We start from the raw sequence: 57,671 nt of genomic DNA, 5'->3' as shown, positions 1-57,671 counted from the left end.
AACTTTTTTGCGATAGTCGGTTTGAGCAATTGCGACACCTGCAAAAAAGGCACCAATGATCGCACCCATATCCAACATTTCTGCAAAATAAGCAAAGCCTAAACAAATCACTAAAGAGAATGCTGAAACAGCTTCAATCGCAATTAATTTTTTGCTTAGGTTCAATAACCACGGTACCAACCATTTACTCGCTGCAAATATCACAATAAAGAAAAAGACTTTCAATAGTAAAACTTCCCACATCGGCAAGTTTTGTCCTGGTGACGAACGATTCATCAAGCTCAGCATAATACCTAAAATCAAAACAACCACGATATCATCGACCACAGCTGCCCCAAGGATCGTAGCCCCCTCTTCTGTATCTATTTTTTTTAGGTCCTTTAATACTTGAACCGAAATACTGACAGACGTAGCACTAAACAGGACACCTAAAAATATAGAGTTCTGCACTGAAAATTGAAAGGCTTCTCCCACACCAAAACCCATTGCCGCAGGAAAGACAATGCCTAAAAGCGCCACAGCTAAGGCAGGTCGCCAATACTTTTTCAATAATTCTAAATCACTTTCCAAACCAGCAATAAACATTAAAATAATCACACCGATTTCAGAAAAATAATGCATAAATTCATCCGGTTTGATCCATCCTAATAATGCTGGCCCAATCAAAATACCGACTAATAATTCTCCAATTACCGAAGGAATCCCCACTCGGTTACAAAAATGTCCTGCAAGTTTTGTAAATAATAAAACTAGGCACAATGTTAATAAAAAACCCATTTTTCTCTCCCTTTCTGCTAAAAAACATACAACTTATTGTACCATAGTCAGCTCATTTAGTAGGTCCGAAAAGTTTACTGATTCCATAGAAAAAGTGAGTGGGACATAACTCTTTGAGTCATATCCCGCTCACATGGAATCCGTATAAACGGTGGGAGCAGAAGCAATCCCTTCGGAATTAAATACTCCTGTCCCAACCTCTTTCATGCAATTATTTTGATGCACGTTTTAAATACGTACCTTCTTGGGTATTGATTTCTAATGATTCATCTGCTTCGATAAAGTCAGGAACATTGACTACTAGACCTGTCTCCATGATAGCTGGTTTCCCTGAACCAGAAACTGTTGCACCTTTGATCGATGGTTGTGTCTCTTTTACTTTTAAAACAACCGTTGTTGGTAATGTAATACCGATGACTTCTGATCCGTAAAATTGGATTTTTACTTCCATATTTTCTAAAAGATATTTTAGCTCTTCTTCAATCACAGAAGTTGGGATTTCGTATTGTTCATATGTTTCTAAATCCATGAAATTCGCTGTATCATCTTGGCTGTATAGGTATTGTACTGGTTTATTTTCAATAAACGCTTTTTTCACTTTATCATCAGGGCGCATTGTTGTATCTGTTGTCGTGCCTGTCCGAACATCTTTCAATTTCATACGCATAACGGTATTTCCTTTACCAGGTTTGTGGTGGCTCGCATCCATTACACGGATCAATTTACCATCTTGTTCAAAAGTCATACCTGCTTTAAGATCACTTACTGCTATCATGTTATTTTCTCCTCTTTCTTTAAGGTTCGATCAATAGGTTAATCGAAACGTTAGTGTAGTGTCGCTATGCCTAGGTTGCTAAGCTCCTTAGGATAGAGACTCTTCTTAAAAAATTCTTCTCAATCATTGTAGCAGATTACTAGCGGATATTCTAGAGAATACGCTGTTTAGCTTCAATTTTTTGAAGTAAAATAACTATAGAATCTAAACTTGCAAAAAAAGAGCGAAGACAAGTCCTCACTCTTGAGATTATTTTTGGTTTTAATGTGTAAATTAGTAGTTCAATTTATCGTTATAGTACTCTCCGTGAACTTTTTTCGAGAACATCCATAGTAAAAGTAAAAATAAGAGAACATATCCTAGGTTGATAAGCTTGGTTAATGCTTGTTCCCCTGTAGCTGGTAGCAATCTTGTTTTATTCCCTGTATCATTTCCTTGTTGCTTCATTGTTGAAAGTTGGAGGATTGATTCAGATTTTTTAACATTTTCTTTTGTGACTTGAACTGTGGTTCTAGCTGTTGTCACTTCAAATGAAACAGGTTCAACGTCTAGTTTATAATCAGTTGGTGCGGCAGTCTCTACAAACTGGTAGTTTCCTAATGGTAAATCTGTTACTATTATTTTCCCTTCTGTATTGGTAACTAACTCTTTTTGGACGACGAGCCCATCTGCTCTTTCTAATTGGAACACAGCCCCAGATAAAGCTTCTTTTGTTACACCATCTATTTTCATCAGCTCTGCGGAACCAAGAAGGCTAGGAGAAACAAGAATCGGCGTATTTTCTTTCGTTAGTTTTACTATCGCTTCATCTAGCAGTTCAACTCTAATTGGTGTTGAATCTAGCTCATATCCAAACGGAGCAGCCGTTTCTACAAGTTGATACTCTCCTAATGGTACATTTTCTAGACGTATTTTACCTTCTGCATCTGTTGCTATGTCAGCTTCGATTATTGCACCATCGACTTGCTCAAAACGGAAGTTAGCTCCAGCTAACACCTGTTTTGTTACACTATCTATTTTGGTTAATTCCACCGTCCCTAAAATCGGAAGATCAGAATAAATACCGATGTTGATCGTATGAGAAATAGCTTCTGGTGCTAAAGTGACTGCTGCGATCCCCTCTTGATTATTTGCTGGATCAAGTTTTACGTCTGTTGCTACTATCTCTTCGCTGCTCTGTAAGTATTCAGAGATGACATCTCCTTCTTTAGTTTTGATTCGAACAGTGTAGTCCCCTCTAGCAGGAACAGGTGAAAAATCATATTCTCCTCGACTATTTGTCAATTGTTTCGCAATTGGTTCTGTTGCTTCCTCTTGTTCCAACTCTACTTCGTATCCTACCAAAAAGGGTTCATCTGAATCTTTTTGACTATTTTTATTTTTGTCTCGATAAACTGAACCTTTGACCGAATAGGCTGTTACCGGAATTTCTGACCCTCTTGATTCAATCCAGTTGGTATCATTCGTCGTTACCGTAAAGGTATTAACCATTTTATCATTATGCTTAATTGACTTATTGATTGGTACTTTGACTGGAAAAGTAAAATCGACCTCTTGATTTTTTTCTAACAAGCCATTTGTTAACTCGATTTTAATCATCGTGACTTTATTATAGTCAATTTTTGAGCCTTGTTGTTGCCATTTTTTATTCTTATTTTCCGCCATCAGATGTGATGGTTTATCGTATGAATAATAAACCGTATAGCCATCTGGTCCTTCTACTTCTCCATCTAATAGATACCCTAAATCTGAGCCTCTCGGAATATACTCTCCGTCTTCGTTTGCTACAGTACTTAAGTCCCCTGCATGAGGTAAAATGTTGATGCCAGTTAAACTAGGAACAGCTTTATTACTGTAATTTAGGATAGATAACTTTTGTTTAAACTGATCTCCTTGATCAACAGCGTCTGTTTTGCCGTGAACGAACCCTTGTTGTTCATTGACTGATGCAGCTGTATCTACAAACACACTGCTTGGCGGAATCAGACTAATAGGTTTTGAATAGGCTAATAACTCTTTTTTTTCGGTGGCTTCACTAATAATTTGATAAGGATCTGATTCAGATGGCTGATATGACCATGCACTCATCTTTATTCCTTCATCCCCATTATTCTCATAAGTCAAATAGGATTCAATTGATTGATTACCATAATTGGCAGCATTATTGAACCGCAAGGATAGCTTTGTTTTATTTGAATTAAATATTTTTTCAAAATCCTTTAATTTCAACTCTGTCTTTGGTTCGACAACAATTGCTGTCTTTCCACTATTCTTAAAATTCTTCTTTTCCGTATACCTTAAACTATCGGTATCATAAAAAAAGTCTACTAATTCTAATCCTCTTGGAAGTATGACATAGAGTTTAGGGTTTATTAGAGTAGGGTTTGTAGGGCTACTTACACTAGTATACAATGCCATCTCAAATTGCTCACCAAGAAATACGGTTGGTTTATCTAATACGCCTGAAAAGCTAAGTGTATTCACAGGCTTATAAGTATAAATCCAAGAACTTGAAGTACTTTCTCTCACATTACCATCCTTGTCAGTATAGTAAAGGTTTCCTCTATTACCTGTCGAATGAGCCCCTGAAGATAAATTTTCACTTAAATATTTCCAATACGCTGAACTTCGTTTAGCAGAAAAATTTAATGTAACTTGATCAGTTGAGCTGGTTAATTCCACCGCCTTGTCAAATTCAATATAAAACGATCCAAAAGGCTGCGGATCTTTTAAGACAAAAGCCGTACTGCCTATATTCTCAGCAATTAACGTTTTTTCACCTGCTTCAGTGATACCATATACTTTATTTTTATCTGTGTTTGCCAGATTGCCAACAGTACTCAACCAAACTTCCGTAAGAGTAAACGGAGAAGAGCCCTCTACTTTTGTCGGTACATCTTCTATTGTATTTAAAAAAATTCCACCTTTTTCTCCGTTGTGATTGGCTCGTATCCAGCCACTTAGTTCCTTATCCTTATTTTCTTTTATATAATATCTAGAATCAGAATTCTTCCAGCTCATCCATTTATTAGTAGTGGCACCAACGCCTTGTGAAAAAAATTTTCTTTGTTGAACTGAACTAGTTTTTTCCAAGCTTGTTTCAATTTCCCCTTGCTCGTTCAGTACATTGACACTGCCGGTGAATTGGACAGGGTAATCTGATGTTTCCGTATAAACATTTTTATATCTGACTTTAAATACACCACTTGTATAAATATTATACTTAAACTCCCCGCTAATTGAATGGTTTACAGCATCATATGTCCATGCCGAATCATTGTCTTCCTTCTTAAATATGACGTTTTCTGTTAACTTTACTTCAACTAAGGAAGCTCCTACATCAGTATATTTATCTCTAAAGATACTATATGATACTTCATCAATAAAATCTGAGCTAATTAATTTGTCCTGGTTAACATATTCATTAGGTACCTTTTGAGATAACGATCCATAAATAAAACTAATCCTTCTATTCGTCGTTATCGCTTTTAAATCAAGAGAATTTTCTGTTAATACTTCCCCATTATGATCGTAAAGCGTTTGAGTTATTGGGACTTTAGTTCCATAATACAACCGATTAGATAGAAGCTTCACTCTGAAAGGGATAGCTAAATTTATGCCTGTTTTAACATCATCTATAGTAATATCTAAATAAATATTCTCGCTATCTTCTGAAAGCTCGCTGTTTACTGGAAAGGTTAGCCCACCTGAAACGACTCCAAAATACTGAAAATATTTTTTGGCTAATGTCACTCTAAATTTCACTTGCTTAGATGGAAAATAGCCACTGGAAATTTCTAGTTTAGAGTACAAGATAATTTCTTCGCCTACCAGATAATCTAATTTAGGTGTTCCATCAGCGTTATCTAACTGAGGATAAAAATCTGTTGTTAATTCGTAATTTTTATTTTTCAGAATCTCTTCATTTTCACTAACTCTTACAAGGCCTTCTTCATTTCGATCATCTGCTATTGGTTGATTCTCATCACTAGCAAATAATTTTTTTTCTGGAACATCTAGCGTTGGTTTTTCCAAAAGCTCAGATGCATCGATGTCTTCTTTCGTTTCTATCGATGTAGCTAGTTCTTCCGGTTTCTCCTCATTTCTACTAACTTCTTCCGCCACTGTATCAGTAACCGTTTCTTCAGCATATGCGATAGTTAAGTACCTAAACATACCAATTACATCTATTACTTGAACCAACACAAGTAATAGAACCAACATTCTTATTATTTTTTTCTTCATAAAGCCTCTCCTTTTTCCAGTTTTAAAAACATTATATCATAAAAAGGTTTTATAAAGTTATTTTTATTTTACTCACAACCATAAAAAAAGGCAAAGCTTACTTTAGCTTTTGTTCTATTTGTTTAGCTTCCGCTGACTAAAACAACTATGAACAATAAAAAAGATTTCTTGTTTACTAATCGTTCCATTCCTTTTTTATTAGATTTTCTGTTTATTATTTAAAGTCATAGAATTGGATGCTCATAAGAAAAGAGTGGAGACAGGCTCCACTCTAAGAATCACTAACGAAGTTTAAATTTTTTTGTACAACTATAAATTGCTTTAGAATGTCCAACAACGTGGTCCCAGCTTTATTCGTTGGCTTCATTTTGGCAAATTCAACTGTTGCTTCTACCTTTTGAAGCATACTGCCAGGAGCAACTTATTCTTCATCAATATGTTGTTTTATTTCTGCGATCCTAACTGTTTCTAACCTTTTATGATTGGGTTGACTATAGTTGACAAAAACAGTTGCCGCACCTAGTAAAATAATCAGTGTGTCAGCTGTGTTTTGAATGCCTTTAGTTAAGCTCGCGCGCTATGGGATCACTTTTCAAACTAGCCTTACCACCAAGCGCTATGACGATCTGCTTCCGCTCTCGCCAACATTCTCTGTCTTACCAGAATTAAGCTGGTCAAACGTCTCCCACAGTGCATCACACTCTGGACAACTACCTGTATGAACCATTGTCAATGGCGCTTGATCCGAGCCATCTAAATAGTTTCGCAAATGCATATCTGAAAAGCCATGTTTTGCAGCATCGTTCCTAGTATTCGAATAATAAACCGTTTTAATTCCTGCCCATAAAATAGCCCCAACACACATCGGACAGGGTTCACATGTTGCATAGATTTCACAATCTGACAGATCCATCGTATCCAACCTTTTACAAGCTTCTCTGACAGCAACCATTTCTGCATGTGCAGACGGATCGGTATCTTTCATCATTGTATTACTGACTGAAACAATCACTTCACCATTTCTAACTAAGGTTGCGCCAAAAGGCCCGCCATCGTTTTTTTTCATTCCAGCAACTGTAGCCGCCGCTGCCATTTTCATATAGTTCATATTTTTTCTCCTTTCACCACTTTACTAAGAATGCTGTACGTAACAAACGAAAAGATCAATCCTGAAAAGAAAGCAAAATCATTGATCGTTTTCAAAAATGATACTGATTGTAAAAATGCACCCGACATCGTAATCACAAAACTAATCGCTAAAGTAATCATCGCCACCTTATTATAGCCCGATTTAAACTCCCCCAGATCTCCTTCTTCAACATAAATCGTCTCTAAATTAATGGTTTGTTTATGTTCAACATAAAAACTAGCCAACATGATCCCTGCAATAGGGCCAAACATCGAACCGATAAAACTATAAAAATAAAATAATGTCGCAGCATTTTCTACTAATTTCCAAGGTAAAATCATCGTGCCAATTATCGCAGTCAGAACGCCCGCTTTTTTCACATCAAGTACTTTAGGAAATAAGGATGACATTTGCAATCCTGCTGGGAATAGATTCCCAAAAACGACGAAAGCAAGCGCCCCCATATTCAAGGCTAAGATCAAGACAAAGACCGCAAACGTATTTTCGATCTTATCAAAGGCATTGACAATATTGAAAATCGGTTCTCCAAATGCAATTTGTGTCCCCGCAATCAATCCAACACAGGTTATCGCAAACAATATATAAGAGAGAATAAAGCCTAATGGCAAACCGATAATCATCGCTTTTGGTGTTTTCGCTTTTTGAGTAAAATCACCAATATTTACAATCGGGCCTGCCCAGTTTGAGACCAAAGCACTGACACAAGCAATAAAAACAATCGGACTTGTTGTAGCATTCGCTGGTGAATAAGCTAAGATCGGACCAAAACCACCAGCAATTTGTATCGTCCACACAGCAGCACCAACAATAAAAACATACACGATCGGTGAAGACCAGTTACCAAATTTATCCAAGACTTTTGTTCCACCTAAAAACAACGCAACCGTCACACACCAAACAAGCAGATAACTCAGCATCGTAGGTGCAGCCATTCCTAAAATCGTCATCCCACCACCGATATTCATGTAGTTAGGAAAAATCCGACTAAACAAGACATCTAAAGATTGTGCACTGACAACACTTTGAGTGCCAAAGAACACAACTCCTGCAATCAAGCCCCGACATAACGAAGGAATGATCGCACCCTTTACGCCAAAAACCGCGCGCAACAACATTGGAAATGGCAAGCCATATTTAGCCGATGCTACGCCATTCAATACATAGAAAAGCGAAACGATCAAGGCCGATAGCATCACCGCTGACAAAACTTGTTTTGTATTTAACCCTAATAAAAAGAAGCCAGCTACAGTCATATACGACAAAATATTATGAACAGCGCCCATCCATAATGTCATATAATGAAAGATCCCCCAATTTTTATCTGCTCCTGTTTTGGGTAATAATTCAGCTGAGTAAGTAGGGGCCGTGACAATTGTTTGTTTTTCTACTGATTCCATTGTCTTTTCCTCCAATACATTTCCTTAGTTTTTTACTAACTGAAGTGATTGAGCAAGGTGTTCTGAAAATAATGGATTTTCTGGATCGATTTGAACTGCTCTTTCCATTGCTTGAATGGCTTCTTGATGTCGGTTCAAACTACGTAGACTATTGGCCTTATGAAAATAAAAATCAACTCGTTCAGGGTAGTCAGCTAGTAAGTTATCCATTAGTTGGACAGCTTCTTCATGTCGCCCTAATTCTCTTAAAAAATTAGATTTATGATAGCGGTAAAAGAAGCTTTGATCCGTTGCTATTGCTTGATCATATACTTGTAATGCTTGTTCTGTCGCACCCATCATACGATAACTATTTCCTACATAAAAAGCAAATTGCTCGTCTTTTGACCAACCTTTTTTATAATACTCAAGCGCTTTAGGGTAGTCTTTTGCTCGTTGATACGTATAACCCAAATAATACAGAACGGTTAAATTTGTTTGGTCTAACGTTTTCAATACTTTTAGCGCTTTTGTCAGCTCATCGTGACGTAAATAGCTTCTGATTTTAGTAAAACTTTCTTCTAGGACTTCTTGTTTATCTAGAATGGTAATCAGCTCATCGTGTCCAGCTTCACGTGCATAATCACGAGTATTTTTACCAGTAGCGTCAACTTGAGTACTGTCTGCCTGATGCTGAACGAGTTCTCGAATCACATCCTGATACAAAAAACCGTTGTTGCCTAAAATCACCGCCTCTAATAAAGCTGACCAGCCTAGGCGATTCACATGATTGACTGGTACTCCTGCAGTCAAACATAGCTGAACCGTTTTTAAATAGCCTTTTTCACTGGAGGGTAAAAGAGCGGTTCCGCCAAAACGATTGACTAAAGCTAAATCAGCGGTTCCTGTTTTAAGAATCTCACGAACGATTTCATCAAATCCGTTCGCAGCAGCGCAGATAAACGGCGTTAGCTGTGTATTGTCCCGCTGATTCACATCTGCTCCAAAAGCTAATAATGTTTTGACCATTGAAAGATCATTCTGTTGGACTGCCAACATCAAAAGCGAGCGGCCTGTTTCATCAGTCAAAGAGACATCCAAGCCTTCGTTTAGCAACTCCAAAACTTGTTTTTTTTCACTTTTCTCCACTGCTTGTAGTAATGATTGATTTGTTTCTATTGTGTCCATCGCTTTACTCCTTTCTACTTTTTATAGTTGTTGGCTAAAAGCCACGATTGCTTTTTCAAAAGCTTCCATCGGTGGATGTGTAATCCCTGCACCGATCATACCGATTCCAGCTTCTTTATGAGCAATAGCAGTATTGATGATCGGCAAAGTGTTTGTTTGGATGACTTTCAAGCTATCGATTCCCGATGGAATGCCCATAAAGTCTAAAGTAGGAATCGTAATATTAGGGTTTTCCGCGGTCGTGATTCCTTGCATCTCCATTGAAAAACGTAAGGCGTCTTCGATAGTTCCCCCGACAAGCGCAACGATTGCAGGGGCTGCTGCCATTGCAAAACCACCAATTCCATATGTTTCAGTAATCGCACTATCGCCTATATCAAGTCCAGCATCTTCTGGTTTATAGCCAGCAAACATTGGTCCAATCACTTTTTGTGAAGGTCCGACAAACCAAGGATTCCCTTCAATCCCGCTAATATGAATACCAAATTCAGTACCGTTTCTAGCCATTGTCGTCACAACTGTACTATAAGGAATCCCTACAGCTGAATCTAAGGCAGCTTTACACATTGCCATCCAAGTCGGTCCTGAAAAATAATCGCTGCTCGCAACAAAATCAAAGACTTCCTTCATTTCGGCAGTCGAATGATCGGTTTGAATAATGTATGGTGTTAATGCTTGGATCAATAGTGTTGTCCCCGCATTATTTCGATTGTGACATTCATCACCCATATGCAGCGATTGAGCTAGCATATATTTCAAATCAATACCCTCTTTACATAATTCCATGGCATCTCGCAAAATCGGACCAAAAACATCCCGCATCCAAATCAGCCGCTCAATCACGCTTTCATCATTTGCACCCATCCGTAAAATCTTAGACATTTGTTCACTTAAGTTAGTAAAGGCTAAGTTCCCATACGTTTTATTTTCCACGATATGCACATACATTGAAGCTGACGTTACCCCTGCCATTGAGCCAACACATTGGTGTTCATGGCAGGGAGAAAAGATAATTTCACCTGAGGTACCCACTCGTTCGGCCTCTTCTAAATCTTTTGCTAAGCCTTCGAAAACTAAAGCACCTTTGACCGCTCCTTTCATCGGACCGTTCATTTTAGCCCAAGTAATCGGTGGTCCCGCATGTAAAATTGTCTTTTTAGTCATCCCTGGAACCACATTGATCGCCTGATCATAGCCAATCAATGAAACTTGAGACGAAATGATTCGGTGAACGGCTTCTTCATTGGCTTTCCGAATTTTTTCTAAGTTTTCTGGTGTTTCTATTTTTTCTAAAGCAGCTAAGATATTGGCTTTGCCTCGTCCTGGTGGTGCCCAATTTAAATAGGTTGCTTGTACCTGTTGTTCTATTAGTTCTTCTTGAAATGATTCAATTCCAAGATCGATAATAACTGGTTGTTCTTTGAAAAATTCACTGATTTTACTCATTTTCCTACTCCTTTCACGACAAATTCTCTAGCAAGCAGCCCAGCATTTTGACTGCTACTGGCATAAGTTGCGCCGATTGCTGTTAATTTTTCGACTTGTTCATCAATATTTTGTTTATCTAGATCCGTCCCTAAGACGTACCCGATGATTTCCAAATGCCGTCCTTTTGCAGTAGCTTTTTCTTTGGCTGCTTGCATAACCGGTACCATTACACCAACTGGATCCGGATGAGCGCCATATCCCAATACAAAATCCATTAGAATTACCCCAACTGTTGGATCTTCTGCTTCTTCTATAAAACGAGCAATTCGATTCGACGGGTCGATCATTGGATGAGGTTTACCATTGGTAAATTCATCTGCTCCAAAATCAATGAAGGTATGCTTTTTACTAGCATCACCAAAATGTAATAAATGTTCTTGGTCTGTCGCTATATTACTATAAACATCAGAAAAATATTCTTTAGCGGTGAACATTGCTTCATCACATAACGTTCCACCTGTAAATAATCCACGAATATATTGCTGATCTAGTGTTAATTTCCCTCGAACCTCATCGATCAAAGGTATGTTTAAAGGATGAATATTTAAACTATCTTGATCGATTCCAGCCAGCGTAACAGCTTTTAAAGCAGCAGCTTTCGACATTTTTTCAAAATAAATGCCCTCTTCATTTGCCCGTGCATCACTGCCAATGAACCAGATAACTACTGGTTTTTCAGTTTTCCTTACGCGAGCAAGAATTTTTTCTTCAACTGTTTTTGCCGGTGGTTTAGAAATTAAAACAATGACTTTCGTGTCTGCATCAGCTTCAAGTGCATCAATGGCGTCTAGCATCATTTTCCCACCAACAGCCTCACTTAAATCTCTACCACCTGTCCCGATTAATTGAGAAACTCCTTCTCCAAATTCATGAATCCGAACGCTGATTTCCTGACTACCCGTTCCTGAAGCCCCTATAATGCCAATGCTTCCTTTACGAACTTTATTCGCAAAACATAACCCCACATTATTGATGATTGCCGTTCCACAATCTGGCCCCATCATTAGTAAGCCTTTTTCATGGGCAAACTCTTTTAACTGAATTTCTTCTTCTACGCTGACATTATCGCTAAACATCATTACGTGTAAGTCATTATTCAGAGCCTTTCTAGCTTCTCGAGCTGCATACTGACCATTTACCGAAATAACAGTCATGTTCGCTTCAGGGATCGCTTTTTTAGCAGTTTCAATCGTAGTATAACGTTCCGTCGTTTGGTTATTCCCCTTTTCTTTTTTTTCTGTCATCAATGTTTCGATCTTTTCGATTAAGTTAGCCGAATCCTGCTCATCAGTTGCCTCTAAAGCAATAATTAAATCACTCGTTTGTGCTTTTTCGATTTCTTCAGTGAACAAGCCAACATTTTTCATTACTTCCTTATTCATTTCAGTGGCCATTGCAATAATTGCTTGCTCAACACCTACTAACTGATTCGCTTTGGTCGATAAAGCCATTAATGAAACTGAATCAATGTAGGTATTCGGTTGAATTTTGATACTGATTGTCATGAAATTTCCTCCTTTATTTCAATGCTAAACAGGTTTATACAACTCGAATAAAACGACATTTCACTTTGTACTTTAATAGCCATTCTTTTCATTTTCTGTGTCTGAAATCAATGCTAAAGTCAATTCCAAACCAGCTATCATTCCCGTTAACATATCACCGCCAGACGTTGAACCTATCCTTAATACGGCTAGCATTTTTTCTTTTAAACGCTCTTCTTCTTTTCCATAAAATAATTCATTTAAAAATGAAGCGATCCGTTCTCTGGACTCACCTTGTATCGCCCAATCTAAAGTTGAGAAACTAATAGTGTTGGTCCTTTTTTTTAATTCATTGCGACTATTAATTAGCCACTGACTGAATGAGTGATAAGGATAATCTACCGTTGTGAATATGAGTGCCAATCCAACCAAAAAATCATCACCTGATGGCGTTAAACCCGGTCCTAGACCAATCACTCGATACAACTGCTTCATTGCTTGAAATAATTGTTTTGCCTTCAAATAAATCAATAACTGCTCTGACTCCTTCCAAAGCATCGTATGGATCATTTTCTCGTATGTCGTAGCTTGAGTGGTGTTTAATAAATAACCACCCTTGCTTTCTAACTGGGACAGCCAACTATTGATCTGTTTAATTCGTTCCTTGATTTTTACATACTCCTGTTTTGGCGGAAACTCGATTTTTGGATACTGCCATATATGCGCACTCTGGATTTCAATTGCTGCAATTTTTCCAATCACTAAGTGGCCATCTTGAGAAAAAACAGGTGTCTTCTCAACTAGTAGGGAGCGCCTATCAAAAAAATCAGCAACTCTTAGGGTATTAGGCGCATTGTCCAATTCCGCTGCCGCTATCGTGTATAATTCTCCTTCTGTACAAATGATGTTGATCGTTCGCTTAAACGTACTATGAATTTCCCCTCTCCATTGTTTTTTTTGAATCTCATCCAAGAATTTTTGTGTTCCTGACAGGGATTGGTATGTATGCATCGTTCTCACTCCCTTATTCGCTGAAACTTCTTTACACTCTAAAATTTACACCAAGAAAACCTTTTCAAATACAGATAAAATAGCTGAATATTTCCTTTCCGAGTTGTATACTTTAACTAATTACCGTATAGTTAAAGGAACGAAATCATGTATGAGAAAGATGGTGTAGCATGTTAACAGTTGAACATTTTTTACAGCTTGCTCCGTTTAAAAAATTCCAATTAGTCGCTGGAGCAAATGGACTTGATAATAAAATTACAGGCATCAACATTTTAGACAATCCAGATGCTTCTGATTGGTTGTCTGCCGGGGAATTGCTGATTACTTCAGGCTATTTTTTTAGCGAGAACACCGAAATTCAAAAGCAATTTATTCAGCGTTTTAAAGAAATCAATTGCTCCGCGATTTGCATCAAACCACATATTTATTTAAAAGGTATTCCAAAATCTATGCGTGATTTAGCCGATGAATTAGCCTTACCTATCATCGAAATTCCCTATGGGGTCGCCTTTTCAAAAATCATGAATATTGTCATGGCGGAAATTTCTGGTCGGATGGACGAGCGAAATCAAGCTTCTTTGGATATTCATTCACAATTCTTTGAGATTTCATTACATGGCGGTGGAATGAAAAAAATTGCAGCGGAGTTAGCAAATATGGTTCAAAATCCTGTTGTGTTAGTTGATACGGATTGGTCAGTCACTGCTGTCAGTGATCATAAACAGCCTTTGATCCAAGAAACGATTAAAACAATTGAGCATACTTTTACATTTCCCCTTCAGACCTTTAATGACTTACCAACAAATTTTGAGCGCATCCAAAAACCAATTACCCGCTCACTTTTTTTTGCAGATAAAGAGTATCCCTGTGTAATCATGCCCGTTTACTTCGATACGATTCATTATGGTTTTATTCTGGTCTATCAAATTGAACGACCACTGACCGATCTTGACTACGTTGCTTTAGAAAATGGCTCGATGGCCTTTGCGCTAGAGCAAATGCGGTTGTTTGAAATTGAACGGACAGAAAATCGTATTCGCCGTGATTTTTTCGATCAATTATTATCTGGTCAAATCAAAGATCTTGATACCTTAGCAGCCTATGATACAGCAATCGATCCACTCTTGAATTATACAGTTTTGATTCTATCCATTCAGACATTCGGTATACAAACAGACTCTCTAATGAAAAAAAAGCAGGCTGAGGATCGCTTAATGAAAAGCTTATTGTCCTCATTGACAAGCTATACAGCGAATCGATTTCCCCATCTCCATTTATTCAGTCGGAAAAATCAGTTGGTCATGCTTTTAGGAACTGACCCTAATTCAAGTACCTTAAAAACACATAATGAACTATCCGATACAGCAGAACGAATCCGGATGTATTTGGAACAACAAGGACCGTCTGAACGAGAAATTTTCTGCACTATTGGTTCAACTTTACCAATTCTAGAGTTATCTCAAAGTTTTGAAGAAGCAAAAAAAGTCATCCAGCTACTTGAGGATGACTCAAAAGAAGAAAAAATTTATTTTTTCAATGATTTTTACTTTGATTCTTTTTTAGTTGATTCGATTTCAAAGGATCAAGGACAAAAATTCTACACTCATTATTTAAACACTCTATTGACTTATGACAAGGAAAATAAAACTAGCTTTACCCCGACATTAAAAGCTTATTTAGCACATCATTTAAACATCGCTACGACTTCCAGAGCCTTGTTTATCCATCGAAATACGTTGCTTTATCGAATTGAAAAAATCAAAGGGCTGTTACCTGTAGAGTTAGATCAGGAGAAAAACACCTTTGCATTACAATTGGCGCTAAAATTGTACGATTTGTACCATTGAGCATCCTGACAAAAAAGACCGAGAAGTAGCAAAATACTTCTCGGCCTTTTTTTATTCAATTTACTATCTACCTACAATAAAAGTCAATTCACATTCACAAACTTTTTTATCTTCAACAAATGCAGTTGCCTTCCCGATTCCTACATAATCTCTGATCTTCACGATTTCAAAGTGTAATTTTAACACATCTCCAGGAACAACTTTTTGGCGGAATTTTGCTTTGTTGATGCCGCCGATATACGCTGTTTCACCTTTAAATTGATCCATTTTCAAAATCAAAATCGATCCAACTTGTGCTAAGGCTTCAATAATCAAAACGCCTGGCATTGTTGGGTTTCCAGGGAAGTGTCCTTGGAAAAATTCTTCATTGATCGTTACATTTTTTGTGGCAATGATTTTTTTATCTGTAATGATTTCATCTACATAATCGATAAAGCAAATTGGGTACCGGTTTGGAATCATTTCCATAATTTCTGTTGCATTCATTAATCTTGTCATTGTTAGTTTTCCTCCCATTTCTTCATACAAATAACACCGTTATGTCCGCCAAAGCCAAATGAATTGCTGATCGCATATTGTGCTTGGACAGAGCGTGAGCCATCTGTTATATAATCCAAATCACATTCTGGATCTGCTACTTCATAGCCGACTGTAGGATGTGCTAGTCCTTCTTGTAATGTTTTCACACAAGCAATTGCTTCAATTCCTCCAGCAGCGCCTAAAAGATGACCTGTCATACTTTTCGTGCTTGAAATGGGTATATTATAGGCACGTTCGCCAAATACTCGTTTCAAGGCTGCTGTTTCGGCTGCATCGTTCGCTGGTGTTGACGTCCCGTGTGCATTGACATACCCGACTGCTGAGGCGTCAATTGCCGCTTCTGCTAAAGCTAATTCAATGGCATCTGCTGCACCACTACCGTCTTTCAACGGTGCCGTCATATGACTAGCATCACAATTGCTGCCATATCCTACGATTTCACCTAAAATCGTCGCACCTCGTTTTTGAGCGTGTTCTAATTCTTCTAGCATTAGCATGCCCGCACCTTCACCCATCACAAAACCATGTCTTTCTTTATCAAATGGGATCGATGCTCTCGTTGGATCTTCTGTTGTATTCAATGCGCTTAGAGCAGCAAAACCGGCAATCCCGATTTCACAGACCGTCGCTTCTGTTCCACCTGTGATCATCATATCTGCTAAACCATATTTGATCGTGCGGAATGCTTCACCAATTGCATTCGTTGCAGAAGCACAAGCTGTCACGATTGTTTGAGAAGGTCCTTTTGCGCCTAATTTAATCGAGATATTTCCTGAAGCCATATTGGCAATCACCATTGGTACAAAGAACGGTGTTACGCGTTTTGCGCCTTTTTTATCCATAACTCTGACTTGATCTTGTAATGTTGTCATGCCACCGATACCGCTGCCTACAATCACACCAAAACGTTTTGGATCAATCGTTTCCTTCGTTAGACCACTCATATTCCAAGCTTCCATCGCTGCAACTAAACCATATTGTGAAAATAAATCCATTCGCTTTTGTTCTTTACGTTCAAGAACCTCACTCGGATCAAAATCTTTCACTTCACCTGCAAGTGCTACACCTGTATCTTCAGAATCAAATTTCGTGATTTTAGCGATTCCTAATTTTCCGTTGACTAGATTTTGCCAATACTCTTTTACCGTATTGCCTAAAGGAGTCACTGCTCCCATTCCTGTTATTACAACTCGTTTCATCGTGCACCTCCGCCATTCTTTTGACTATCAAATTAAAAAAAACTAGCATAAACAACACATTTTTGTTTAAATTTAAGTAAAATAGTTTGACTTTCAAAGTATTTTAGTTAATAATTCAGACATCCGATAAAATGTCTGTATTGGTGTTGCTTATTTGTTAGAGAATTTTTTTATCATTCTCAACACAGATAATACCAGTTGCAATTTTATCCGTCAACTTAAATAAAATCAAATCATTAGATTTTGTTAAGATGTGAGACCTTTTTCACACACTAAAAATACTTTTAAAAGGGGAAAAAATCATATGTTTCTAAAAAATAAAAAAGTCGTCGTAATGGGCGTAGCAAACAAAAGAAGTATCGCTTGGGGCTGTGCTAAAGCATTAAAAGAGCAAGGTGCTGATATTATTTACACATACCAAAACGAACGCATGAAAAAACAATTGTTAAAATTAGCTGAACCAACAGATTTACTTGTTGAATGTGATGTTGCCTCTGACGAGTCGATTGCCCAGGCTTTCCAAACGATTCAAGAAAAATTTGACAAAATCGATGGGCTAGTTCATGCTATTGCTTTTGCTAACAAAGAAGAATTAGATGGCAATGTTAGTGATATCAGCCGTTCTGGTTTCTTGTTAGCTCAAGATATCAGCAGCTACTCACTTTTAGCTGTTGCACATCATGCGAAACCAATGCTAAATCCTGGTTCTGGTATCGTTACAATGACTTATTTAGGTTCTGAAAGAGCTATCCCTAACTATAACATGATGGGAATCGCTAAAGCTTCTTTAGAGACAGCCGTAAAATACTTAGCTTATGAATTTGCAGCAGATAAAATCCGTGTGAATGGCATTTCAGCTGGCGCAATCAAAACCCTTGCAGTAACTGGGGTGAAAGATTACGATCAATTGATAAAAATTTCAGAAGGTCGTACGCCAGATAAAGCAGGCGTTACGATCGAAGAAGTCGGGAATACGTGTGCCTTCTTAGTTAGTGAGCTAGCGGCTGGGATCGTCGGGGACATTATTTATGTAGATAAAGGTGTTCACCTTACTTAAAAAAAGGACGCGACCCTAATAAATAAAACGGAGTGGCTTTTGCTCCAGCGTTTACTCGGGTTCTTTGAGTATGGGATATCTCGTAGAGTTATGTCCCATACTCACCTTCGTTTAACGGCTTACTTGTTTTTAAATTAGTTTTTGTATATACGTGCGATTGATTTTCAACATTAGTTGTAAATCAAAATAATAGCATGGCAACTGTTGGGTCATAGTGATTGTCAGCGAGCTTAACAGATGGGTAGCAACCAATGTGACTATCAGCTGCAACCAAGTATTTGCAAAAAAATCATAGCTATTGACTAAATTCGCTGTCCATAAAATACATAAAGGATGGATGAAAAAATAATATTTACCTAACTCTCTTAAGCGTCTGATATCGATGTTCTCTTCTACTTTCACAAACAAACTCCAACAAAACAGACTACTTGTAAACGGAATCAGCATCCACATAAAATTCTTATCAATGCCGATATTCGAATAAACAACCATTCCTTCAACAACTAACAATACTCCTGTAGCTAATACTGACAACCCAAAATACTTTTGGTAGTTGGCGATTTTTTCTTGATGATCCCGTAAAAAGAACCCAATCGCCACAAAGATCAATGCAAAAAACAAGCCATTACGCGTTGTGATAAATAGATTCAGGTACTGATCAAAAAAAGCTTTCAACTCTTCATTGCCAATATAAGCATAGTACGTTTCTATTGTTCCAAAGCCATACATCAATAAGGCCAAACTAAACAAAACTACATAGCCCGATTTTTTTAACAACCATTGAACACAAATGATCCCAAAAATTGCTGCCGGAATGTACCAAAGGTGATAATACGTTCCGGTATAAACCAAACCCGCAACGAAAGCTACTGGATACAGCATAGGACTAAGAGAATAGTTTTCCTGAATCCACTGGAACCCAATTGGTAAATAAATCAAACTCCAAAACAAATAAGATTTCGTCAATGACTTGACATATTGCTGTATGTAATCTGCTGATTGATTTTGTCCTCGTCTCACAAAATAACTAGTAGAAATCAAAAAATAAGGGACCGCAAACCGACACAAGACATTTTTAAATAAATGATTGACCGCCGGATCTTGAAACACTTTTTCACAATGAAAGCAAATAACTAAAATCGCAGCGACATATTTGACCAAATCGATACCGTTTGTATGACTTCGCTGTTCTTTCATCTTTTTGTTGATATTTTCCACCTCCATACCAATAAATACTACTGGATTGTTTCTCTTAATTTAAATTATAACAAAGCTTATTTTAAATTTTATCGGTATTAAGGCTGATTTTTGTCCCATCATTTCATAAATATCAGCTAATCACTTGATCGTATTCTTCTTTTCCTTATAAAAATAGAAACATTGTCAGAATTGTTTCCTGTCAAATGTTTCTAGCTAGTTTAATTAAAATAAACGGTTCGATACCATGAACGCGGTGCTTCTTGATATTTATCAAGCTGCCATCCGGTCATTGAGAAACCTATCAAAGTAATGACTAATCCAATAACTGTCAAGCCAACACCTATTTTAAAAAACATTTTTTTCCCCATCATAATAACAACTCCTTAACGCGGATTAAGCGAATGATTTTGCTCGAAAAATAGTTTGACGTTTTAATGAAGTAACGGCTCATACTGATGGTCAACAAACCGCTAAGTATCGATAGACCTAGCACAAAGATCCCCACACCTAGCTGTGTAACAGCAATACTAATACCATCTTGTAATGTAAAAAAGCTAAACAATACACTGAATAGGGAAGCTGCTAATCCAGTTACTGCAAAAATACCTGTTGAAAAAGGTAAACACCAAATAACAATATACCCAGCTAAAATGAGAAGAATTAGGGCTAGTAATAGACTTCCCCACAATGGAAAACCCAGAATCAATAGCACAACGAGTAGCGGATTGATTGATTTTTTAGGTTGGATATTCCCTTCTTCAAATGCCTCTTCTAGAATTTTACTTGCTACCTGGGCTGGTTTCCCTAATTTTTTTACCGCTTCCTCTTCACTAGCGCCATCTTCTACATAATCTTCGATCAACTCATCATAATAGTGGATAAATTGCTCCTTTTCACTTTCATTTAAGCGAATTAAACCTTCATTTAATTGATATAAAAATTCTTGTTTAGTCATTTTGCTCCCCCATTTCAATAAAATGATACACCTTCATTACTTCATCCCATTCTTGGATAAAGGACTTTATTTTTTCCCTACCTGTATCTGTTATTCTGTAATATTTTCTTAATCGACTATTATGTTCCAATGAATAAGTTTCTAGCTCTTCTTTTGTCTCCAAGCGTTTTAAGATCGGATATAATGTTGATTCGGAAATTGTTATCACACTGGATAAATCTTTGATTATTTGATACCCATAGGAATCAGATTTCTTTAAAACAGCTAAAATACAATATTCTAATAATCCTTTTTTTAATTGCGAATCCATATTATACCTCCTGACACATATTACTATACATTACATAGTATAATGCGTCAAGGAGTATTTTAGCTTATAATAATCTTTAATCCGAATTGTAGATTAAGTCTACAAGGAGATAACGTATCTTTATTTACATATGAATTTCGACTATTAGATAACAAAAAAGAAAGTTAGTTTGATTCCCAACTTCCTTTTCTTTTACAGCTTAGAATGATTTATTGGCATAAAATAAGGGAATGTCTTCAGCCTTTTCACGAATTGCCATCACTACTTCCTCTTCACTTGTTCGCTCTAACAATTTTTGAAACGCCTGATCTATTTGGATATTTAACACTGAAAAAGCCTTATGATGCCAAATTACATAGGCAATTTTCAACGATTCCCCCCAAAAATAATACGTTTGATCTTTAGTTACAATATCGATCAAGGTTACAAAATTACCGCCGACATTCCGAAAATATTTACCAAATTGAAGCTTTATTTCTATAATATCGGATAATGAAAATTGTGCTATTCGTTGTTCTAAAGGAATATTTATCGCCACTTTAAATTTACCGATTTGATCAATCCGCACTTGATCTGCACTAAAGCTGCACAAACAATTCGCATACCCCATCATTTTTGAAAATGTTGCTTGCGGAAAAATTGCTTCTTCAATTCTTATAAATGTATTCACACGTTGTTTTTCTAAAAATAATGGTTTAATGTCTGTAGCATAGGCGCTGTAAAATGCTGCCTTGTTGTTTTCATCCTTGTGTTGGTCCATATGATTTTGCCTTCTTTCTGTACCGTCAAACAAGCTCCGAAAAAAGCCAGGTTTTTTTCGCCCCAACAAAACATCTACGCTGATATTGAAATATTCAGCGAGCCGTATAACATTTTCCAAATCTGGCAGACTTTTTCCTAGCTCCCATTTTGAAATCGTTTGACGTGAAATGTTCAAGTGGTCTGCTAATTCCTGTTGTGAGACTTGTTGTTCTTGACGGAATTTTTTTATTTGTGTACCAATTTCTACAGTCACTATAAGCCACCCAAATCTGAACGTCTATTGTTTTTAGTGCATCAATACGTTGCGTTGCTTTATTATACAATATTAGATAGTGCAACGGTGCGTTGCTTTGCGATTTATTCGCGGTTTGATACTCATTTTCTAAAAAAAGATCTCTGTAACCCACGTCAAATTTAGCGAAGGTCACAGAGATCGTTTATTAGTCACAATAGCTATTTGCGACTCCATTATTTATCTCTTTAGTCATCTGAAACTGTGTAAGCTGGAGTGTGATCCCGATTTTTTCTAACTCTTGATATTCAGGTAAAGCCTGATCGAAATTAGTCAATTTAACCATTGTAGCTTGTTCTTGTTCTTTTAAGCGAAATAAAATTGCTGTGACCACTGAACAATCTATTCGTTCTAGTAAATAGAATTGCGTAAGAATTAATATATTGCTGGAGCCATCTTCTGTAACATTAAAACTGATGGAGCCAAGCCTTATCCCATCTTGGTAAATATTGTAATTTTTATCTGAAAAAATAAAACGATTCTGCCAAGGGGTCCATGGATGTTCAGTCAATGATAATTCATTTGGTGTTACTGATTTAAAAGTAATCGTTTTTTTCTCCTTACTTATAGCAGGTAAGTTAAGCGAGCCGACTGCTAACTCGTTTACAACCTGAAATCCTTTTAACTCGTATAGTTTTTTTGCCCGTTCATTTGTGGCGATCACTTCAGGCATCAAACGATCACAAGCATTTTCTTTAGCTAAGTGTTCTGCATAATCAATCAATTGAGACGCAACTTTATTTCTGCGATATTTTGGAACGACTGCCATTCCCCCAACCCACATCACTTTGGTTTGTTGAAATGTTTGTATGCCCAAAAGAATGATTCCAGCAAATTCACCATCAATGGAAAAGACCGCCGAAAGCTGTTTTGATAATTTTAATGACTAGATTTTTTGTTCTAATGCTTCTTTATCCACATGGACCGGTACAAGATAGTCACTAAATCCTTGATTCCATGTTTCTACCACTTGCTGAAAATCTGCTTCGTCTATCGTTATAAACATATTCATTCTCCTTTGATCATTCCTCTGTTTATCTAACTATAAACGAATTTAAGAATATTCATAGTTTTTTGCGAACAATAAGCTGATCAATCGTTAAAAAACTTTCGAATCCTTCTTCATTCCACAGACAAACCAGATTATTTTCAACTTTAATACAGGCGTTTTCTAAAAAAATCATAACTACTAATTTTTCTAATTGGCGCATAAGCTCCGTTCTTTTCGATGTAGCGAAACAATCTTTAAGGATTTCATCTGAATATTCTAAAATTGTGACTTCCTTGCCTTCTCGTGCTAAATCAATTGCGAGTGTACATTCTAAAACCCCACTGCCGATGATCAAGATTCGCTCAGCTAATGGATACTCTGACTCTGCTTGACGTGTTTGCGCTACTGATGAAAGTTGGTAAAAATCACATTCTTGATAGATTGAAAAAGTCATCGGGATTTACCTCACTCTTTCATCATCTGTTTATCTGCAATTGTGTAAACATGATCTGCGATACTTGTGTAAAATTGTTCATCATTTGAAATCAATAAGACACTGCCTCTAAACGCTTTTAAAGCGTCCTGAAGCGCCTTTTTGGACTCTACATCTAAATGATTGGTCGGCTCATCTAAGATCAATAAATTACTTGGCTGCATTGTTAAATCACACAACTTGACCTTTGATTGTTCCCCACCACTTAGCATATAAAGATTTTTTGAAGCAATTTCTCGTTTTAATCCACATTTTGCTAATTCGCGGCGAACATCTTCATAGGTCAGTTTTGTATATTTATTAGCTAAAGCTTCGATTGGTGTCCACTCTGTATTTTCCCACTGAATTTCTTGTGAATGATAGCCCACAGCGACTTGAGGAGAAAACTGACTTTTTCCAGAAATGGCTGGTACCATCGAAAGAAGTGTTTTTACTAGCATCGATTTTCCTAATCCATCGGCACCAGTAATCACAATTTTTTCTCCTTTTTTCAGTTGGAAATCACGCAGCGTAAGTAATCGTTCTTTATGTCCTACAGTCAGTTCCTCTATCGTCAATACGTTTGGTGAACTTTGTGGCATCAGTTTAAATGAAAAATTCGATTTGACTTTCTTTTCAGGCTCTTTCAGTCGATCCATCTTTTCTAAATGTTTTCTGCGGCCTTGAGCCATTTTCGTTTTGATACCGGCAATATTTTTTTGAATAAAGGCTTCGGTTTCTTTGATTTTTCGCTGTTGTGCTTCAAATTGACTTTGATACGCTTCTGCTAAATGAGCTTTTTGTTTTAGAAACTCAGTATGATTACTATGATATTTTTTGATTGTGCCAAAATCAATATCACAGATGCAGGTGGCAATATTACTTAAAAATTCAGTATCATGTGAAACGATGATAAATGCATTTTCAAACGCATTCAGATAATCGGTCAACCATTCGATGTGTTCTTGGTCTAAATAGTTCGTCGGTTCATCTAATATCAAAACAGAGGGTTTTTCTAACAAAAGTTTGGCTAAAATAACCTTGATTTGATCTCCCCGATTTAAGGTCTCCAATGTTTGCTCTGCATCGTTAATCCCAAGCCCTGTGATGGCTTTACTGATATCATTTTCAACCTGATAAAAGCCTTTGATTTCTAATTGCTCTTGATACGTTGCTGCTCTACTTAAAAGTTGGTCATCGCCAGTTTCACCATACCTCTCATAAAGCTTGATCATCTCTTTTTCCGTCTCAAATAACTCTTGATAAGCGGATGTTAAAAACTCGTTGATTGTTTGTGATTGATCCATGTCTACATATTGGTCTAAATACCCTAATGTAGCTGTTGGGTTCCAAATAATCACACCATCATCGGGTAATACAGTTCCTAAAAGCATCTTCAGCAGTGTACTTTTTCCTGCGCCGTTTTTACCAACGATCCCCATATGCTCGTTACTGCGAAGCGTGAACGAGCTGTCTTCATAAAGCTGTTTATCTGGTACTGCAAAGGTTAGACCTTTAACTTGTAATAATTCCATTTTATTTTCCTCTTTCATGTACTTTCACTGATTTTTACTAAAGAACATACAAAAAAGACCCATAGACAAAATGTCTAGGGCCTTTTAATCTATATATTCTTCAGTAAATGAGCAGACTAAAAACATAGCAAAAAGATGCTATTTTCTTAATAGACTAAATTTACTGATGAATATGAAAAGCTCAATAGCTTTTCGATTAAGCTCCATACAACACTTCATCAAAAATAAGTTGTAGGGAGCTAAGAGTTGAAATATATAATACGTACATTTGAAACACCTTCCTCAGGTGTTACTCTACCATTTTGAAAAAAAATAGTCAAATTCAATTGAACTGATCTTGTCTCTACTAAAGCTTCATTAGGTCAAACTATACTCTATTAAGCAATTCCAAATGCAGCAAAAACAATAGGAATCACGGTTACGCCAACAAGTAACGTCGTTGTGTTCACTGTTTTGCCTAACAACCAACATATTTTTGATATAACTTATCCGAACTTCTTATCCAGAAAAATCCAGTCAATAAATAAAAAACAGCCGTCGGTAAAAACGGTAGAAAGATTCCCAATGTTCCCAATCCAAACATCAATGATCCTAATAAAATAAATAACTGTTTTTTCATTCTTTCACACTCCTTGTCAATCCTCGATAGGCATGTTTAAACGTTATGATTGGATGTTTAAACAACATTCGTGGTCCTGAATAACGCATAATTTTTTTCATTTGTTCTCGATATTTAGGTTGATAACAATGAACTGGACATTTTTGACAAGTCGTTTTTTGTTCCCCAAACTGACAAAACTCCAATCGTGTTCTTGCATAGGTCAACATTCTATCTTCTGGTATCAACGGATCATCTTGCTGATGATAGTAAACTTTGATCATGACTTCCATTAAACGAATTTCCTCCAGAATAATAGGCCCAGAATTTTTTTGCCTCAATTAATTCCCCTCCTATTTTAAAAGTGAAGCAGGCTTGATCAAACGCATAGAAAAATAAAAAAGACAGTTGTGCGTTTTTTTGCCTCGTTTAGATATTATTTTCCTCCAAAGATCTTCGCAGTATTTCTTGGTATGTCTCAAGAGCATCTTGCTCATTTTGATAATATAATTAGTGTCATCTTGTTCAGTATAGCACATGGAAATCCAATTGAGAATGATTATCAGCAGCATTTTTATTTCCTTTATTACGTATTTGAACTACTCGCTTCCATCCAACTTATTCAAGTTTTTTATATTTCAAAAATGTCATTGAAAAACACACTTTATCGATGTTCCTTTTTTCCAGATTATTCTATTATTAAGGTATAACTAAAGGAGGCATACAATAAACCAAGAAAAAACAACTAAAAAATTCAAAACCCATGGTAATTTATACGCTTTGGTAACAACGATTATATCTGAAATCGTGGATCGAATCATTTTCTAAATCCCTATTTATATAGACAAAGTGAGCGAGAAAAAATACGATAAATTTTTTCTCGCTCACTTAATTAGTCATGCTATATTCGTTTTTTATTCAATTGTAAATTCCTATTGACTTGTACGATTTCATTGCCAAAATTACGCCAATCACTTGCTCTAGGAGGAGCCAGCCAGATCAGTGTTCGCGCTGAAAAAGTTGTTTTGAGATGATAGTCTGAGATAATTAGATCCGTATCTGGGCGTACAACCGGCTGGAAATTTATGCTAAAAGAATCAAAAATTTGAATTTGAGCTTGGATGAATTGATTATATTTTTCTCCTTGTGTGAAACTTACATGAATATTAATTGTATTTGTCTCGCTTTCTTTATCATATTGTTGAGAAAGAACGAGTAGTAAATTAAGAAAAAGCGATTTTTTACTATATCTAAATTCTTCCTCTTTCAATTGACAAATAAATGTATGGCAAATGTCAAATATGATTGGATAGCGCTCATGGAAAAATTCTAAATCCATCACTCGTAACGTGATATCTATCAACGGTGAAATAAAAAGATGCTGATAAATCACCCAGTTCACATCGTTACAAAATTCAGCTCCTGCTAGTTTTAGCTGTGGGTACCTAAGAAATTTCTGCTTTAACTGCATTTGATAGGTTTGAACTCCCTTATTTTCAAGGTTACAAAATTCAATTCGATACACTGACAACTGGCTAAGAATCCCTTTTACTTCAGCTTCTATTTCACGATTCGTTCCATTCAATGTTTGATTACTCCATTGAGCAATTGCTTGATATATGCCGTTTTCTTTGGCAAAATCAGCTGTCTGAAAATCATTTGGTAAAAAGTAATTTGGGGTTCTCCTTACTCTTTCTAAAAAAACAAATAAATAATGTTTGAAGAGATAAAACGTGTTTATTTCTTCACAATAAGGTTTAATAGTCGCTAGTAATTCATTAACTGATAAGATATCTGATTGGTTGTATAATTCATCTGAATCTTTATAAATTCGATATAAGAGCATATTAAAATATTGACGAATCTTCATCTCATTTCCCACTAATTGACATTTTTTCGACAATTTTATATCATACTGTGCTAACTCTTTACGGATCCTATCAATAATTTTGTATACAACGGTCCGGCTCATCCCCTGTTTTTCTCCGTATTTTTTGATTGAAGTAAATTGATTGAAAAATATCGTTCGCAATAATGTAAATTCTAGAGAGAACTTTAAATATTTTTCCTCAACGACACTTGATGAAACTTGAGCGTCTTGGAAAAGAACGATTTCATTACTTTGCTCAATCAATTCGATACGCTCAATCAATTCAAATCTTTTCAAATCTTCATTTATTTCCAGAATGCTATGCTCTAAAAGGTACTGAGAGATATTCAATTCTTCACATAAAACATCTTTGCGTTCCGAAAACGAAAATTGCTGCTCCAATTTTCGGATGATTGACAGTTTCAAATTTGCTCGTTCATCTAATAACAAGAAATCCATTTATACTCTCCTTGTTCCATACAGTAGTGTTCCTGACAGGAAACCCAACATATTTCCAAAACTTGTAGAACCCAGCTGAGTCCCTCCTCCGGAAGTATTTATGTTTTGTATTTGTTGCGCTCCATCATTTAGCAATTCATCATTTAACATGATTCTTGTTTGAGCGTCATTTGGGGAATAACGATTCATTACGCTGTTTTTATGATCAGAACTAGTAAACTGATTGACTGATACTTTAGCGGTAGAAACATAGTTTTCATATGAAAACTTGACAAAATAAACCCCAGGTTCTTGAGTATTCACATTATTTTTGATTGTTACGTCTTTCAATGCTAATGGTCCGCCATCCTTATCTTTCAATGAAACAATATTATCTACTGGTGACCATTTTGCATTTTGCCTGATGATACTGTCTTTTAATAGCAGCTCTGTCTGGTTTTCTTTGACTTCAATCGTAGCAGTTTCGACTTTTCCATCTACTTCATAGGTCATTTTGTATTTTCCAGGAGTTGTTATTTCTTCTCCATAAAATGGGTCGAAATGAAGAAGAAGTGCCGATGAAAACAGTAATGCTGTTCCTACTATCAAAGGTTTGTTCGTCATTTATTTTGATGCCTCCTAAGTGCTGATAGAATTGAATAGAGGCCTAAGCCAAAAGTAATTTACTCTCTACTTTTGACCCAGCCTCAATCCTCCTTATCGATCAGCTAATCTGTTCTTCGTTTTCTTAGTCGGATCACACTAACAATGGTGACCGCAATGGCTAACAATCCAAGCAAACGGATAGAATAGTTACTTTTTTCACCTGTTTTTGGGTAATTTCCTTGTTTGTCTGGTTTAGCACTATGGGTTTGATCCTTGTTTGTTGTATTTGGTTTAGGTGCATTCTTTTCAAGGACTGTGATTGTTGCAGTAGCTGCAAGTTTTTTGTCAGCCTTTGCTGCTTGTTTCGCTTTACTTGGTTCAGATTTTTGAGCTGTTTGGACAGCGTAAGATACTTGGTGCTCCCCTTTTTCTTTGGTTTTAACGTTTCCTGTCACTTCTACTTCTTCAAATGCAATCGCCTTACCGTCACGATCCGTTGCGGATACAAAGTTGTCAGCACTCTTCCAATCATCTCCTACGTAAATGGTGGAATCTTTTACAACTAATGTTGATTGATCCGCTTTTACCGTGATCTTAGCTGTTTGTGTTAAGGCTTCTGTACCATAAACAACTTCATAGACGCCAGCTTTTGTGGTATCTACCGTTCCTGTTACATTGAGATCTTGAATTGGAATAGTTTTGCCTGTTTTATCTGTCGCTGAGACAAAATTATCGACCGCTTCCCACGTATCTCCCACATAGATACTAGAATCTCTAACAGCCAGCGTTGCTTGTGTAGCAACAACATGAACTGTTACCTGAGCTTTTTGCCCTTGATTTTCGTAAGTGACGTCATAATCACCAACTTTACTGGTATCAACAGTTCCTGTTACCGTAACTTGGTCAAAGGCAACAGGGTTGCCTTTTTTGTCTGTTGCTTTAACAAAATTATCGACTGGTTGCCAATTAGTCCCTACAGAAATCGTTGAGTCTTTGCCGCTGATTGTTGTTTGATCTGCTAAAACAGTCACTTTAGCCACTTCAGTTTGGCCACCGAAGTGATAGGTTACATTATACGCTCCAACTTTCGTGGTATCTACTGTTCCCGAAACTGTTACGTTTTCAAACGAGCTGATTTTCCCATCTTCATCTGTCGCTGACACAAAATTATCGACCGCTTGCCATGAATCCCCCACATAGATCGTTGAATCTTTGACGACTAAGGTCTCCTGATTGGCAACGACTGAAACTGTTGCTTTTGCTTCTTTTCCTTGATTCTGATACGTGATCTCATAATCACCGACTTTTGTGGTATCTACCGTTCCACTTACCGTAATTTGATCAAACATCACTGGGTTTCCATCTTTATCCGTTGCACCTGTGAAGTTGTCTTCTGGTTGCCAGTTGGTTCCGACATAAATCGTTGAATCTTTTGCGGTGATACTCGTTTGATTTACTTTTTCTTTGAGCGGAATTTCGATTAAATTCGACTCTTTCTTCAATTTGATTGTTTTGCCGTTGATATAGTCCTCAGCAATCGTATACTCTGATGGAATATCGGTCACTCTTAAGGTATATTCTCCTGACATGATTGCATCGACGTTATATTTCCCGTCTTGATCGGTCGTAAACTCCGTTCGATTATTTGTCACAATATCGACTAGTTCAAATGAGACATTTGGAACATTGATGGTTTGATCTTTTTCATTATACGTGTGAAATTGCGCTTGAGCCAAATAAACGACTCCTTCTGCATCGCCATCAGAGAATCGCAACACAAGAGGTGTTGTGTTGACCGTTCGACGAGTTTCTGTCATTTGATCTAAATTATCCGCACTAATGATAGTTTCTGTAAAAATCTGTCCAGCATTTTTGGACACTGTATTATAGGTGATTGTGATATTTTCGGTTAATGTATAGTCCTCGAAAATGATTTGAGCACCCGTTGTAGTTTGTTTAACAGTGTATGCGTCTTTTGGAACATTTTCTATCGTAATCGAATTTAAATCAATACCAGCATTGGTTGTTCCTTGTGTCTTAATCTCAAAGGTCGGATTTTTGACCTTTCTTGTTCCACTATTGATATTCTTTGTCTTCACTTCATTTGTAGTTACATTTTTTAATGACTCATGACTTGTTTGATTGGCAGATAAGATCTCTGCGCCTTCATTATTTACTGATACTGACGCTGACATTAGCTGATCGCCATATAATGGTTCAGCAGCACTTCCAGTGACATTGATCGTTTTAGTGTCGATCCAACCATTAGCATATTTATATTCAATAATGTACCGTTTGTTTGTTTTACCGAAATCAAATTGATAACTGTTGGTAGCTTCATCGAATGTAATTTTTGGATAAGCTGCACTGGTTGGGGCTAGTGGTTTATCAAAATATTGACCTCGATCCCAATATTGGGGGTAAATCGAATCTACTTGGTCATTTGACACATCATAAATATCAAAAACTACGTCAATCCCCGCAGGTATTTTAGTTGTTATATTCAAGTCATCAAACGAATCATTTCGAGCATTTACTAAAAATTGATTTTTGCTAGCTTGTAGTGTGCGTTCTGAATACATTTTGCGTCCAGTTCTAACGGTTGTGTCAACCGTCTCATAGTCATCAGCACTTAATGTAACAGGCAGTGTGTCTATTGGAATACTTTTACTTTTTTCTAAGCTATCCGGCACATAATTGAAACCTAGATCTAAATTAAACGAATGAACGACCGGGGTTGTAAATTTTATCAGCGAACCGCCTTCGACTGCTGTTATAGTGTAATCTTTAGCTAACTTGTAATAATCATATTCTCCTTTAGGCGCTCTCAATTGCAAGTAATTTGGATGCTCGATTTTGATTGTTGCATTCTTTACTGGATTTTCAGTACTCCCTTCTATCGCGATTGTTGTGTCACCAAAATAGGCACCGTTCCGATCATAATTGCCCCATGCGGTTTCTACGTTATTGGGATTAATGATCGAAATTGGCTGAAGGTATTGATCAGATACGAGCATCATCTCTTTACCGCCACTGACAACAGGTGTACTCACAGTTATATCAATATCTTTTTGATCAAATGGGATGAGCAGTTTGTCTACATTGATTCTTAAAACGCTATCTTTGGTTGCTGTTAAAATTAGTTTATTATTTTCTTTACGCACATCAAAAAAATCAGTAATTGGAACCGACCTGTATTCCACATCTGTGGCTGAAATTTTATAATCAGAAATTGCTTGACCATTTTTACTTTCTAAAACTATTTTCTGTCCTGATTTAGTTAGTGTAGGGATATTGTAAACATTGACATAATAATTTCCTTTTTCTTGGAAATTGGCACTTTGAAACCAGCCTAAACTTGCTTCTTTTAAAGATTTTTGGTCTTTACTTGTTTTTGCTGTAAATTCAAGACCACCATATGGTGCGGTTGTTCTATTTAAACTGACTGACCCTAATTTTGTCGTAGGGTATTGATTGTAAAAGCTATAGGAATAATTTGAAACACTCTCCAAGCCTAATGTTCGATCAACCGCTAAAGCGTACGCCTTTTGTTTGTCCATATTTGTGATCGTGATTGCTGCTCGATAGGTAGTGTCTTCACTAATAGTGTACTCTTTGTCCTTTTCTAATGGTTGTTTTGAAGCTTGGATCACGTTTCCATTGATATCTACATCATACGAAAAGACACCAATCTGTTCATTGGATGTAGTATAAAATTTTGCTTCTGGCGCATCTAATAGCACTAACTCTACTGTCTGACTACCTGACAATGCTCTATCCAAATTATAATAGATAGTACCTTTGAGACCATAAGTATTGGTCGTTTCTTCATACTTGATAGGGGCAACCTCTTCATATAAATCAAAGTGATATTTGTTTGCTGTTTGCCCTGGCGTGTTGATTGTTACTAGTGGTTGTGCATCTGTGAATACATAGCTTTTCAACTCTAGGTTGAACTCTGTTTCAGTAATACGCTGGTTAAAAGTGATCGTCAATGTTTTACTCGTTGCATCAACTGACCAGCTTGCCCCAACATTGGCTACCTCACCACTGACATCTGAGTACCCTAAATGATCAGGCAAGCTTATTGTGTAGGTTGAACCTGGCGCATAATCTTTGTCTTCGATCACAAAATTTAGCTTTGCTGTTACCGGTGTTGTATTCAAGACTCGATTTACATCAATCTGACTATATTCAGTACCATCCATACTCATAAGCGTCATCTTTGTTAGAAGCTCATCTTCAATCAGTGCGTTTGGTTGGACTTTTTTCAGCTCTGGAAGAGTTGGACTTGCAGTGGTTGACTGTTCGGTTGTTTTAGTTGAAACATCATCAGTTGCTTCTCTAGTCATTTCACTCGATTGTGCCTGCTGATTCTCAGTTGACAATTCTACCTCTTCACTAGATAAATTAGTTTCTGACCCTAGCGCTGTTGATGTATCAGCCGACTGTTCATTCCCATCTATGTTGTTAGTCGTCGCAAAAGCACTTACAGTTGAACCAAAACTCTGAGTGAGTAAGACTGCAAGCATCAATATATGTAATTTTCTTTTTTTCATGAACATACTCCTTAATTTTAATAATTTTATATAATTATATCATATACTTTTTCAAACTTTATTATGATTATTTTTTTATAGTTTAATAAAAAATAAAAACATACCTATTGTTATATTTACTATATAGAAGCTATTTCATCAATATATGTGTACTTATTTCTGTAAAAAGCACGATAATAAATCTTATTAAAATCGAATAATTTATAAAAGAATTCTTTTAAAACCACCAAATAGATATATTTTTTTTATGGAAATAACTCAATTTATTAATGATTATTCCTCATCCAAAAAGTATTGAACTAATTTTATGATAACGTCAAAAAACACTTTATTTTTACGAACATACGTTTTATAGTAGAATAAAAGCAAAAAGGAGCTAGATATGAAAACGTCATTAACGATCCAAATGGAAGAGGTCCTTTATTATTACTGTCGAGAAAATGGAGATGTGGTAGTAGAAGAAGTGACTATGCCTGATGAACAAGGTATTGTAGATACGTTGAGTTGCCGTCTGAACGCCGAGAAGCAATTTGAGTGGCGCTGTTACGAATTAAAAGTCAGTAAAGCCGATTTCCGCTCAAAAGCAAAACTTTCGTTTATTGGTCATTATAATTACTTTGTGTTACCTGAAGCACTCTTTGAAAAAATTAGAGAAGAAATCCCAAGTCATATTGGCGTTATGGTTTACCACCAATATCTTTCTACAGAAGATCAAATGCTGCCTGGCTATTTTACAATAAATAAGAAACCTCAAAAGCAAGACCTTTTGGTCAACGAGCAAGAATTGCTTTTTCGTTTGATCTCAGCTCAGGCACGCGAAGTCGGTAAAGCGAAACAAACAGCACGTGGCTTACGCGTCTTTTCAACCGACCAGCTTTATAAAGAATTAAAGAAAAGACAACCAGATTATGATTTATTTGGCGGTGGGGTAAACTTTTATGATCGCTTTGTCGAAGAAATTTGTGACCAAGCAGTCGAAGCTTTAAAAAGTGAATTGGACGCAACGCGTGAGGCTTATTCTGCATTGGAACAGCGTCTTTTGGAGGAAAGCTAATGTATTATCCCTATTTTCGGGGCAAGCAGTTTGATTTGCTTGCTTTGACAGCATTAATTGAAGCACATAGACTATCCACTCATGTTTTGCCGATCATTGAACCGGTTAAAAATTCTACGGCCTTGAAAAAATTTATCACATTAGCTCAAAGAGAACATCAGGCTTTTTACCTCATTCAAAATCCTCAAGCGGGTGATTTTCTGACAAAAGAAGGCATCCTTTATCTAGATGCCTTATCATTAGACAAAGCCATGATCGTAGAGCAACCGATTGAAACACTGAATCAAGAACCACAATTATTTGTGATCAACAACGCAACCCCTGCTTTACAAAGTGATTGGCAAGCGAATCAAACAAAGGTCCTACTCTCTAAAGAATTCCGTTTGTTGCAAAAGGTCAAAGGTGAAAAAATCATTTCCCAAGATCCTTTCACTAGATTGCCAAAAGCCAACTTTTATCAAGAATGTCCTGATGAATTCTTCTCAGACACCCACTTGACCTTTCACAAGAGCGGCTTTGTTGGATTCAGTGATTTCTCTATTGATAGTCGTATTTATTATGAACGTAGCTATCCTTCAAAACGATTGAGCTTGCATCTTGTTTATTTTGAAAATGAGCATTTGCGCATCCATCATTTCCTTTCAAGTGAAGAAGCACCCACTCAAAAAGATAAATTTATAGAAGTGATGAATGAAGTACAACCGTGGACAAGTAAATTATGCGGCGAAAATCTAACGTTAGGGCTCGAATTACTCCTTCATGCTGTTTCTAAAGATAAATTCCCTGGAATAGGCGTTATGAGAAAAGCCGCTGTTATGCACCATATGGAACTGATGTCTCGTTATTTGGATCAATAGGAATTGTTTGTACAAAAAAGGGCAGAGCGAAACCAAGCGGCTTCATTCTGACCTTTTTTCGTTTATTTTTCTCAGAAGATAGACTTAATCATCTGTCATTTGTTTTTCAGCATCAAGTTCAACCTTGACTTGAAACGTATTATTGATATTTTGCGTCATTTTCTGGAGGTTTTGAAGTAAGAGGACGATCCAACTGAACGCCAGCATAAAAGACAGTAATTCAAATGCTGTCAATGAAAGATAGCTTGTCCATTGGAATAATACGACAACGGTCACTAATGTCGCTGCGATCATATAAGAAATCGACAAAAATTCTTTTGTAACATTGGGTAATAACCACTTGATTCCCACAATCAAAATCACGATCAAATAAACTAAATAACCCGCAACTTGATTATGAACACCTTGGAAAGGGCCTGTTTCGGTATAAGGGAATAGTCCTACAGCACCAAGATCTAATGCAGTTAACGTTAAAAGAATACGCAAAATAGTCAAACGGCGACTATGCGGAATTGCTTTTTGTAACTCGACAAATAAGCCATCGATCAACGCTACCATCAATAAAGAAGAAAACATTAGGGTGACATTGAACTGCCAACTACTTTTTGCCTCGATCGTTCCTAAAAAACTAAAGTTAAATTGCCACCACTGGTAATCTTTATTGGTGATCATAGCAAGTAAGACACCGCCAATAATGACAAAAATTAACAAATTCGTTAGTTTCGCTGGTGTGATCGATAATGCTGAATAAATCATAAAATAATTGACTAGCGCCACAAATACAAAAAATAACAAGGTCGCCGTATAGCGATCAAACGTTGCACCAATAAAGACTAAACCAATCACTTTAAAAAAAACAAGTAATGAAAAAACTAAGATAATAATAAATGACAATAAGATTGTCGGAAAGTTGCGCCAATAGATATCTTTTGATTTCGTTGTGACTTGATTGCGTTTCCCTTTGATAAAAAAGAGCAAAAAACTAAAGACGCCACTTAATACACCAAAAGAAAGCACAAAATTGGCAATCGAATAGGCTCCTACCAAAGCAATTTGATTTTTACCAGTATAAAATAAGTATCCTAAAAACAGTAGGCTAATAATGGTAGTCGGAATCAAAAACCATCTTAAAGAAAGTGTCTGATTCCCAGCTGCTTTCTTTTTTGGTTCGATCACTATTTTTTGGTCTTTGATGCTTAAAGTAACTTCAGTTTCATCCTCTAAATCAAATTCTTCTACTATTTTTTTCGGCAATGTTATACTGAAATTTTTTTCTTCCATGCCTATTCCTCCTAAATTAAACGTAAACATCTCATAAATAGTATAGATAGCTTTAGTTTAAATGCAAGTTCTAAATGTAATTTTTAGTCTCTTCTTGCCTAAATCTTTCTATCGTCTTTCATTATTGTTCGTTTTTGAATGCATTAATCGATTTTCTGTCATTCCTTTTTTTTATATACTAGCATTAAATAATGATAAAAGGAGATTTTTCATGTTAAAAAAGATTTTAATTTCTATTTTAAGTTTAATTGTACTATCTGTAGGAGCACTCTTTGTCTATAATAATGTTCGACATAAGCCAGTATACGGAATAATTGTTTTGGACAAAGACGAAAAAAAAATAACAGATGCGCTCAGCACACAAAAAAAGGATATCGAGAAATCAATCGTCCTTAATGGGAAATGGGTTGAACAATCAAAAACTCTTGTTTTAAAAGCTACTGATGCACAAAAAGTATTGCCTTTTAATGGCTTCCAAAAAGTGAGTGGTTCAAAAGATAATTATAAATTTGACGCAATCAAACAGATTTCAGAAAACGAAGCTACGCTATTTTCAAAAGATCAAGCACCTTTGATAAACGATGAGGCTGATAAAACATTTTCTTCTAAGGTTTATGAGCATGCAACTCTAGGCGAGACTACCGCTTACGTCAAAAGTGTATTTATCCTTCCAGACCATCAATACAATGAATTTACTGCTTCACCTATTTCTTTAGGGATCTTAAAAGTCAAAACAGATGCATCAAAGGCCTTAATCAATTATAATAAGTTGGAAATAAAGCAACTATATAATGAGAGTAGGGCATAATCATTTACTATCAACTCCTACTCTTACAAAAATTTTATAAAAGATGAGGCTGATATGTAACTCATAGAGTTACATATCAGCCTGAAGGAATCCGAATAAGCGGTATGAGCAGAAGCAACTCCTTCTTATTTCTCGGCGTTAAACACTTCTGTCTCAACCTCATCCTATTTATTTGGAGAAGGAGAGTTTGATATAATGCAATTGGTCTTTGTCCCCATTATTTTCATTATTATTGGTATACTTATTTTACTAAAAGAACGGCGCAGCTTTGTTGGTGGGATGATTTTTGCTTTTGGTGGTTTGTTCCTTACATTAACTTTATTATTACTCGGTTTGTTAAAGCTAGGGGAAATTTCTTCCAACAGTTCCACGTTAGTCATCGTTATTGTTTATGCCTTATTTCCATTGCTATTTTTGGGTGTTTGCGTCTTTTTTGTTATTAATACACATACGATGCAAACCAAAGAAGGTCGTAGCGTTACCGCAAAGCTTTCCGCATTAGTAGGAATCAATCTACTTATTGCTGTGCCTGCTTTTTTCTATTTATTGTCTGTAGGAGCTAGTAAAATTCCTATGTGGTTGTTTTCAATTTTGATTTTTGCGCTATTAAGTGATTTACTTTTTTCTTTTCTCTTTACTTGCTATTTATTTTATTCCTGGATGTACCAAATGATTCCTATCAAAAAAAAGGTTGATTATATCATTACTTTAGGTTCTGGTATCAGGAGTGAGGAAGTTCCTCCATTGCTTAAGAGTAGATTAGATAAAGCAATCGAATATTACTATAAAAACCCACATGCAAAAATTGTTGTTAGTGGTGGACAAGGTGTAGACGAACCTGTATCAGAGGCTTTTGCTATGAAAAAATACTTACTATCGCAGCAAATCCCAAATAATCAAATTTTAGTAGAAGATCGATCAACAACCACCCTTAAAAATATGACCTTTTCTAAAAAAATTATTTTTGAAGACTGGAAAAATACAGACTATGAACCTACCATTTTATTCTCAACAAATAATTATCATGTGCTGAGAGGGGCTTTATACGCAAGAAAAGCTCATTTAAAGGCAGAAGGAATCGGTGCCCCAACTGCTTTATATTTTCTTCCGACTGCACTCATTCGCGAATATATTGCCTTACTCACCCAATATAAATGGTTTACCTCATCCATGATCTTATTCTGTTTATTATTTGTGATTTGGAGTCTATTACCTATACAATCCCAAAACTATGAACAGCTCCTGTATCTTATAAATTAATCCTCTTCATAAAAAGAGGTTGAGACAGGAGTGTTTAATCGGGAGAAATAAGAAGGAATTGCTTCTGCTCCCACCGTTTATACGAATTCCTTGAGTCTGAGAGATAACTCGTAGAGTTATGTCACAGACTCTCTTTTTTCATACAAATACACAATTCATCTCCAATAAACTCGCCATAATTTGGGATGATCTGATAGCCTTGGCTTTCATAGAAGCCAATAGCACCTACCATTTCCTTACCCGTTTCTAACACAGCTTGTTGATAGCCTTTTTCTAACATATCACGTTCTAACGCTTGCATAATTTTTCCTGCTGCTCCATTGCCACGACTTGTTGGTTTGACATACATCCGTTTTATTTCTGGTATTTGTCCATCTAAACGTTTCCAACAGCCACACCCGATCGCAACTTGATCCTCATATGCTACAACTGCACACGCCATTTCATTGAGGTTGTGATGATTTTGATACCCTTTAGCAATCTCTGTACCCCATTCTTCATTGAAAAAATCATTCAACTCCGCTATGAGCTCAAGCAAATCTGGATGTGTCGTTGCTACTTTCTCTATTTTGATCGTCATTTGATCCCTCTACTTTATGATTATTTTGTGCTGACTCCATTGTACCTATACTTATGATTTAAAGTAAAGAAAACGAAAGCCATTTTTCATTTAAGAAGTGGCTTTCGTTTTCTTTACTCATTTTTCGGATCAAAACCAGTCAAAAATTAAACGCTTACATTTCTTTGAAATCATAAACCGCCTAAGCTAGCTAGATAAAAATCCAACGTATAAAATTGATAATCACTTTTAGAATATCGTGATTTCTTATCTTTTAATTGATCGATCAATGTTAATCGTTCGGGCTCTCCAACTTCTTCCCAATCTTGTTTCCCCATTCTACAATACAAACGAAAAGGTAATTCAACTTCCATATGAACTTCCAAAAATCCCTCTGGTTCTCCTAATCCATGGTATTCTACATCTGTAATAATTTCGCCTACATAATTTAGATATTTTTTATTCATTACGCACTACCTCCTTATTTTTTTTCAGCCTTGAAAAATATTTTTCTTCATACATGAATTGTACTAAAATTTTAGAGAATAAACAACTTATTTTTGATTTTCTCACTTAAAATAAAAAGCTGAAAGACTAGAGAACGCAGCAACAGCGCTAGCCTTTCAGTTTCCTATTTAGTCTCCTTTATTTAAGCCGTTCAGGCATCATTCCTTCTAAAAATCCCCAAACCCCATTACTGATTCGCAACTCATCTCGATCATAGTGAGAAAGTTCGGTTCTGATCAACTGTTCCTGTCCATCTAACACTTTTTGTGCCCAATGAGGATCAATCAAAATTGCTCGTCCAACTGCAGCTAAGTCAGCATTCACTAAGACTTCTTTTACATCAGCCCCTGTTCTAATATCTCCCACACCGATCAGAGGTAGACGATCATTGATCGTCTCTTTGATATACTCGATAATTGGTTTTTCTTTAAACTCGTCACTAACTGAATGATTTCTATAATTACTACTAGATAAATGCAAGTAATCCAATGACTTATTAGACAATTGATCAACTAAAAATAATGTGTCACTCAAGCGAATCCCCGGGGTTTCATATTCTTCTGGTGAAAAACGATAACCCACAATAAAGTCTGTGACATCAGATTGATCGACAACGTCTGTGACACCCTCAACCAAATCATTAATAAATTTAAATCGTTTTTCTAACGTTCCGCCCCAAACATCCGTACGTCGATTCGAATGGGGAGAGAAGAATTGTTGGATCAAATACGTATTGGCCCCATGAATCTCTACACCATCAAAACCTGCTTTGATGGCTCGTTCAGTCGCTAACTTGAAGCTTTCTAAAATCTCAAAAATCTCTGCCTCAGTTAATTCTCTTGGTGTTTGCGCATCTGGACGTTGTGCTGCAATAGCACTTGGCGCAACAGGTTGAGCACCATGCAAGACTTTAGAATCTGTCATACGACCACCGTGAAAGATCTGTAGAATCGCTTTTGTATTGTTCTTTTTAATAGCCGCAGCTAATTTAGCAAGACCTGGGATAAAACGATCATCATAGACACCCAATTCGCCGTCCCAACCTTTGCCTCCTTCATGGACATTCGCCGCTGCTGTGATAAATGCCCCCACTTCACCAGTCCGCAAAGCATAATAATCTACTTCATCATTTGTTACAACACCGTCAAAAAAAGACATTTTTGTAGTCATAGGCGCAACGACAAGTCTATTCTTTAAGTGTAACCCTCTTTTAAATGTTAAACCTGAATCTAAATTATTCATCTAATTCCTCCTATCCGAACATGCATGCGCATGCATCTATTTAGATAATACTCAATAAAAGACTAAAAAGCAATTCATTAGTCTTTTAAATAAAGTACTCTTTTAAAATAGTCTCTACTTCCTGCTCGACCGATGCCAATAATTGTGCTCCTTCATTCGTCAACTCAACGTATACTCCACGTTTATCATCTGAACAATCTCTTCTTTCAATTACAGAAGGTGTTCTATCTTCTAATCTCTTGACCAAACGAGACAAGGCGCTTTGACTTAAACATAAATAGCTGCCTAAATCATTCAGCCGCATATGACAGCCATTTTGTTTCAGTTGGTATAAGGCATAATATTCACTTGTAGTCAGTTGATTCTTTTTCTTTAACATTTCTTCTAATTTTTTTTCAACAATAGACTGTTTTTTTACGTAGTCCAGCCATTGTGATATAAGAGGTGTTTTCATTTACTCATCCCTCACAATCTAATCTCTTCAACTAGTTACAGTTTGCTTGTTTTTGGTGGAAAAGTCAAAATTTTAAAATTTTACTCGTAACATAAAAGCCATGGACTTGTGGTCCCATGACTTTTGATTAACTATTATTCACCACTTAATTCGCGTTTAAAATCCACATAAATCCTACGAAAACAAAGAATAATGCATACATGATCGGTGATACTTCTTTGCCACGTTTTGCAGCGATCATTGTGATAGGATAAAAGATAAAGCCAAGTGCAATCCCATCAGAGATACTGTATGTTAATGGCATGCCTAACAAAATCAAGAAAGAAGGAATGGCAATTTCCATTTCTTTCCATTTGATTTGACTAAGCGATTGCGCCATCAACACACCCACAACGATTAGCGCTGGTGCTGTTACTTGTGATGTGACAACTGAAAGTAACGGAGAGAAAAACAAGCCCACGATGAAGAATAAACCAGTTGTCACAGCTGTCAATCCAGAACGTCCCCCAACCGCAATACCAGCAGATGATTCTACATACGCGCCTACAGGAGACGTTCCTAAAAGAGAACCTGCTAACATCGCTGTAGAGTCAGCCGCTAATGCTTTTCCAACACGAGGCATTTTGTTGTCTTTCATAAAGCCTGCTTGATTCGCTAAACCAACTAGTGTTCCAGCCGTATCAAAGAAAGTCACTAATAAAAACGTCAACACAACGACCCATAACTGTAGAGAATTTATATCTCCAACATGTTTTAATGCAACTAAAAAAGTCGGTTTAAGACTAGGAGCAGCTGAAACGATTTTAGCTGGCGTTTCAATTAAACCAGTTACTAATCCCAAAATAGTCGTTGCAGTCATCCCAATAAAAATACCACCCGGAACACGACGGACCATCATGATTGCTGTGATTATTAGACCAAAAATAGTCAGCCAAGTCGTTCCAACATTCAAGGGGCCTAAGGCAACCAATGTTGATTCATTAGAAACAATGATCCCGCCTTCACTTAGACCTAGAAATGCGATAAATAGACCAATCCCACCAGAGATAGCAAATTTTAAATCTGCTGGTATCGCATCAATAATCAATTCACGTAACTTAAAAATTGTGATCAAAATAAAAATTAAAGACGCGACGAAAACACCTGCTAACGCTGTTTCCCAAGGAACGCCCATTCCTACACAAACGGAATAAGCAAAAAAAGCATTGATTCCAAGTGCTGGTGCCGTTGCGATCGGGTATTTAGCAAAAATCCCCATCAAGATACAGCCTAATGCACTGGCTAATGCAGTCGCAGTAAAAACAGCACCTTCATCCATGCCGGAAGCGCCTAGCACAGTCGGGTTAACAAATAAAATATACGCCATCGAAATAAATGTCGTAAATCCAGCTAAAAATTCTCGCTTGACCGTCGTGTTTAATTTGTCGATCTCAAAATAGGAAATAATTTTTTCTTTCACTTGATATCCTCCTAAAAATTTGAATAATAAATGATGTATAAAATTGCAATGTATTAACTTAAACAACGTGTTCAATCATATAATAAAGATTAGAATATGTAAATACAAAAATTACAAACTACAACTTATCCGTAATTTGCTAATTTATAAAAAGAATGGCGCATTTTCTTTCATTCAGAAAACCCGTCATTCTTACTATAAAAACTATTCTTAACTGGAAACTATTTATACTCCTTTTTCCCATTGATACTCCACAAATTTGTAACATCAACCTAATTATTTTGTAATTCATAAGGTCGCAATCAATCCAAAAAAATTTTCTATAGCATTCGTCCTGTCTATAGCACTGATTGCCTAGCAGACAGTCTCACAGCTTCTTTTTTAGTTTACAAGCTTTAATTGTGCGCATCTCGTTCCAACAAAAACAAGAAAAATGATAATAAAAGCTCCCATCGTGGCATCACTAAAGAAGTGACAACCTAATAGCACTCTGCTGATTGCAGTAACAGCACCCCAGGTCACACCAAAAAACAATAATTTCTTACGTAACTTAGTATTTTTGGGGCTAGCGTATAAAGGAAAGAAAATCGCAAACATACTTTCACAAGAATGACCTGACGGAAATGATTTATGACCAGTTGGACCATTCATTTTGTACCACGGACTAAAATTATCTTGAACAGCATTTAGCTCGTATGGACGAACACGTCCCCATAAAATTTTGATTTCTTCAACACACATTAGATAGACAAACGCGACCGCAATTCCTAAAATAGCCACACGCATCAAACGATCAAGCTCTTCCTGCGTTTTATGATTTAACCATTTTTGTATGATCAAGGTTGCTATGGTAAATACAGCTAGACAAATAATGATATTGATCAATGTTGGTAGTGTAGGATTCGCTCCACCATCATTATTGGCTTGACCGATTGGACGATTGTGCTCTACATTTTGAATCGATGATAATGTATACTGGATAGCAAATTTCAAATAATACCATATTCCATATAAAGACAGACCTGTTCCCGCCACACCTATCAATAATTTTGCGATCACAGGCTGACTCGATCGAACCGCATAATGCATGATGATTTCTCCGCTCATCATGATTACAATACCAACTGGAAAACAGGCATAATTTTGTAAAAATGTCGCAATGTATGAATTTTGACTCATCACTGCATTCGAAATGGCCAGGTCCCCAAAGGTACCGATCCCTAGTAATAAAGCAAAAATAGCAATAACCAACATAATTCTCCGATTCTCTGACACTTTTTCCATCATGTTTATTCCTCCTCTACTTAAAAACAGAATGAACTTAAGCTGCTACCTAATAATCAAAGAAGAATAGTGAAAATCTGCTCGTTTCTACACGTCTTCTTCTCTTTACTCAAATCAGTTCAAAGGACAGTTTAACGTCACTCACAATTTTTATTCTATCATCTCTAACCTCACAAATCCATTCTTTTTGTAAAATATTAATTAAATAAAGCTATTTATTTCAACCTTATTACTCTTTAATGCAAAAAAAAGAATCTCAGGTTAAACTACTACCTAAAGATTCCTTCACTATTCTGTCAACAATATTGATTTCGCCCTATTTTTTCTCAAATCCCATATCAATCAATTGTTTTTCGCCTTCTTTAAAACTGCTACCAGACTTCACACTATTAGCAGGTGCTTCGTACGTGATCACAGTCTCTTTCTCAGTGTATTTCATTTTTGAATCTTTTAAGTTAGATGAAGTTTCAAATGCTTCAGAAACTTGTTTCGCAGTATCTTCATCTGTAATTTGTAATGTCTCATTATCAAAGACAGCTTTACAAGATACTTTCGTTACCTTGTCTCCTTCATGTTCAACAATGATAGAAACTTCTGACCCCACCATAGGTGATTGGGTAAATGTAGCTGTCTCAGCCTTTTTACCACATCCACTTAAAATAAATACCATAACCAATACTGAAAATACCCCTAAAATTTTTTTCATGTTATTCTCCTTAAATTTTAATTACGAGTTCTATTATATCAATTTTCAAGATAAAATAACAGAAGTATTTAAATAATATGTATTAATTATAAATCTATTTTGTCTCTTAATATTTAGATATTTAATTTACTTTGGCACTCTTCTGCCGCTCATTTTTGATTTGCCCTACAGAAAAAACCATCATCGGTAAATAGTTGAAGAGAAAACTAACTCGCTGCCAAAAACCAAGTTGATTCAATATGGAAAAATGGTTGAATGCAGGCATTCGTGCGAACCCGTAAAATCCTGCAACACTAAAACTAATAATTGATAGGAGTAAATAAAGTTGCTGATACTTGGTTTCTTTTTGTTTTTTATAAAGTAACATTAAAAAAAATGGGAATAGTATGAAACCAGCATAACCCAAGCCAGAGCCAATATTATGAATCCAAGTCGAGAGAGTCCAAGTTGCTTGTTTCGTATCAATACTGAACACCCCTGTAAAAATACAGTCTCCCACACCATAGAAGCCAATCGCTAAAGCGAGTATGACAGCCATGCTTCGTGATGTGTCTTTAAACAGATAATAAACTGCCGGAATTGCCAAAACAAACAATAGACCAGAGAGAACAGACCAAATCAAAAAAGCTTGCCTCACAGGACTGTCTACATCCCCAAAAACACTAATTACTGTGGTCATTTGGTTTATTTTTGGATAAAAGATACCTAAAATATAGGGTGTTAATAAATCACTAATCACACCAAATAATAGAAAATAGTAGCCATATTTTTTTAAAAACGTCATTTTGCCCCTCCTGTTTTAACACCCGAACTTGCAGTATATACTACTCTGTTCTCCAATAATCAATCAGGCGCTTTAATCAACATACTTTTTAAAAATCCTTTACTGTTTATTCAAACTGTTCTGTGTTGCTTTTGCCTCTTCCCCTTTTTAACCATCTAACGACTTTCTTCCCCATTTTTTTCATCTTTTAACCCCTATTTTTCTATTATTGCACACGTTTCTAATTTAAATATACCGCGTGAATCCTCTTTTATTGTATCAAAAAAACAGGATATGCTCCTGTTTTCTTTAAGTTCTTAGTATATTTTCTTCAAGCAACTGACAGCTCTCTCTGGTCTTCTTTATAATAAACCTCATCCAAAAATAGTCCTTGTGCAGGAACTGTCACACCCGCTTCACTTCTGATTTTGCTTTCAAATACTTCATCAATCGTTTCTAATGAAAGTTCCCCCGCTCCGATTTCCAAAAGTGTCCCGACCAGAATCCGAACCATTTTATGCAAAAAGCCGTTGCCTACAAAGGTAAAATGGAGTCGTTTCCCCTCTTTTTTGATTGATATTTCCTCAATTGTTCGCGTCGTTGATTTTTTGGTTTTTTTAAGTGCAGAAAAGCCAATATAATCATGGGTTCCAATCAATTTAAGACAGGCTTGATTCATTAATTCAATATCTAAATCTTGGGCATAGTGGTAACTATAATTTCGTTCAAATGCCGAAGGAACTTTATCATTCCAAATATAATAGCTGTATTTTTTCCCTACAGCATTATATCGCGCATGAAATCTTTCTGGTACTTCTTCTATTTTTTGCACAACAATGTCTTGTGGCAAATAGCGATTAAGAAAGTCGATCATCTCTGGTAAGCTTACCGTGCTATCGGTTTTAAAATTCGCAACCTGTCCTCTAGCATGCGTTCCAGCATCTGTTCGGCCAGAGCCGATAATTTCAACTTTTGTACGCGCCATTTGGGTTAGTATATTCTCGATTTTTCCTTGGATCGTTTTATCTGAGTCACCAAGCCGTTGCCAGCCAAGGTATCTCGTGCCATCATACTCAATTGTTAGTCGGATATTTTTCATATTTTTTAGGTTACTCCTCTAAGATGCAAATTTTTCGGTGATCAAGCTAGTTCTAGCTTCCATTATAACAGCATTCCTTCTTTGGATGAAGCTTCTTAAAAAATATCTTATTCTCCCATGTTAGTTTCCCTTGACATTCGATTTAAGTTAATTTATATTTAACATAGATATCTATCTATGTTCGAAAGGAGAATGAGCTTGGATTATGAACGTATTTCATTAGCGCTTAAGGCAATGGCTGATCCTAAACGAATGAAAATCATCGATTTGCTTTCATATAGTGATATGTGTGCATGTGATGTATTAAACCATTTTGACTTTACTCAGCCGACCCTTTCCCATCATATGAAAGTATTAGAAAAAGTGGGTATCGTCTCAGTGAGTAAACAAAAGCAATGGCACCACTACACATTAAGGGAAGACTTTGTGGAGGAGTTTATGGATTCTATGACACACTTATTTTCCGATTGCACTGAAAACATTGAGACAAACGCTAAACGAAAGAATCAGACCAATAAGGAGACCTCTATAAAATGACATATGCACTGGAAATAAAAGAGTTAAAGAAAGTTTATGCAACAGGCGTACAAGCGCTAAAAGGAATCGATTTAGTCGTAGAAGAAGGCGATTTTTATGCCCTTCTAGGTCCAAACGGCGCTGGAAAATCAACAACTATCGGCATCATCACCTCTCTTGTCAATAAAACATCGGGGAAAGTAACTATTTTTGGCTATGATATTGATAAAGAACTAGTCCTCGCAAAACAACAAATTGGTTTAGTTCCACAAGAATTCAATTTTAACCCTTTTGAAACAGTTGAACAAATCGTGGTCAACCAAGCGGGTTACTATGGCGTTTCACGAAAAGAAGCCTTAAAACGCAGCGAAAAATACTTGAAACAATCTAATTTGTGGGAAAAACGAAATGTACGTGCCCGAATGCTTTCTGGCGGTATGAAACGTAGATTGATGATTGCACGCGCTTTGATGCATGAACCCCGGTTACTGATTTTAGATGAACCAACAGCGGGCGTGGATATTGAATTGAGACGTGAAATGTGGGATTTTCTAAGAGAACTAAATGAAAATGGTACAACCATTATCCTTACGACTCATTACCTAGAAGAAGCAGAAATGCTTTGTCGGAATATTGGGATCATTCAATCAGGTGAATTGATTGAAAATACCAGTATGAAAACTCTTTTGGCAAAACTACAATTTGAAACCTTTATTTTTGATTTAGAGGATTTTGAACAACCACTTGAAATTGTTGGGTATACGCATAGTTTTGAAGATGAACGAACCTTAGTTGTTGAAGTCGAACGAGATCAAGGAATCAACGAGTTGTTTGGGCAACTGACAGCTCAAGGAATAAAAGTTCTTTCTCTGCGCAACAAATCAAATCGTTTAGAAGAGCTATTTTTAAAAATCACAGAAGAAAAACGTTAAGCGAAACACTTCGCTAAGCTTTTAAATTGAGGAGAATAAAACATGTTCAAGCTATATTTCACGGCTCTAAGAAGCCTTGCAGTAAAAGAAACGAATCGTTATTTGCGGATTTGGGTTCAAACTTTAGTTCCGCCTGTTATTACCACATCCTTATATTTTGTCATCTTTGGAAACTTGATTGGCGGACGGATCGGTCAAATGGAAGGTTTCTCTTATATGGAATTTATCGTTCCAGGACTGATCATGATGTCTGTAATTACAAGCTCTTATGCGAATGTCTCTTCTTCATTTTTCTCACAAAAGTTTCAGAAAAATATTGAAGAATTATTAGTTGCTCCTGTTCCAACTCATATTATTATTTGGGGCTTTGTGATTGGCGGACTTGGTCGAAGCGTACTAGTCGGCACATTAGTAACCATTATCTCGCTATTTTTTGTCCCTCTTCACGTTTATTCATGGTCTATTGTTATTATCACACTTCTTATGACGGCTATTTTATTCTCATTAGCAGGTTTATTAAATGGGATCTTTGCCCAGTCGTTTGATGATGTATCGATTGTCCCAACCTTTGTTTTACAGCCATTAACGTATCTTGGCGGGGTATTTTATGCCATCTCAATGTTGCCGCCGATTTGGCAAGCAATTTCTAAAATCAATCCTATCGTTTATATGATTTCCGGATTTCGCTATGGCTTTTTAGGAACGATCGATGTGCCAATTATCTGGTCTCTGATTATTTTGGTTCTTTTTATCTCTGTGCTTTATGCCGTTTGCTGGTACCTGATTGATAGAGGCCGCGGATTGAGAAGCTAAAAACTGTTCATATGAGAACTTTTGAATGATATTGAAATAAAATGAAGCACGTCTCTAAAAAAAGAGAGGCATGCTTCATTTTGTATTTTTTTATTCAGAGATGACTTTCATTTCTTTACTCAACTCAAGATCCACTTTGTCTGTAATCAACACCACTTCGTTCAAATCAAATGATTTCACTGCCGATGTCTTATGAAATTTAGAACTATCACAGACTAAGAATGCTTGTTTGGCGTGATCGATGACTGTCTTTTTTTTGATTGCTTCAATCAAATTAGGTGTTGTTACGCCAAATTTCAAATCAATGCCATTTGCCCCGAGAAACGCTTTATCAAAGACATATTTTTGAATATTCGCTTCAGCGAGCGGCCCACTTAATGATGAAATTTTAGGATCATAAGTGCCGCCTAAAATCGTAATATCTGCTTCAAACTCCCCAGTCAGTCTAAATACATCTGTATTTGTCGTGACGATGCGAATCTTCTTTTTGAGTAACTCTCTTAACAATACGGTGCAAGTCGAACCCGAATCTAAATAGATCGTCTCTCCCGCTACCACTTCACGAGCAGCTAGCTGTGCTATATGGAGCTTTTCTTTCGTTTGTAAACTGGCTTTTGTTGCCATTGGCAGCTCTGATACACTTGAAGAAAGCTTGACGGCACCACCTGATAAGGTTTGTACTTTATTTACCCCTTCCAGTTCCTTCAAATCACGTCTAAGTGTGGATATCGAAACTTCTGGGATTAATTTTTGTAATTCCTCGATCTTGATCAATTCTCTACTTTCTAGAATCTCGATGATCTTCTCTTGGCGAACATATGGAATCATAAGAAACTCCTTTCATTTTTTCATTACTAATTATTTCAAGAAAAATACTCATTCTTAAAATACCATAAATAGCGATAAATAGTAACGAAATAAGCCAATTTGAAAGAAGTTATTTTAGATTTTAAGATAACATTTCTTCTCTTTCAGTAAACATATACCCTAGAACTGCTGACGTAACCAGTGAAATTGCTAATCCAATCATTGCTTGAATAAAGTTTGACGCATTGTCTGTTACAAAAGCTGGAAAAGTTGTCACACTACCAAATACAAAAGCGTTCGTTACGACTTTTGTCAGTCCTAAATATGCACCGCCGACAGCACCGCCAATGATTTGTGCTAAAAATAATTTTTTGTTTTTTACTAGTAAGCCAAATAATGTAGGTTCGATAATGGCTGAAAGTGCGACCGTCACTAGACCTGTTAACGCAAAACTACGTAATTTGTTGTTTCTTGCTTTAAAATAGACACCAATCGTCGTACCAATAACAGCAAAATTACAGGCAAAGGTAAACGGTACAATATAATCAAAGCCATAGGTTGAGACATTATTGATCATGATTGGATTAACCGCCCAGTGAATTCCTAGACTTACTAGAACACTCCAACCGCCACCAATCAAGATACCTGTCAAGATACTACTACGTTCAATCAACCAGTTAACGACCTGAGCCACCGCTTCACCGCTATAAACACCAATTGGACCGATTACAATAATCGTTAAAGGAATCATTACCGCTAGAGAAATCAACGGAACAACCACTAATTTTAATGTCTCAGGCACTTTTCTGTCTAAAAATTTATAAAGATAAGAGAATGCCCAAATTGAAAGAATGATCGGAACAACTGTAGAATTGTAATTCATCAATACTACTGGAATCTTCAAAAAGCTTGTTGTTGTACCATTTCCAGTGTCACCCATCAATGCAATAAATTCTGGATTCAACAGCGCCGCACCGATCAAAGCAGATAAGTATGGACTAACGCCAAATCTTCTCGCAGAAGTAAACGCTAACAATACAGGTAAAAAATAAAAGACACTCATTGAAGCAACATTTAAGATACTATAAGTCCCGCTATTTTCAGATAAAATTCCTGTTTGAACAGCTAAAATCAATAGTCCTCGTAAAATCCCTGATCCAGCTAATGCAGGTAATAATGGCGCAAAAATTGCTGATATTGCTGAAAAGATATTACTGATAATACTGCCAGAATGCTCCCCGCTATCCTTTACTTGACTATTGCCATCTTCCCCTGTAACCAACGCTTCGAATTCATCATATAATTTAGGAACTTCAGTGCCGATTAAGATTTGGTATTGGCCAGCTTTGTTCACGACATTAACAACACCATCAATTTGTTTTACTGCCTCATCATTTGCCTTAGAAGGATCTTTCAGCGTTAATCTCAATCGTGTAGCACAATGGGTCATATTCGCTAGATTTTCTGGACCGCCAACATTTTCTAAAATTTCTTTTGCTGCTAATTTGAAATCCATCCTTGTTCACTCCCCTAGTTCTTTTTGTTATTGGAACAATGTATTAGAAATCTTAGGCTAAGATTTCTAATACTAAATCACTTACTTTCACTGCACTGTTTTGTTTGATCACATCAGCGATGTAGTTCATTCCTAATCGATCAATGATCCCATCGATTTTTTTGATCATGTTGATATTTCTTTCACACTCTTCTACAGGATCTTCAATAATTGGAAATGTGTCGAAATAGAAAGCGTGATCATAATTGTGCAATTTTGTATAGTAGATAAATTCGATCGTCTTGATCAAACTGCTTGTACCGATCATCAATCCATCATCATTTAGACCATAGCCATCATTTAAATGAACCCCAAATAGTTTTTGACGACTGCCTAAGATGCTCGCGCCGTAGGCTGGATTTTCATGTTTCATTAGCATGTGGCAATAATCTAAGGTAATCCCTAAATTCTCACGGCCAACCTCATGAACCATTGATAAAGCAACTCCGAAACTATCTAAGAATGCATAAGCTCTTGGTTGAAACGGCTTGTACTCAATGCTGATCTTAAGATCAGGCGCATAGTCTGTAATTTCAATCATACAGGCTTTGATTTGGTTCCAAACTTTTTCATAGTCGATCTGGAATGAATAATCAAACCCATCAAAGCCTAACCAGATCGTCACGACTTCTCCACCTACTTCGCGACAATAATCACACGCTTCTTTGCACAGTTTAACTGCATTGCTAGAAATACTCTGATCCGCATTTCCTAATTCGCCATTGATAAACTCACTTCTAAACCTTAGTGCCACACCATTTGCTTTTAAATGATTTTGTTGTAAAAGCTCGTTCATCTTGTCAGCCGAAATATTTTCTACATGCTCTGGATAATTAAGGTCAACATGGGTTAGCCCTAGACGGTTAAATTCTTGTAGGACTTCTCCCACGTCATGATTGAATTTCGGTAAAAATGAATTGATTCTTGTTGCTAATTTCATTTTTTATTCCTCCTGTCTTCTTCTACACCCCCATAATAGCATCTATTTTTTTCAATATCAACCATTATTTTTCAAATTATTTCATATTTTATCAAAAAGAATCAACGGTAAAGAAAATTGAACCCTTTTAACTCTCTATCTGTTGAATCATCTCTACACGTTTGGCATGTCTGCCGCCTTCAAAGGTAGCATCTAGCCATTCTTTTACAATCATCTTGGCTAACTCACTGCCAACCACCCTAGAGCCGAATGCTACAATATTCGTGTTGTTATGTTCCTTAGAAAGCTTAGCCGAATAAGGTTCACTACATACAACTGCTCGGATGCCTTTGACTTTGTTGGCAGCAATTGAAATCCCTACCCCAGTACCGCAAATCAAAATACCTCCATCAAAATTTCCTGAAGCCACTTCTTCTGCTACTTTTTTCCCATATTGAGGGTAATCCGTTCGCTCTGATGAATTCGGTCCAAAATCTTCGATCTCATGGCCTAATTCTTTTACATAGTCGATAATGATGGGCTTCAACTCAAAGCCAACATGATCGCTGCCGATTGCTAATTTCATAAAATGATACCTCCTGTTATTTAGAATCAAAAAATCAACTTATTCGCCTGCTCTTAACTTTCCAAGGGTCTCTTGATATGTGCTAGTCTTTCCAAACAAGGCCGAGGTCCCTAAGACAAAGCCTTTCACTCCAATTTTGCTTAGTTGTTGGACCTTTTCGGGTGAAATCGCGCCATCCACCATCACGTCAAAGTGATATTCATTTGTTAACGCTAGCAACTTCTCTATTTTAGAATCGGTATACTCTAAATACTTTTGACCAGCAAAGCCTGGATTAACAGTCATGACCATCACATAGTCTACTAACGGCAATAATCCTTGAACCATTTCAACCGATGTCCCTGGATTAATTGCGATGCCAGCTTTCTTTCCTTTTTGATGAATGATATCCAACGTTCGGGCCGCTTGTTGATCTGCTTCTGGATGGATATAAATAATATCTGCTCCAAGATCCGCAAATTTTTCAACATACTTGCTTGGTTCTTGAATCATTAAATGAACATCCACTGGCTTCTCTGTAACAGAACGGACTAATTCAAAATCTTGTAATCCCATTCCAAAGTTTGGCACAAAACTACCATCCATAAAGTCCATATGAAAAATATCGATCCCAGCTTGATCAAGTTCTTGTGTTTCTTTTTTTAGATTAGAAAAATCAGCACACATCATTGATGGGCATAATAATATTGACACTCTGACTCATCTCCTTTTGAGATAACGATTACTCAAGAGTTAAAAAAATAATTGAGTAATCGTTTACCTTTATTTATGGTTAATATATCACCATTTTTTTGACCTGTCAACCAAAATATGGAGTGAAAATTTGTATTCAGCCTTTTTTTATGAGAAAATATGGGTAAATATCAAAGAAAAATGAGAACGATTACTCAAGAGGACATGATTTATGAAAAACTATTCTATTAAAGACATTGCTGAAATAGCAGGCGTTTCTGTCGCAACTGTTTCAAGAGTTATTAATGACAATGGTCGCTTTTCTGAAGAAACTCGAAAAAAAGTATTAAAAGTCATTGAAGAAACAGGGTATAAAATGAATTATAGTGCTAAAAACTTACGTATGAACAAATCTTTCACGATCGGTATTTTAGTACCGGACATCAGTAACTATTTCTTTTCTGATGTTGTGCAGCAATTAGAAGAAATTCTATTTGCTAAGGGCTATTCTACTATTATTTGCAATACATCCCGAAGTTCAGAAAAAGAGCTTGCTTATCTACGTATTTTAGAAGGCAAGGGCGTAGATGGTTTGATCGTTATTTCAGGAGCCGAGGCATTTGAATTTGATTCCTCTGGTGCCGAAAAGAAAATCCCTTATATCTGTATCGATCGGGAGCCAAAAAAGAAAGAGGATACTATTTTTATTTCGTCCAATCATTACCAAGGTGCTTTTGAGAGTACTGAAGAACTGATCCATCAAGGCTGCCAGCATCCTGTTATTGCGATGCATAATCAAAAATCCACCAGTGCTAAAGAGCGGTTGAATGGCTTTAAAGACGCATTGAAGAAAAATAATATTTCTTTCAATACAAAACAGCATTTACTTGCCCTTGACATTGAAGATTCTAATTTTGAGGAAGACTTACTAGCTTTTCTCAAGAAAAATCCAAATACAGATGGAATTTTTTCGATAAATGATCTCATTGCCTTAGAATTAATGCTACGCTTGAAAAAAAATCATATCCCTGTGCCACAAAAAATAAAATTAATCGGCTTTGATGATACTGCTTTTGGGAAATACACAACACCTACCCTTTCATCGGTCAAACAAAATACAGATTTAATCGCCACTCATGCAGTGGAATCATTGCTAGAATTGATTAATAAAAAAGGAGAACTAGGCAGACAAATCGTCGTGCCCGTTTCGTTGGTTTTAAGAGAGTCTAGTAAAGTTTAAGACAAAAAAAGTTAAAGAGAGTCTGAGATATAACTCTACGAGTTATATCTCAGACTCAAAGAATCCGTATAAACGTTGGGAGCAGAAGCAATCACTACGCTTCGCTTCGATCACATCAAATTCTAAGTGCTAAAGCACTAAGATTTGAAGGCTTCGGAAATAAGCTGAAATTCACAAAAATTTGAAGAGCAATTTTCGTGAATTCCTTCTTATTTCTCGGGATTAAACACTCCTGTCCCAACCTCTCTTTAACACTATGTTCTTGTAGTCATAATGTCTTTCAAACAACTTTTTATCAACATTCCCTTACTCTTTAAGGAGCATCAACTAAACTCATTTCAATGCTTCCTTTGTAATTTCCCTTTTTTACTTCTGGCGGTACTTGGATAAAGATGCCTTTATCCTCTGGTCTCCAATTGATAGGAAATAGGACATTATTCGCCGTTGCTTTCCCTGTGCTTAATTTTACTGTGGCATCGGTGGTAAATGGCGTCTCATTTCCCTCTTCATCCCGATAAACGATTCCGTCTTTTATTATTGTATTCGTTGCACTATCTTTCAATTCTGAAGTCAGTGAACCAACCAATTTCCAGCTTGTATTGCTGCCACGGTAATCTTCCACACTAAAATCTACCCCTTTATTTAGCTTTGCATAGGAGCCTTTAGAACCAATTTTAGTTTGATTAAAGTCTAATGTTTCTGGTGGCAATTCTTTGAATGCTAAATAGCCACGGATGTCTAACGTAAATTGAGCTACCTCAGATTGATTATCCTCACTATCTTTCGCATACACTTTCACTACATGATCTCCCAGCTCCAGTAATTGTGTTCCTGGAATTTCATAGGTAAAATCAATTGGTTGATTCAGATCAGTATTCGCCTGTTTATCCCAGATTGTCGTTGGCGTTCCGTCATCAATAGTAACAAACAGCGACAGATCTTCACTATCCTCATCAGAAACCGTTCCGCTAAAACTATACGGAACACCTTTACTGCTCACAACAGTCGTACCAGCTTCTGGAATCGCTACTTTTGGCGGCATGGCTACGACATTCACCTTGATTTCTTTTGTTAAAGTGACATCTCCGTCTTGTGTAGATAATGTAACAGGATAGGCTCCTACCTTAGAATCAATCGCCATATCCGTTACACTTACAGGAAGCTCGGTATCTAAGTTCAGATTTTTCCCCTTCGCTTTTGAATCTGTCAAAAGCTTTTCTTTAAAAGCTTCTGGCTCTTGATTGAATCTTTTTATTTCTCCTTGACCATACGTCACATCATTTGCATTGATCTCTAACTGATAATCCCATTTGATTTTAGCCGTTGTTGCGTTAGATGATTGAACACCATCTAAATCAGAAGATTGCGTGATTGGATCATACGGTATTTCCAAATAGCCATCCTTATAGAAACCAAAAAAATCTTTGGTCTTGTCCAACTCATAGTTCAAAGTGATTTCATAATTTTTTCCATAAAAAGTATCTTGATTCAAAAAGCTTGATTTTGCTTCCAACTTATTTCCAGACAGAGTAAAATTGCTAGTTACATCCGTATCATCCAAATAATTGACTACTTTAAACGATTTAAGTTTGTAAAAATCATTGACCGGTATAGTATAGTCTAAATACCCGTACTTACTAAAATTAGATAGACGATCTGGAACGATTTGTTTCATCGAAATAGAAAAAGATGTACTATGTTTGGTGCCATCGTTCTCCAATGAGCCACTAAGTTGTGGTGTGGGTATTTTCATTCTTGATACAAGGTTTGTGCTATACCTCATCCCCATTTCGCCTGTTGAATAAGGTGATATAGGTAGTGCACAAAACGAGCTTCCCGTAAAAATACCGGTCACATAATATTGAGGCTGCGTTAATTCATTGGTGCCATTACCTGTGAGAATACTTTTTGTATTAGTTTCACTAGTAGTATCATAGGTTATCCTTGAGTTACTATTAACATAAGTTGCGTCTACTTGACTATGATCCCACCCTGTTTTATTATAGTTAAAATCTATAAAAGTACTAAAGATTCCTTTTACCACGTATGGCTCTCCTGTCTCATTATCAAAGTAAGAATAGGTGATTTTAGAACTTTTATCAGGACCCATTAAACCGTAAACTGTGCCAAAGCTATTGGTTACTCCTTTTCCAACATTATGGGTATAACTAAACCTACAGCTATAACCGTCTTCAATACTAATCATCATATCAACCGTTTTCCCTTGGTATTCACCAACATTGCTAAAATAAGCTGCCTGAGTACCATCACTAAGAGCCCTATTGTTGTCATCACTATACAACCCCGCACCCTGATTTCTTATGGGTTTATGTTGATACTCCTCTATCTTATTTCGGGTAGTTTTATTAACTTTGAAATAGCGAGTATTTTTATTGGGCTTAGCGAAGAAATAATACCCTTCTGGAAGGGTGTCATTTGGGCCGATCGGTAGGAACTTATTATTTCCTAGTACACTATTTTGTACAAACAAGCTTGGTCCATTGAATGGAGCAGAAGTTGTTAAACTTTTTTTCGTTTCATTAGAAGATTGTGGGGTCTTTTCCTCTGCTGAAATTTGCGAATTCGATAGCGCTAAATAACTTCCAATTCCAAGTAATAAGGCAAGTCCGCTAATACACATAGCTAGCTTTTTTTTCATGCTATTTTCACCTCCTCTTTTGATACTTGTATTTATTTGGGCCGCTTTTTCATTTTTTTATGTTCATCTGAACGATCCCTTTTTTGTTTCTGCTTCTTTTTGCGAAGCTTCTTTAGGCGTTCTGCTTCTTGTTTTTTCTTTTTACTGCGATGAATAAAGAAGAAGAGTAAACCTAGCAGAACAATGATGATTGCGCCGATAATTAGCCCAATTTTAAGCCAATCCGTTGGTTCTTCTTCTAAATCGACCGCTTCTTTATTCAATTTTTTGGTATCTTCTGCAGAAATGTTAAAATCTTGCTCAAACTTCCAATTTTCTGTTTGATCTTTTGCCGTAAGTCGTAATGTGTAGTCTCCTGCTTTTAAGGGCTGATTATTCATCGTTATTGGGAAGTAAAAGTTTGAATTTGGCGCCATTGACATGTCTTTTTTTGTTGTTTCGTATAACACCTCTGTGCTGCCTTTTTTGCTGATTTTCGCTTCTACTTCCAAGTTGTTGATGATGGTTGCTTGTGTGTTTTGCAGGTTTGCTGAAATTGCTGTGCGATAGTTTTGAAGTGTTGGTTTCACATCATTTAATTGGAGTACAGGCTTCACAGTCTGTTCGTTTTCCCGTAATTGAATTCCGATGACATAAGAATAACGATTTTTGATTTGGACACTTTCACTATCTTTTTCTTCTTTATCTGTCGATTCTTTGGTTATATAGAACCCACCTAAAATGGTCCCGTCAAATGCTACTTCTGGCATTTGTAATGTGAAAACAACGTCTTTTGTTTCTTGTGGTTCTAGCGTTACTTTTTGCTTGTCAGAAATGATATCTGTAATTGGTACTTTTAAGGATGAATCTTGTTTTGCTTTTTCTTGATTATAATCTATTACACCATTTTGATTGGTTAGTGCAATATTAGGCGT

49 protein-coding genes and 2 pseudogenes (2 of these 51 cut by a window edge) are annotated in these 57,671 nt (G+C 36.5%); 10 read left to right on the top strand and 41 right to left on the bottom strand.

Annotated features, from left to right (window positions below):
- The 9 genes from BCR24_RS16105 to BCR24_RS16065 all read right to left on the bottom strand — a co-directional run.
- Positions 1-777, bottom strand: the 5' portion of a protein-coding gene (locus BCR24_RS16105) for a cation:proton antiporter (protein WP_069641520.1). 387 nt of this gene lie to the left of the window's left edge; only the first 777 of its 1,164 coding nucleotides appear in the window; the start codon lies at positions 775-777; its stop codon lies off the left edge, out of view.
- Positions 778-988: 211 nt separating this feature from the next.
- Positions 989-1,552: an elongation factor P gene (gene efp, locus BCR24_RS16100; protein ID WP_010772247.1), complete on the bottom strand. Its 564-nt coding sequence runs from the start codon at positions 1,550-1,552 to the stop codon at positions 989-991.
- A gap of 273 nt (positions 1,553-1,825) precedes the next feature.
- Positions 1,826-5,797: an MSCRAMM family protein gene (locus BCR24_RS16095; RefSeq protein WP_069641519.1), complete on the bottom strand. Its 3,972-nt coding sequence runs from the start codon at positions 5,795-5,797 to the stop codon at positions 1,826-1,828.
- A 616-nt stretch (positions 5,798-6,413) separates the two neighbouring features.
- A complete protein-coding gene (locus BCR24_RS16090) occupies positions 6,414-6,905 on the bottom strand; it encodes a nucleoside deaminase (protein ID WP_069641518.1) in 492 nt (163 codons plus the stop codon).
- Positions 6,902-8,344: a cytosine permease gene (locus tag BCR24_RS16085; RefSeq protein ID WP_069641517.1), complete on the bottom strand. Its 1,443-nt coding sequence runs from the start codon at positions 8,342-8,344 to the stop codon at positions 6,902-6,904. Before BCR24_RS16085 ends, BCR24_RS16090 begins: the two co-directional genes overlap by 4 nt.
- A gap of 24 nt (positions 8,345-8,368) precedes the next feature.
- Positions 8,369-9,511 carry an ankyrin repeat domain-containing protein gene (locus BCR24_RS16080; RefSeq protein ID WP_069641516.1) on the bottom strand — a complete coding sequence of 381 codons (1,143 nt, stop codon included), beginning with the start codon at positions 9,509-9,511 and terminating at the stop codon, positions 8,369-8,371.
- Positions 9,512-9,532: 21 nt separating this feature from the next.
- A complete protein-coding gene (locus BCR24_RS16075; RefSeq protein ID WP_069641515.1) occupies positions 9,533-10,957 on the bottom strand; it encodes a YlbE family protein in 1,425 nt (474 codons plus the stop codon).
- Entirely contained in the window at positions 10,954-12,504 is a 1,551-nt protein-coding gene (gene fdrA / locus BCR24_RS16070) for an acyl-CoA synthetase FdrA (RefSeq protein WP_069641514.1), read from the bottom strand. Before fdrA ends, BCR24_RS16075 begins: the two co-directional genes overlap by 4 nt.
- Positions 12,505-12,576: 72 nt before the next feature.
- Positions 12,577-13,494: an oxamate carbamoyltransferase subunit AllH family protein gene (locus BCR24_RS16065; protein ID WP_069641513.1), complete on the bottom strand. Its 918-nt coding sequence runs from the start codon at positions 13,492-13,494 to the stop codon at positions 12,577-12,579.
- Positions 13,495-13,664: 170 nt separating this feature from the next.
- Between BCR24_RS16065 and BCR24_RS16060 the strand changes: the two genes are divergently transcribed.
- Positions 13,665-15,341 (top strand): PucR family transcriptional regulator, encoded by a 1,677-nt coding sequence (locus tag BCR24_RS16060; protein ID WP_069641512.1) that lies wholly within the window; start codon positions 13,665-13,667, stop codon positions 15,339-15,341.
- A 63-nt stretch (positions 15,342-15,404) separates the two neighbouring features.
- Here BCR24_RS16060 and fabZ read toward each other — a convergent pair whose 3' ends face one another.
- Both fabZ and fabF read right to left on the bottom strand, forming a co-directional pair.
- Entirely contained in the window at positions 15,405-15,839 is a 435-nt protein-coding gene (fabZ, locus tag BCR24_RS16055) for a 3-hydroxyacyl-ACP dehydratase FabZ (protein ID WP_010762460.1), read from the bottom strand.
- A gap of 2 nt (positions 15,840-15,841) precedes the next feature.
- Positions 15,842-17,080: a beta-ketoacyl-ACP synthase II gene (gene fabF / locus BCR24_RS16050; protein ID WP_069641511.1), complete on the bottom strand. Its 1,239-nt coding sequence runs from the start codon at positions 17,078-17,080 to the stop codon at positions 15,842-15,844.
- A gap of 304 nt (positions 17,081-17,384) precedes the next feature.
- On the opposite strand from fabF, the gene fabI reads away from it, so the two are divergent.
- Complete coding sequence (fabI, locus tag BCR24_RS16045; protein WP_069641510.1) at positions 17,385-18,137, top strand: enoyl-ACP reductase FabI; 753 nt, start codon at positions 17,385-17,387, stop codon at positions 18,135-18,137.
- Between the two features lie 129 nt (positions 18,138-18,266).
- Here fabI and BCR24_RS16040 read toward each other — a convergent pair whose 3' ends face one another.
- The 13 genes and pseudogenes from BCR24_RS16040 to BCR24_RS15985 all read right to left on the bottom strand — a co-directional run bounded on the left by BCR24_RS16040 (position 18,267) and on the right by BCR24_RS15985 (position 32,725).
- Positions 18,267-19,361 carry an acyltransferase family protein gene (locus BCR24_RS16040; protein ID WP_069641509.1) on the bottom strand — a complete coding sequence of 365 codons (1,095 nt, stop codon included), beginning with the start codon at positions 19,359-19,361 and terminating at the stop codon, positions 18,267-18,269.
- A gap of 194 nt (positions 19,362-19,555) precedes the next feature.
- Complete coding sequence (locus BCR24_RS16775) at positions 19,556-19,708, bottom strand: DUF4337 domain-containing protein (RefSeq protein WP_141707067.1); 153 nt, start codon at positions 19,706-19,708, stop codon at positions 19,556-19,558.
- Entirely contained in the window at positions 19,705-20,292 is a 588-nt protein-coding gene (locus tag BCR24_RS16035; RefSeq protein ID WP_069641508.1) for a DUF1700 domain-containing protein, read from the bottom strand. The genes BCR24_RS16775 and BCR24_RS16035 overlap by 4 nt, the downstream gene beginning before the upstream one ends.
- Entirely contained in the window at positions 20,285-20,602 is a 318-nt protein-coding gene (locus BCR24_RS16030) for a PadR family transcriptional regulator (protein ID WP_069641507.1), read from the bottom strand. Before BCR24_RS16030 ends, BCR24_RS16035 begins: the two co-directional genes overlap by 8 nt.
- Before the next feature lie 199 nt (positions 20,603-20,801).
- The gene (locus tag BCR24_RS16025; RefSeq protein ID WP_069641506.1) at positions 20,802-21,617 is read right to left on the bottom strand and encodes a helix-turn-helix domain-containing protein; all 816 of its coding nucleotides are present in this window, start codon (positions 21,615-21,617) and stop codon (positions 20,802-20,804) included.
- A 187-nt stretch (positions 21,618-21,804) separates the two neighbouring features.
- Positions 21,805-22,506, bottom strand: a pseudogene (locus BCR24_RS16020) (GNAT family N-acetyltransferase); the annotation flags it as partial.
- Between the two features lie 214 nt (positions 22,507-22,720).
- A complete protein-coding gene (locus tag BCR24_RS16015; protein WP_069641505.1) occupies positions 22,721-23,101 on the bottom strand; it encodes an NAD-binding protein in 381 nt (126 codons plus the stop codon).
- An 11-nt stretch (positions 23,102-23,112) separates the two neighbouring features.
- Positions 23,113-24,654 carry an ABC-F family ATP-binding cassette domain-containing protein gene (locus tag BCR24_RS16010; protein ID WP_069641504.1) on the bottom strand — a complete coding sequence of 514 codons (1,542 nt, stop codon included), beginning with the start codon at positions 24,652-24,654 and terminating at the stop codon, positions 23,113-23,115.
- 466 nt (positions 24,655-25,120) lie between these two features.
- Positions 25,121-25,273: pseudogene (locus tag BCR24_RS16005) on the bottom strand (DUF454 family protein); the annotation flags it as partial.
- Positions 25,270-25,593, bottom strand: a complete 324-nt coding sequence (locus BCR24_RS16000; RefSeq protein WP_069641503.1) for a nitrous oxide-stimulated promoter family protein — start codon at positions 25,591-25,593, stop codon at positions 25,270-25,272. The pseudogene BCR24_RS16005 and the gene BCR24_RS16000, both read right to left, overlap by 4 nt.
- A 560-nt stretch (positions 25,594-26,153) precedes the next feature.
- The gene (locus tag BCR24_RS15995) at positions 26,154-27,581 is read right to left on the bottom strand and encodes a helix-turn-helix domain-containing protein (protein ID WP_069641502.1); all 1,428 of its coding nucleotides are present in this window, start codon (positions 27,579-27,581) and stop codon (positions 26,154-26,156) included.
- Positions 27,582-28,184 (bottom strand): bacterial Ig-like domain-containing protein, encoded by a 603-nt coding sequence (locus tag BCR24_RS15990; protein WP_069641501.1) that lies wholly within the window; start codon positions 28,182-28,184, stop codon positions 27,582-27,584.
- Positions 28,185-28,288: 104 nt separating this feature from the next.
- Complete coding sequence (locus tag BCR24_RS15985; RefSeq protein ID WP_069641500.1) at positions 28,289-32,725, bottom strand: bacterial Ig-like domain-containing protein; 4,437 nt, start codon at positions 32,723-32,725, stop codon at positions 28,289-28,291.
- Between the two features lie 382 nt (positions 32,726-33,107).
- On the opposite strand from BCR24_RS15985, the gene BCR24_RS15980 reads away from it, so the two are divergent.
- Both BCR24_RS15980 and BCR24_RS15975 read left to right on the top strand, forming a co-directional pair.
- Positions 33,108-33,779, top strand: a complete 672-nt coding sequence (locus BCR24_RS15980) for a hypothetical protein (protein ID WP_069641499.1) — start codon at positions 33,108-33,110, stop codon at positions 33,777-33,779.
- Positions 33,779-34,636, top strand: a complete 858-nt coding sequence (locus BCR24_RS15975; protein ID WP_069641498.1) for a sce7725 family protein — start codon at positions 33,779-33,781, stop codon at positions 34,634-34,636. Before BCR24_RS15980 ends, BCR24_RS15975 begins: the two co-directional genes overlap by 1 nt.
- Before the next feature lie 84 nt (positions 34,637-34,720).
- On the opposite strand, the gene BCR24_RS15970 is transcribed toward BCR24_RS15975, so the two are convergent.
- On the bottom strand, positions 34,721-35,917 hold the full coding sequence (locus BCR24_RS15970; protein WP_069641497.1) for an AbrB/MazE/SpoVT family DNA-binding domain-containing protein: 1,197 nt from the start codon (positions 35,915-35,917) through the stop codon (positions 34,721-34,723).
- A 211-nt stretch (positions 35,918-36,128) separates the two neighbouring features.
- Between BCR24_RS15970 and BCR24_RS15965 the strand changes: the two genes are divergently transcribed.
- Positions 36,129-36,725, top strand: a complete 597-nt coding sequence (locus tag BCR24_RS15965) for a lipoprotein BA_5634 family protein (protein ID WP_069641496.1) — start codon at positions 36,129-36,131, stop codon at positions 36,723-36,725.
- A gap of 195 nt (positions 36,726-36,920) precedes the next feature.
- On the top strand, positions 36,921-37,985 hold the full coding sequence (locus tag BCR24_RS15960; RefSeq protein WP_069641495.1) for a YdcF family protein: 1,065 nt from the start codon (positions 36,921-36,923) through the stop codon (positions 37,983-37,985).
- Positions 37,986-38,106: 121 nt separating this feature from the next.
- Here BCR24_RS15960 and BCR24_RS15955 read toward each other — a convergent pair whose 3' ends face one another.
- The 9 genes from BCR24_RS15955 to truA all read right to left on the bottom strand — a co-directional run bounded on the left by BCR24_RS15955 (position 38,107) and on the right by truA (position 46,058).
- Positions 38,107-38,565, bottom strand: coding sequence for a GNAT family N-acetyltransferase (locus BCR24_RS15955; RefSeq protein ID WP_069641494.1), 459 nt, complete (start codon positions 38,563-38,565; stop codon positions 38,107-38,109).
- A gap of 170 nt (positions 38,566-38,735) precedes the next feature.
- Positions 38,736-39,011 carry a hypothetical protein gene (locus BCR24_RS15950; protein WP_069641493.1) on the bottom strand — a complete coding sequence of 92 codons (276 nt, stop codon included), beginning with the start codon at positions 39,009-39,011 and terminating at the stop codon, positions 38,736-38,738.
- A gap of 178 nt (positions 39,012-39,189) precedes the next feature.
- Positions 39,190-40,293, bottom strand: a complete 1,104-nt coding sequence (locus BCR24_RS15945; RefSeq protein ID WP_069641492.1) for an NADH-dependent flavin oxidoreductase — start codon at positions 40,291-40,293, stop codon at positions 39,190-39,192.
- Positions 40,294-40,378: 85 nt separating this feature from the next.
- Positions 40,379-40,747: a MarR family transcriptional regulator gene (locus BCR24_RS15940; protein ID WP_069641491.1), complete on the bottom strand. Its 369-nt coding sequence runs from the start codon at positions 40,745-40,747 to the stop codon at positions 40,379-40,381.
- A 145-nt stretch (positions 40,748-40,892) separates the two neighbouring features.
- Positions 40,893-42,206: an NCS2 family permease gene (locus BCR24_RS15935; RefSeq protein ID WP_069641490.1), complete on the bottom strand. Its 1,314-nt coding sequence runs from the start codon at positions 42,204-42,206 to the stop codon at positions 40,893-40,895.
- 381 nt (positions 42,207-42,587) lie between these two features.
- Positions 42,588-43,493, bottom strand: a complete 906-nt coding sequence (locus BCR24_RS15930; protein ID WP_069641489.1) for a phosphatase PAP2 family protein — start codon at positions 43,491-43,493, stop codon at positions 42,588-42,590.
- 313 nt (positions 43,494-43,806) lie between these two features.
- The gene (locus BCR24_RS15925; RefSeq protein ID WP_069641488.1) at positions 43,807-44,196 is read right to left on the bottom strand and encodes a DUF1307 domain-containing protein; all 390 of its coding nucleotides are present in this window, start codon (positions 44,194-44,196) and stop codon (positions 43,807-43,809) included.
- A 121-nt stretch (positions 44,197-44,317) separates the two neighbouring features.
- Positions 44,318-44,980 carry a DUF998 domain-containing protein gene (locus BCR24_RS15920; RefSeq protein ID WP_069641487.1) on the bottom strand — a complete coding sequence of 221 codons (663 nt, stop codon included), beginning with the start codon at positions 44,978-44,980 and terminating at the stop codon, positions 44,318-44,320.
- A 310-nt stretch (positions 44,981-45,290) separates the two neighbouring features.
- Positions 45,291-46,058 carry a tRNA pseudouridine(38-40) synthase TruA gene (gene truA / locus BCR24_RS15915; protein WP_069641486.1) on the bottom strand — a complete coding sequence of 256 codons (768 nt, stop codon included), beginning with the start codon at positions 46,056-46,058 and terminating at the stop codon, positions 45,291-45,293.
- A 198-nt stretch (positions 46,059-46,256) separates the two neighbouring features.
- Between truA and BCR24_RS15910 the strand changes: the two genes are divergently transcribed.
- From BCR24_RS15910 to BCR24_RS15900, 3 genes are read left to right on the top strand one after another with little or no spacing between them, the layout of a single operon-like run.
- Positions 46,257-46,595, top strand: a complete 339-nt coding sequence (locus BCR24_RS15910) for an ArsR/SmtB family transcription factor (protein WP_069641485.1) — start codon at positions 46,257-46,259, stop codon at positions 46,593-46,595.
- Positions 46,592-47,506: an ABC transporter ATP-binding protein gene (locus tag BCR24_RS15905; RefSeq protein ID WP_069641484.1), complete on the top strand. Its 915-nt coding sequence runs from the start codon at positions 46,592-46,594 to the stop codon at positions 47,504-47,506. The genes BCR24_RS15910 and BCR24_RS15905 overlap by 4 nt, the downstream gene beginning before the upstream one ends.
- 42 nt (positions 47,507-47,548) lie before the next feature.
- A complete protein-coding gene (locus BCR24_RS15900) occupies positions 47,549-48,319 on the top strand; it encodes an ABC transporter permease (protein WP_069641483.1) in 771 nt (256 codons plus the stop codon).
- 90 nt (positions 48,320-48,409) lie between these two features.
- Here the strand turns inward: BCR24_RS15900 and BCR24_RS15895 are convergent, their stop codons facing one another.
- From BCR24_RS15895 to rpe, 5 genes are all read right to left on the bottom strand, one after another.
- Entirely contained in the window at positions 48,410-49,147 is a 738-nt protein-coding gene (locus BCR24_RS15895; RefSeq protein ID WP_069641482.1) for a DeoR/GlpR family DNA-binding transcription regulator, read from the bottom strand.
- Positions 49,148-49,268: 121 nt separating this feature from the next.
- Entirely contained in the window at positions 49,269-50,642 is a 1,374-nt protein-coding gene (locus BCR24_RS15890; protein WP_069641481.1) for a PTS transporter subunit EIIC, read from the bottom strand.
- A 52-nt stretch (positions 50,643-50,694) separates the two neighbouring features.
- Positions 50,695-51,621: a sugar phosphate isomerase/epimerase family protein gene (locus BCR24_RS15885; protein ID WP_069641480.1), complete on the bottom strand. Its 927-nt coding sequence runs from the start codon at positions 51,619-51,621 to the stop codon at positions 50,695-50,697.
- Between the two features lie 127 nt (positions 51,622-51,748).
- Entirely contained in the window at positions 51,749-52,186 is a 438-nt protein-coding gene (rpiB, locus tag BCR24_RS15880) for a ribose 5-phosphate isomerase B (RefSeq protein ID WP_069641479.1), read from the bottom strand.
- Between the two features lie 39 nt (positions 52,187-52,225).
- Positions 52,226-52,879 carry a ribulose-phosphate 3-epimerase gene (gene rpe, locus BCR24_RS15875; RefSeq protein ID WP_100630409.1) on the bottom strand — a complete coding sequence of 218 codons (654 nt, stop codon included), beginning with the start codon at positions 52,877-52,879 and terminating at the stop codon, positions 52,226-52,228.
- A gap of 211 nt (positions 52,880-53,090) precedes the next feature.
- Between rpe and BCR24_RS15870 the strand changes: the two genes are divergently transcribed.
- The gene (locus tag BCR24_RS15870) at positions 53,091-54,098 is read left to right on the top strand and encodes a LacI family DNA-binding transcriptional regulator (protein WP_069641477.1); all 1,008 of its coding nucleotides are present in this window, start codon (positions 53,091-53,093) and stop codon (positions 54,096-54,098) included.
- 313 nt (positions 54,099-54,411) lie between these two features.
- On the opposite strand, the gene BCR24_RS15865 is transcribed toward BCR24_RS15870, so the two are convergent.
- Positions 54,412-56,757 (bottom strand): hypothetical protein, encoded by a 2,346-nt coding sequence (locus BCR24_RS15865; RefSeq protein ID WP_069641476.1) that lies wholly within the window; start codon positions 56,755-56,757, stop codon positions 54,412-54,414.
- Positions 56,758-56,789: 32 nt separating this feature from the next.
- A protein-coding gene (locus BCR24_RS15860; protein WP_069641475.1) for a WxLIP family cell surface protein crosses the window boundary here: on the bottom strand, positions 56,790-57,671 show its 3' portion. Its footprint extends 225 nt past the window's final position; only the last 882 of its 1,107 coding nucleotides appear in the window; the start codon falls outside the window, past its right edge — the gene reads right to left on this strand; it ends in the stop codon at positions 56,790-56,792.

Source organism: Enterococcus ureilyticus (genome assembly GCF_001730315.1).
GTDB lineage: Bacteria > Bacillota > Bacilli > Lactobacillales > Enterococcaceae > Enterococcus_L > Enterococcus_L ureilyticus.
The sequence above is the reverse complement of the archived record's forward strand: the minus strand, read 5'-3'. Positions and strand labels throughout refer to the sequence as shown.

What these genes read in the sequence shown, in the direction of transcription:
- BCR24_RS15925 (WP_069641488.1), bottom strand. Translation starts at nt 44,196, where the DNA reads ATGAAAAAAATTTTAGGGGTATTTTCAGTATTGGTTATGGTATTTATT.
- BCR24_RS15960 (WP_069641495.1), top strand. Translation starts at nt 36,921, where the DNA reads ATGCAATTGGTCTTTGTCCCCATTATTTTCATTATTATTGGTATACTT.
- BCR24_RS15885 (WP_069641480.1), bottom strand. Translation starts at nt 51,621, where the DNA reads ATGAAATTAGCAACAAGAATCAATTCATTTTTACCGAAATTCAATCAT.
- BCR24_RS16095 (WP_069641519.1), bottom strand. Translation starts at nt 5,797, where the DNA reads ATGAAGAAAAAAATAATAAGAATGTTGGTTCTATTACTTGTGTTGGTT.
- BCR24_RS16075 (WP_069641515.1), bottom strand. Translation starts at nt 10,957, where the DNA reads ATGAGTAAAATCAGTGAATTTTTCAAAGAACAACCAGTTATTATCGAT.
- BCR24_RS16085 (WP_069641517.1), bottom strand. Translation starts at nt 8,344, where the DNA reads ATGGAATCAGTAGAAAAACAAACAATTGTCACGGCCCCTACTTACTCA.
- BCR24_RS15985 (WP_069641500.1), bottom strand. Translation starts at nt 32,725, where the DNA reads ATGAAAAAAAGAAAATTACATATATTGATGCTTGCAGTCTTACTCACT.
- BCR24_RS15905 (WP_069641484.1), top strand. Translation starts at nt 46,592, where the DNA reads ATGACATATGCACTGGAAATAAAAGAGTTAAAGAAAGTTTATGCAACA.
- efp (WP_010772247.1), bottom strand. Translation starts at nt 1,552, where the DNA reads ATGATAGCAGTAAGTGATCTTAAAGCAGGTATGACTTTTGAACAAGAT.
- rpiB (WP_069641479.1), bottom strand. Translation starts at nt 52,186, where the DNA reads ATGAAATTAGCAATCGGCAGCGATCATGTTGGCTTTGAGTTGAAGCCC.
- BCR24_RS15970 (WP_069641497.1), bottom strand. Translation starts at nt 35,917, where the DNA reads ATGGAAGAAAAAAATTTCAGTATAACATTGCCGAAAAAAATAGTAGAA.
- BCR24_RS15995 (WP_069641502.1), bottom strand. Translation starts at nt 27,581, where the DNA reads ATGGATTTCTTGTTATTAGATGAACGAGCAAATTTGAAACTGTCAATC.
- BCR24_RS16090 (WP_069641518.1), bottom strand. Translation starts at nt 6,905, where the DNA reads ATGAACTATATGAAAATGGCAGCGGCGGCTACAGTTGCTGGAATGAAA.
- BCR24_RS16035 (WP_069641508.1), bottom strand. Translation starts at nt 20,292, where the DNA reads ATGACTAAACAAGAATTTTTATATCAATTAAATGAAGGTTTAATTCGC.
- BCR24_RS15965 (WP_069641496.1), top strand. Translation starts at nt 36,129, where the DNA reads ATGTTAAAAAAGATTTTAATTTCTATTTTAAGTTTAATTGTACTATCT.
- BCR24_RS15895 (WP_069641482.1), bottom strand. Translation starts at nt 49,147, where the DNA reads ATGATTCCATATGTTCGCCAAGAGAAGATCATCGAGATTCTAGAAAGT.
- fabZ (WP_010762460.1), bottom strand. Translation starts at nt 15,839, where the DNA reads ATGACAAGATTAATGAATGCAACAGAAATTATGGAAATGATTCCAAAC.
- fabF (WP_069641511.1), bottom strand. Translation starts at nt 17,080, where the DNA reads ATGAAACGAGTTGTAATAACAGGAATGGGAGCAGTGACTCCTTTAGGC.
- BCR24_RS15890 (WP_069641481.1), bottom strand. Translation starts at nt 50,642, where the DNA reads ATGGATTTCAAATTAGCAGCAAAAGAAATTTTAGAAAATGTTGGCGGT.
- BCR24_RS16015 (WP_069641505.1), bottom strand. Translation starts at nt 23,101, where the DNA reads ATGACTTTTTCAATCTATCAAGAATGTGATTTTTACCAACTTTCATCA.
- BCR24_RS15980 (WP_069641499.1), top strand. Translation starts at nt 33,108, where the DNA reads ATGAAAACGTCATTAACGATCCAAATGGAAGAGGTCCTTTATTATTAC.
- BCR24_RS15950 (WP_069641493.1), bottom strand. Translation starts at nt 39,011, where the DNA reads ATGAATAAAAAATATCTAAATTATGTAGGCGAAATTATTACAGATGTA.
- BCR24_RS16010 (WP_069641504.1), bottom strand. Translation starts at nt 24,654, where the DNA reads ATGGAATTATTACAAGTTAAAGGTCTAACCTTTGCAGTACCAGATAAA.
- BCR24_RS15920 (WP_069641487.1), bottom strand. Translation starts at nt 44,980, where the DNA reads ATGACGTTTTTAAAAAAATATGGCTACTATTTTCTATTATTTGGTGTG.
- BCR24_RS15955 (WP_069641494.1), bottom strand. Translation starts at nt 38,565, where the DNA reads ATGACGATCAAAATAGAGAAAGTAGCAACGACACATCCAGATTTGCTT.
- BCR24_RS16065 (WP_069641513.1), bottom strand. Translation starts at nt 13,494, where the DNA reads ATGCATACATACCAATCCCTGTCAGGAACACAAAAATTCTTGGATGAG.
- BCR24_RS16060 (WP_069641512.1), top strand. Translation starts at nt 13,665, where the DNA reads ATGTTAACAGTTGAACATTTTTTACAGCTTGCTCCGTTTAAAAAATTC.
- BCR24_RS15865 (WP_069641476.1), bottom strand. Translation starts at nt 56,757, where the DNA reads ATGAAAAAAAAGCTAGCTATGTGTATTAGCGGACTTGCCTTATTACTT.
- BCR24_RS15975 (WP_069641498.1), top strand. Translation starts at nt 33,779, where the DNA reads ATGTATTATCCCTATTTTCGGGGCAAGCAGTTTGATTTGCTTGCTTTG.
- BCR24_RS15945 (WP_069641492.1), bottom strand. Translation starts at nt 40,293, where the DNA reads ATGAATAATTTAGATTCAGGTTTAACATTTAAAAGAGGGTTACACTTA.
- BCR24_RS15990 (WP_069641501.1), bottom strand. Translation starts at nt 28,184, where the DNA reads ATGACGAACAAACCTTTGATAGTAGGAACAGCATTACTGTTTTCATCG.
- fdrA (WP_069641514.1), bottom strand. Translation starts at nt 12,504, where the DNA reads ATGACAATCAGTATCAAAATTCAACCGAATACCTACATTGATTCAGTT.
- BCR24_RS16040 (WP_069641509.1), bottom strand. Translation starts at nt 19,361, where the DNA reads ATGGAGGTGGAAAATATCAACAAAAAGATGAAAGAACAGCGAAGTCAT.
- BCR24_RS16775 (WP_141707067.1), bottom strand. Translation starts at nt 19,708, where the DNA reads ATGATGGGGAAAAAAATGTTTTTTAAAATAGGTGTTGGCTTGACAGTT.
- BCR24_RS16080 (WP_069641516.1), bottom strand. Translation starts at nt 9,511, where the DNA reads ATGGACACAATAGAAACAAATCAATCATTACTACAAGCAGTGGAGAAA.
- fabI (WP_069641510.1), top strand. Translation starts at nt 17,385, where the DNA reads ATGTTTCTAAAAAATAAAAAAGTCGTCGTAATGGGCGTAGCAAACAAA.
- BCR24_RS15870 (WP_069641477.1), top strand. Translation starts at nt 53,091, where the DNA reads ATGAAAAACTATTCTATTAAAGACATTGCTGAAATAGCAGGCGTTTCT.
- BCR24_RS15940 (WP_069641491.1), bottom strand. Translation starts at nt 40,747, where the DNA reads ATGAAAACACCTCTTATATCACAATGGCTGGACTACGTAAAAAAACAG.
- BCR24_RS16030 (WP_069641507.1), bottom strand. Translation starts at nt 20,602, where the DNA reads ATGGATTCGCAATTAAAAAAAGGATTATTAGAATATTGTATTTTAGCT.
- BCR24_RS15900 (WP_069641483.1), top strand. Translation starts at nt 47,549, where the DNA reads ATGTTCAAGCTATATTTCACGGCTCTAAGAAGCCTTGCAGTAAAAGAA.
- truA (WP_069641486.1), bottom strand. Translation starts at nt 46,058, where the DNA reads ATGAAAAATATCCGACTAACAATTGAGTATGATGGCACGAGATACCTT.
- BCR24_RS15930 (WP_069641489.1), bottom strand. Translation starts at nt 43,493, where the DNA reads ATGATGGAAAAAGTGTCAGAGAATCGGAGAATTATGTTGGTTATTGCT.